General features: G+C 60.3%; 54 protein-coding genes, 1 tRNA gene and 1 pseudogene (2 of these 56 cut by a window edge). 28 read left to right on the top strand and 28 right to left on the bottom strand.

What is annotated here, in order from left to right:
• From CK228_RS16575 to CK228_RS16560, 4 genes are all read right to left on the bottom strand, one after another.
• Positions 1-305 carry the start of an ABC transporter permease subunit gene (locus CK228_RS16575; RefSeq protein ID WP_095788537.1) on the bottom strand. Its footprint begins 409 nt before the window's first position, so only the first 305 of its 714 coding nucleotides appear in the window; it begins with the start codon at positions 303-305; the stop codon falls past the left edge of the window.
• A 74-nt stretch (positions 306-379) separates the two neighbouring features.
• Complete coding sequence (locus CK228_RS16570) at positions 380-1,231, bottom strand: transporter substrate-binding domain-containing protein (protein WP_095788536.1); 852 nt, start codon at positions 1,229-1,231, stop codon at positions 380-382.
• Between the two features lie 89 nt (positions 1,232-1,320).
• Positions 1,321-1,962 (bottom strand): GntR family transcriptional regulator, encoded by a 642-nt coding sequence (locus CK228_RS16565; RefSeq protein ID WP_095773293.1) that lies wholly within the window; start codon positions 1,960-1,962, stop codon positions 1,321-1,323.
• A 264-nt stretch (positions 1,963-2,226) separates the two neighbouring features.
• On the bottom strand, positions 2,227-2,880 hold the full coding sequence (locus tag CK228_RS16560; protein WP_095788535.1) for a glutathione S-transferase family protein: 654 nt from the start codon (positions 2,878-2,880) through the stop codon (positions 2,227-2,229).
• Between the two features lie 176 nt (positions 2,881-3,056).
• Here CK228_RS16560 and CK228_RS16555 point away from each other — a divergent pair, with 176 nt between their 5' ends.
• The 10 genes from CK228_RS16555 (at position 3,057) to CK228_RS16500 (ending at position 12,205) form a co-directional block, all read left to right on the top strand.
• Positions 3,057-3,587: a dihydrofolate reductase family protein gene (locus tag CK228_RS16555; RefSeq protein WP_095788534.1), complete on the top strand. Its 531-nt coding sequence runs from the start codon at positions 3,057-3,059 to the stop codon at positions 3,585-3,587.
• A gap of 251 nt (positions 3,588-3,838) precedes the next feature.
• Positions 3,839-5,692: an ABC transporter ATP-binding protein gene (locus tag CK228_RS16550; protein WP_095788533.1), complete on the top strand. Its 1,854-nt coding sequence runs from the start codon at positions 3,839-3,841 to the stop codon at positions 5,690-5,692.
• A 113-nt stretch (positions 5,693-5,805) separates the two neighbouring features.
• Positions 5,806-6,363: an XRE family transcriptional regulator gene (locus tag CK228_RS16545; RefSeq protein ID WP_095788532.1), complete on the top strand. Its 558-nt coding sequence runs from the start codon at positions 5,806-5,808 to the stop codon at positions 6,361-6,363.
• Positions 6,364-6,376: 13 nt separating this feature from the next.
• A complete protein-coding gene (locus CK228_RS16540; protein ID WP_095788531.1) occupies positions 6,377-6,901 on the top strand; it encodes a GNAT family N-acetyltransferase in 525 nt (174 codons plus the stop codon).
• Between the two features lie 271 nt (positions 6,902-7,172).
• On the top strand, positions 7,173-7,859 hold the full coding sequence (locus CK228_RS16530; protein ID WP_095773287.1) for a response regulator transcription factor: 687 nt from the start codon (positions 7,173-7,175) through the stop codon (positions 7,857-7,859).
• 1 nt (position 7,860) lies between these two features.
• Complete coding sequence (locus tag CK228_RS16525) at positions 7,861-9,150, top strand: HAMP domain-containing sensor histidine kinase (RefSeq protein ID WP_095788529.1); 1,290 nt, start codon at positions 7,861-7,863, stop codon at positions 9,148-9,150.
• 103 nt (positions 9,151-9,253) lie between these two features.
• Entirely contained in the window at positions 9,254-9,883 is a 630-nt protein-coding gene (locus CK228_RS16520) for an isoprenylcysteine carboxylmethyltransferase family protein (protein WP_179295944.1), read from the top strand.
• Positions 9,884-10,099: 216 nt separating this feature from the next.
• Positions 10,100-10,945, top strand: a complete 846-nt coding sequence (locus CK228_RS16515) for a DUF3313 domain-containing protein (RefSeq protein ID WP_095788527.1) — start codon at positions 10,100-10,102, stop codon at positions 10,943-10,945.
• A 594-nt stretch (positions 10,946-11,539) separates the two neighbouring features.
• The gene (locus tag CK228_RS35785; protein ID WP_095788526.1) at positions 11,540-11,803 is read left to right on the top strand and encodes a hypothetical protein; all 264 of its coding nucleotides are present in this window, start codon (positions 11,540-11,542) and stop codon (positions 11,801-11,803) included.
• 111 nt (positions 11,804-11,914) lie between these two features.
• Positions 11,915-12,205, top strand: a complete 291-nt coding sequence (locus CK228_RS16500; protein ID WP_095773281.1) for a helix-turn-helix transcriptional regulator — start codon at positions 11,915-11,917, stop codon at positions 12,203-12,205.
• Between the two features lie 36 nt (positions 12,206-12,241).
• Here the strand turns inward: CK228_RS16500 and CK228_RS16495 are convergent, their stop codons facing one another.
• Entirely contained in the window at positions 12,242-13,438 is a 1,197-nt protein-coding gene (locus CK228_RS16495; protein ID WP_245438050.1) for an MFS transporter, read from the bottom strand.
• A 3-nt stretch (positions 13,439-13,441) separates the two neighbouring features.
• Positions 13,442-14,833, bottom strand: coding sequence for an FAD-binding oxidoreductase (locus tag CK228_RS16490; RefSeq protein WP_095788525.1), 1,392 nt, complete (start codon positions 14,831-14,833; stop codon positions 13,442-13,444).
• 112 nt (positions 14,834-14,945) lie between these two features.
• On the opposite strand from CK228_RS16490, the gene CK228_RS16485 reads away from it, so the two are divergent.
• On the top strand, positions 14,946-15,851 hold the full coding sequence (locus tag CK228_RS16485; RefSeq protein WP_095773279.1) for a LysR substrate-binding domain-containing protein: 906 nt from the start codon (positions 14,946-14,948) through the stop codon (positions 15,849-15,851).
• Positions 15,852-15,895: 44 nt separating this feature from the next.
• Here the strand turns inward: CK228_RS16485 and CK228_RS16480 are convergent, their stop codons facing one another.
• Positions 15,896-16,357 carry a cupin domain-containing protein gene (locus tag CK228_RS16480; RefSeq protein WP_095788677.1) on the bottom strand — a complete coding sequence of 154 codons (462 nt, stop codon included), beginning with the start codon at positions 16,355-16,357 and terminating at the stop codon, positions 15,896-15,898.
• 108 nt (positions 16,358-16,465) lie between these two features.
• Between CK228_RS16480 and CK228_RS16475 the strand changes: the two genes are divergently transcribed.
• Both CK228_RS16475 and CK228_RS16470 read left to right on the top strand, forming a co-directional pair.
• Entirely contained in the window at positions 16,466-18,013 is a 1,548-nt protein-coding gene (locus CK228_RS16475; RefSeq protein ID WP_095788524.1) for a winged helix-turn-helix domain-containing tetratricopeptide repeat protein, read from the top strand.
• 345 nt (positions 18,014-18,358) lie between these two features.
• Positions 18,359-19,777: an integrase arm-type DNA-binding domain-containing protein gene (locus tag CK228_RS16470; RefSeq protein WP_095788523.1), complete on the top strand. Its 1,419-nt coding sequence runs from the start codon at positions 18,359-18,361 to the stop codon at positions 19,775-19,777.
• Positions 19,778-20,470: 693 nt separating this feature from the next.
• Here CK228_RS16470 and CK228_RS16465 read toward each other — a convergent pair.
• Entirely contained in the window at positions 20,471-22,174 is a 1,704-nt protein-coding gene (locus CK228_RS16465; RefSeq protein ID WP_095788676.1) for an adenylate/guanylate cyclase domain-containing protein, read from the bottom strand.
• 316 nt (positions 22,175-22,490) lie between these two features.
• Positions 22,491-22,910, bottom strand: coding sequence for a MucR family transcriptional regulator (locus tag CK228_RS16460; RefSeq protein WP_245438049.1), 420 nt, complete (start codon positions 22,908-22,910; stop codon positions 22,491-22,493).
• A 304-nt stretch (positions 22,911-23,214) separates the two neighbouring features.
• Here CK228_RS16460 and CK228_RS35325 point away from each other — a divergent pair, with 304 nt between their 5' ends.
• Together CK228_RS35325 and CK228_RS34720 are read left to right on the top strand one after the other, a co-directional pair.
• A complete protein-coding gene (locus CK228_RS35325; RefSeq protein ID WP_179295943.1) occupies positions 23,215-29,349 on the top strand; it encodes an RHS repeat-associated core domain-containing protein in 6,135 nt (2,044 codons plus the stop codon).
• On the top strand, positions 29,346-30,056 hold the full coding sequence (locus CK228_RS34720) for an SMI1/KNR4 family protein (protein WP_143750597.1): 711 nt from the start codon (positions 29,346-29,348) through the stop codon (positions 30,054-30,056). Before CK228_RS35325 ends, CK228_RS34720 begins: the two co-directional genes overlap by 4 nt.
• 375 nt (positions 30,057-30,431) lie before the next feature.
• Here CK228_RS34720 and CK228_RS34715 read toward each other — a convergent pair whose 3' ends face one another.
• Together CK228_RS34715 and CK228_RS16435 are read right to left on the bottom strand one after the other, a co-directional pair.
• Positions 30,432-30,899, bottom strand: a complete 468-nt coding sequence (locus CK228_RS34715; protein WP_143750596.1) for a hypothetical protein — start codon at positions 30,897-30,899, stop codon at positions 30,432-30,434.
• 818 nt (positions 30,900-31,717) lie between these two features.
• Entirely contained in the window at positions 31,718-32,131 is a 414-nt protein-coding gene (locus CK228_RS16435; protein ID WP_245438048.1) for a site-specific integrase, read from the bottom strand.
• Between the two features lie 81 nt (positions 32,132-32,212).
• On the opposite strand from CK228_RS16435, the gene CK228_RS34705 reads away from it, so the two are divergent.
• Positions 32,213-32,401, top strand: a complete 189-nt coding sequence (locus CK228_RS34705; RefSeq protein ID WP_143750595.1) for an HK97 family phage prohead protease — start codon at positions 32,213-32,215, stop codon at positions 32,399-32,401.
• 9 nt (positions 32,402-32,410) lie between these two features.
• Here the strand turns inward: CK228_RS34705 and CK228_RS16430 are convergent, their stop codons facing one another.
• The 6 genes from CK228_RS16430 to CK228_RS16400 form a co-directional block, all read right to left on the bottom strand.
• Entirely contained in the window at positions 32,411-32,596 is a 186-nt protein-coding gene (locus CK228_RS16430) for a hypothetical protein (protein ID WP_095788520.1), read from the bottom strand.
• Between the two features lie 116 nt (positions 32,597-32,712).
• Complete coding sequence (locus CK228_RS16425; RefSeq protein ID WP_095788519.1) at positions 32,713-33,000, bottom strand: hypothetical protein; 288 nt, start codon at positions 32,998-33,000, stop codon at positions 32,713-32,715.
• Positions 33,001-33,253: 253 nt separating this feature from the next.
• Positions 33,254-34,594 carry a hypothetical protein gene (locus CK228_RS35780; protein WP_245438047.1) on the bottom strand — a complete coding sequence of 447 codons (1,341 nt, stop codon included), beginning with the start codon at positions 34,592-34,594 and terminating at the stop codon, positions 33,254-33,256.
• 176 nt (positions 34,595-34,770) lie between these two features.
• Positions 34,771-35,370, bottom strand: coding sequence for a hypothetical protein (locus CK228_RS16415; protein ID WP_143750594.1), 600 nt, complete (start codon positions 35,368-35,370; stop codon positions 34,771-34,773).
• Positions 35,367-35,783, bottom strand: coding sequence for a hypothetical protein (locus tag CK228_RS16410; RefSeq protein ID WP_095788517.1), 417 nt, complete (start codon positions 35,781-35,783; stop codon positions 35,367-35,369). Before CK228_RS16410 ends, CK228_RS16415 begins: the two co-directional genes overlap by 4 nt.
• A 285-nt stretch (positions 35,784-36,068) precedes the next feature.
• A complete protein-coding gene (locus CK228_RS16400; protein ID WP_245438046.1) occupies positions 36,069-36,230 on the bottom strand; it encodes a hypothetical protein in 162 nt (53 codons plus the stop codon).
• A gap of 148 nt (positions 36,231-36,378) precedes the next feature.
• On the opposite strand from CK228_RS16400, the gene CK228_RS16395 reads away from it, so the two are divergent.
• On the top strand, positions 36,379-37,242 hold the full coding sequence (locus CK228_RS16395; RefSeq protein WP_095788515.1) for an ATP-dependent DNA ligase: 864 nt from the start codon (positions 36,379-36,381) through the stop codon (positions 37,240-37,242).
• Positions 37,243-37,270: 28 nt separating this feature from the next.
• Here the strand turns inward: CK228_RS16395 and CK228_RS16390 are convergent, their stop codons facing one another.
• Positions 37,271-37,870, bottom strand: coding sequence for a hypothetical protein (locus CK228_RS16390; protein ID WP_143750593.1), 600 nt, complete (start codon positions 37,868-37,870; stop codon positions 37,271-37,273).
• Positions 37,871-38,400: 530 nt separating this feature from the next.
• On the opposite strand from CK228_RS16390, the gene CK228_RS16385 reads away from it, so the two are divergent.
• Positions 38,401-39,093, top strand: a complete 693-nt coding sequence (locus CK228_RS16385) for a hypothetical protein (protein ID WP_095788513.1) — start codon at positions 38,401-38,403, stop codon at positions 39,091-39,093.
• A 293-nt stretch (positions 39,094-39,386) separates the two neighbouring features.
• Here the strand turns inward: CK228_RS16385 and CK228_RS16380 are convergent.
• The 3 genes and pseudogenes from CK228_RS16380 to CK228_RS16370 form a co-directional block, all read right to left on the bottom strand.
• Positions 39,387-39,868 (bottom strand): annotated as a pseudogene (locus CK228_RS16380) (transposase); the annotation flags it as partial.
• Positions 39,869-40,469: 601 nt separating this feature from the next.
• Positions 40,470-40,718: a conjugal transfer protein TraD gene (locus CK228_RS16375; RefSeq protein ID WP_095788512.1), complete on the bottom strand. Its 249-nt coding sequence runs from the start codon at positions 40,716-40,718 to the stop codon at positions 40,470-40,472.
• A 1-nt stretch (position 40,719) separates the two neighbouring features.
• Entirely contained in the window at positions 40,720-41,058 is a 339-nt protein-coding gene (locus CK228_RS16370; RefSeq protein ID WP_095788511.1) for a conjugal transfer protein TraD, read from the bottom strand.
• A 159-nt stretch (positions 41,059-41,217) separates the two neighbouring features.
• Between CK228_RS16370 and traA the strand changes: the two genes are divergently transcribed.
• Positions 41,218-44,265, top strand: coding sequence for a Ti-type conjugative transfer relaxase TraA (gene traA / locus CK228_RS16365; protein ID WP_095788510.1), 3,048 nt, complete (start codon positions 41,218-41,220; stop codon positions 44,263-44,265).
• Between the two features lie 129 nt (positions 44,266-44,394).
• Positions 44,395-44,610 (top strand): AlpA family phage regulatory protein, encoded by a 216-nt coding sequence (locus tag CK228_RS16360; protein ID WP_095788509.1) that lies wholly within the window; start codon positions 44,395-44,397, stop codon positions 44,608-44,610.
• 337 nt (positions 44,611-44,947) lie between these two features.
• On the opposite strand, the gene CK228_RS16355 is transcribed toward CK228_RS16360, so the two are convergent.
• From CK228_RS16355 to CK228_RS16340, 4 genes are all read right to left on the bottom strand, one after another.
• On the bottom strand, positions 44,948-46,516 hold the full coding sequence (locus tag CK228_RS16355; protein ID WP_143750592.1) for a hypothetical protein: 1,569 nt from the start codon (positions 46,514-46,516) through the stop codon (positions 44,948-44,950).
• A complete protein-coding gene (locus CK228_RS34700) occupies positions 46,470-46,703 on the bottom strand; it encodes a hypothetical protein (RefSeq protein WP_143750591.1) in 234 nt (77 codons plus the stop codon). Before CK228_RS34700 ends, CK228_RS16355 begins: the two co-directional genes overlap by 47 nt.
• Complete coding sequence (locus tag CK228_RS16350; protein ID WP_280951024.1) at positions 46,700-47,764, bottom strand: dsDNA nuclease domain-containing protein; 1,065 nt, start codon at positions 47,762-47,764, stop codon at positions 46,700-46,702. Before CK228_RS16350 ends, CK228_RS34700 begins: the two co-directional genes overlap by 4 nt.
• A gap of 518 nt (positions 47,765-48,282) precedes the next feature.
• Entirely contained in the window at positions 48,283-48,480 is a 198-nt protein-coding gene (locus CK228_RS16340) for a helix-turn-helix transcriptional regulator (protein WP_095788505.1), read from the bottom strand.
• A gap of 326 nt (positions 48,481-48,806) precedes the next feature.
• On the opposite strand from CK228_RS16340, the gene CK228_RS16335 reads away from it, so the two are divergent.
• Positions 48,807-49,262, top strand: a complete 456-nt coding sequence (locus tag CK228_RS16335; RefSeq protein WP_245438045.1) for a hypothetical protein — start codon at positions 48,807-48,809, stop codon at positions 49,260-49,262.
• Between the two features lie 33 nt (positions 49,263-49,295).
• On the opposite strand, the gene CK228_RS16330 is transcribed toward CK228_RS16335, so the two are convergent.
• Together CK228_RS16330 and CK228_RS16325 are read right to left on the bottom strand one after the other, a co-directional pair.
• Positions 49,296-49,372: transfer RNA gene (locus CK228_RS16330), tRNA-Arg, on the bottom strand.
• A gap of 276 nt (positions 49,373-49,648) precedes the next feature.
• The gene (locus CK228_RS16325) at positions 49,649-51,136 is read right to left on the bottom strand and encodes a HAMP domain-containing sensor histidine kinase (protein ID WP_095773277.1); all 1,488 of its coding nucleotides are present in this window, start codon (positions 51,134-51,136) and stop codon (positions 49,649-49,651) included.
• A 280-nt stretch (positions 51,137-51,416) separates the two neighbouring features.
• Between CK228_RS16325 and rpmH the strand changes: the two genes are divergently transcribed.
• The 6 genes from rpmH to yihA all read left to right on the top strand — a co-directional run bounded on the left by rpmH (position 51,417) and on the right by yihA (position 56,166).
• Positions 51,417-51,551, top strand: a complete 135-nt coding sequence (gene rpmH, locus CK228_RS16320) for a 50S ribosomal protein L34 (protein ID WP_008833937.1) — start codon at positions 51,417-51,419, stop codon at positions 51,549-51,551.
• Positions 51,552-51,565: 14 nt separating this feature from the next.
• Positions 51,566-51,919, top strand: a complete 354-nt coding sequence (gene rnpA / locus CK228_RS16315) for a ribonuclease P protein component (protein WP_027040889.1) — start codon at positions 51,566-51,568, stop codon at positions 51,917-51,919.
• Positions 51,920-51,933: 14 nt separating this feature from the next.
• Positions 51,934-53,745: a membrane protein insertase YidC gene (gene yidC / locus CK228_RS16310; protein WP_095788504.1), complete on the top strand. Its 1,812-nt coding sequence runs from the start codon at positions 51,934-51,936 to the stop codon at positions 53,743-53,745.
• 166 nt (positions 53,746-53,911) lie between these two features.
• On the top strand, positions 53,912-54,472 hold the full coding sequence (locus tag CK228_RS16305) for a fasciclin domain-containing protein (protein WP_095788503.1): 561 nt from the start codon (positions 53,912-53,914) through the stop codon (positions 54,470-54,472).
• Between the two features lie 399 nt (positions 54,473-54,871).
• Positions 54,872-55,510, top strand: a complete 639-nt coding sequence (locus CK228_RS16300) for a CatB-related O-acetyltransferase (protein WP_095773274.1) — start codon at positions 54,872-54,874, stop codon at positions 55,508-55,510.
• Positions 55,507-56,166 carry a ribosome biogenesis GTP-binding protein YihA/YsxC gene (gene yihA / locus CK228_RS16295; protein ID WP_019862432.1) on the top strand — a complete coding sequence of 220 codons (660 nt, stop codon included), beginning with the start codon at positions 55,507-55,509 and terminating at the stop codon, positions 56,164-56,166. The genes CK228_RS16300 and yihA overlap by 4 nt, the downstream gene beginning before the upstream one ends.
• Before the next feature lie 97 nt (positions 56,167-56,263).
• Here yihA and CK228_RS16290 read toward each other — a convergent pair whose 3' ends face one another.
• Positions 56,264-56,998 carry a TetR/AcrR family transcriptional regulator gene (locus CK228_RS16290; protein ID WP_095773273.1) on the bottom strand — a complete coding sequence of 245 codons (735 nt, stop codon included), beginning with the start codon at positions 56,996-56,998 and terminating at the stop codon, positions 56,264-56,266.
• 128 nt (positions 56,999-57,126) lie between these two features.
• On the opposite strand from CK228_RS16290, the gene CK228_RS16285 reads away from it, so the two are divergent.
• Positions 57,127-57,671 carry the 5' portion of an HlyD family secretion protein gene (locus CK228_RS16285; RefSeq protein WP_095773272.1) on the top strand. The gene runs 643 nt beyond the window's last position, so only the first 545 of its 1,188 coding nucleotides appear in the window; it begins with the start codon at positions 57,127-57,129; its stop codon lies off the right edge, out of view.

Genomic DNA, 57,671 nt, shown 5'->3' with positions numbered 1-57,671 from the left:
GGCAGCCCGACGAAGCCTGCGCTGCCGAAGAATTTACCGATCTCAGTCAATGCTATGCTGCCGCCATAGTAAAGCAGGTAGATCGTCAACAGATCGGGCACACCCCTGAACACCGTGCCATAGCCCTTGGCGACCCATGACGGTAAAGCTCTCGTGGAGAGCCGGCCTGCTGCTGCAACCGCGCCGAAGAGAGCGCCGAGCAGGAAGCCGAGGACTGACAGCGCAAATGTCACGCCAGCTGCCAGCAGCAGGGCTCCGCCCCAGCCGCCCTTACCCACGGAAAGGATATGGAGTGCGTCCGTCATGTGAAACCTGATCGTTCAGGGCGGCACCCGGCCGATCGGTTGATACCAATCGGCCGGACAGAATACACACGTGGCTACTTGACCGGCGTCACGTCCGTTTTCACCCATTTTTCCGAGATACGTTTAATGGTCCCGTCGGCAATGGCGGCGCTGATCGCGTCGTTCAGCATTTCCTTGAGCTTGGCGTCTTCCTTCCTGAGTCCCGCACCCGTTCCGGCGCCGAACAAGCCGCCGACAAAGCCCGGACCTGCAATCGTGAAGCCCGAGAATTCGGGTTTTGCGAGCGTCGCGGCGAGCGCTGTCTTCTGAGCGAATATTGCATCGATGCGGCCCGCGGCCAGATCGAGATCGTGCTGCTCGGTCGTCTTGTATTCGCGAATCTCCACCGTGTCGCCGAAGTATTTCTTGAGGAATTCGAGCATGGCCGTGGCCGCCTGGACACCGACCACCTTGCCCTTCAGCAGGGGCTTCAACTTGTCGACCGCGGCCTTAGAAGCAGCCTCATCGTCTAGTTTGAATTTCTCGGTCGAAGCGCCGAGCTTCCCCAGATCGCTATCCTTGGCGGCTGCGAACCCGCCCGGGTCGATCGCATAAGGCTGGGTGAAGTCAATGGTCTCGAGGCGTTTCGGCGTGATGAACATGCTGGCCATGATCACATCGAACTTGCCGACCTTCAGCGAAGGAATAAGTCCGTCCCAGTCCTGAGCGATGATGGTGCATTTGACCTTCATCCGCTCGCAAAGATTGTTGGCGAGTTCGATCTCCAGTCCGTCGAGCTTGCCCTCTGCGTTGGTGAAGTTCCACGGTGCGTAGGCGCCCTCCGTGGCGATGGTTATGGCCTTGGGCGCATCCTCGGCCAATGCGGTGTGCATGAAGCCGAGCATGCTGAGTGCTGCGGCAACTGCGGCCAAACGACAAACTTTCATGTGGTTCCCCTTTTTTGATAGGTGATCGATCTGTTCCTACGTCCGGCCGCATTGCCGGTTCGAGGCCATTCTTGTCCGGCCGGCGTTCGTCACCGGCTCGGACTCACGAACTCGGCCAGCATCGGTGCTGTGCTGAGAATATGATCCTGCATCACCTTTTCCGCGTGAAGTTCGTCGCCTGAACGCAAGGCCGCGATCACGGCGGCATGCTCCTCGCGCGCAGAATGCGGCTTGTCACAGTCGTCGAACCAGATGCGCATGTAGGGCTCTATCACCACATGCAGCGCCGATATCTGATGGATAAGCTTGGGCCTCCGGCTTAGCGCACAGATACGGCCATGGAATTCCTGGTGGCGGACCACCCAGTCGCTGCTGCCGCTCTGGCCCGCGCGTTCCATGCGCTCGAGCAGGCGATCGAGTTCCTCGAACTCCTCCTCATCGATCCGGGGCATCGCCAGCCTTACGGCCAGTCCCTCCAGAACCGAGCGAATTTCGAAAATCTCGTAAAGCTCATCGACCGTCAGGCCTGCGACCACGCATCCACGATTGGGCCTCAGAACCACCAGCCCGTCGGAGGCCAGGCGCCGAAAGGCTTCCCGCACCGGCATGCGACTCATGCCGATCTCGGCGGCAATCTCCTCCGGAATAAGCCTGTCGCCCGGTTTGTAGCGGCCGAGGCGAAGGGCTCTCTGAACGTGCCTGTACGCCTCTTCCTCCGCAGTGGAGGACATCTGTGGTTCTGCCGGAAAGGCTGCTGGCACGGCGCACCTAAAAAATATTTTTGTATCCACGTATTATCAAATCCAAATTTTATTTCATCGTCAATACCCCCGGTGACGACGTTCAGAAACCGATACCGGTGCAGTGCACCACCGGCACGATCTATTTCCGGCCGGGCGAGTCTTTGGGATGGTGCCGCCCTGGGCGTGGCAAATCAGACCGGCTACGACTCCAAATGGGACGACAACAGGCTAAAGCGCGAGGCATGAATCCGTTCAGGCGCGGCACGCTTTGGCGGACGCCTCGACCCACGCCCGCGTGGCCTGACAGCTTTCCATCGCCCGCCCGAAGGCATCGCGTTCGCTGAGCCGGGCCATATAGGTTAGCTCGGCGGCACCGAGGGCGACTCCGCCAAATCCGCGGGCCAGCTGTAATGCGTAGTAAGCCGAGATGTCGGCGGCGGTGAACCTGTCGCCGGCCAGATATGGCGAAAGCGCCAGCTGCCGGCTCACCAGTCCCAGCCGGGTCTGGAACACGCGGAGAGCCTGGCGGGCGCTCCAGTTCCTTCGCTCCACCTCGGGTGCAAAATTGCGGGCGCCGCCGACGAAATAAATGGGGGCCGCGAGGCCGGCTTCGCCGAGGTGGAGGAACTGCTGGTACGCGGGGAATACAGGATCTTGCGCGCCTGGCGCCAGCGGCGTCGGCCCATAACGCGCCATCAAGTATTCCATGATCGCAATCGACTCGACCATGACGACGTCGCCGTCCCGAATAGCCGGGATGAACCCGCCAGGGTTGATGGCCATGAACTCCGTGTCGTCCTGGACGCCGGCCGCCAGGTCCACGGGCCGCAACCGGTAAGCGAGCCCCATCTCCTCCAGCAGCCAGACAACCCGAAAGCCTCTGCCTTCCCCGAACACCGTGATCATGAGTACGTCTTCAACTGATTGCAAATGGCAAGCGGTCTTTTATCAGCGAACTGATCCTGTTTTGCAAGCGGGGACCCCAAAAACCAATTGCGATCCAAAATCGGTCGATCTAGCCTACAACCGATTGCATAATACAATCGGAACCGAACGGACGTGCCGGTGAGAAAGGATGGGGTATGGCCAAGCTCGTGTTCGGAATGAACCAGTCCCTGGACGGCTATGTCGACCATATGGCATTTGCGCCAGGCCCCACGCTCTTCCGCCACTTCATCGAGGAAGCTCAGGCGCAGGCGGGCAGTGTCTATGGCCGCCAGATGTATGAAATCATGCGCTACTGGGACGACGATCATCCTGAATGGAATGCGGACGAACGCGCCTTCGCGGCGGCCTGGCGGAGACAGCCGAAATGGGTCGTCTCGCGCTCGTTGAAGTCGGTTGGCCCCAACGCCAGGCTTGTCGGGGATGATCTGGAGGGCGCGATCCGGGAGTTGAAGGGGGAGCGCGACGGGGAGATTGAAGTTGCCGGCCCGAACCTGGCGCAAAGCCTCACCGAACTTGGCCTGATCGATGAGTATCGGATCTACCTGCACCCCGTCGTGCTGGGGCACGGCAAGCCCTATTTCGCCGGACCCCGGCCACCACTGCGCCTCATGACCCATGATCGGATCGGCGAGGATGTGATCAGGTTGACCTACGTTCCCGCATAATCTCGCGCCGCTGAAGTCCAGTCTTGTGTTGGGCCAAGGCGACGGGGGACGGGTTCGCTTTGGCGGCGAGCCCGGACGACATCGCGCATGGCGGCGCGGCGCTGCCGCAAGCCGGACCGCTCGCTGTTGGAAAGCAGCTACCCCTTCATGACATTTGCCGGAGATGTTCTAATTGTGGTTGCGGCCGGCAGGTGATCCTATTGCGGCAGTTGAGTCCTCGCCCTCGGTTCCATCCAGAGCTCAAGCGCACCATGTCGATTTCCGATACGATCTACCGCCCGTTCGAAAACTTGATCCAGCCGCTGGATATTCCCTACCGGCCGCTGCCCGCCAAGGGGCCTGTGGCCGTCCTCCTGCACTTCATTTCGATGTTTCGCGGCGTGCTGATTGCCCTGGCGCTTTCCTCCATGGCGATGGAAGCCATCAATCTGACGATCGTCTGGGGGCTTTCGGTCATCGTCGATGGCGTCACGCAACAGGGCGCTTCAGCCTTCCTGCATAGCGAATGGCCGCTTCTGACGTTCCTCGGCCTGCTGATCTTTCCGGCCATGCCGGTGGTCTCTTTCCTGCTCAACACGCTGACTTCGCACACGCTCGGCGTCGGCATGCCGGCCGCCATCCAGTGGCAGGGTCACAAGGCGGTGGAACGGCAGGATCTCGCCTTCTTCCATGACCTTTATGCCGGTCAGGTCGCCTCGCGCCTGCAGCAGGTGGCATCTGCCGTCCAGCAGCAGATCATTGCCGCGTTCCAGTCCATTCCACGCTTCCTGCTGCAGTTGGTTGGTTCGGTGGTCCTGCTCAGCGCGCTGTCCTGGCAGCTTGCCTTGCCGGTGGTCGTCTGGATCGCGCTGAACGTGGCATTCACCGTCAGGGTCGTTCCCACCTTTGCCGAGCGCTCGCGCCGCACCGCCAGGCAGCGCAGCATGGTGGCGGGCGCCATCACCGATCTCTACACCAACATGCAGATGATCAAGCAGTTCGCCGCCGAGGACAGCGAGGCGGGCGCTATCCGTCGCATCATCCAGCAGGCCGTGCACACCCAACACAGCGAACAACGCATCTACCGTACCTCGGAACTGACTGTCGTCGTCCTCAACATGACGCTGTGGCTGACCACGCTTTCGATCGGATTTTCCGGTCTCGTCAATGGGTTTCTCTCCATCGGCCAGTTTGTCGGCGCCGTCTACATCCTCCAGCGCCTGTCGACACAGATCTTCACATTCCTGCAGATGGGCCAGCAGATCTTCCAGGCGATCGGCACGATCAAGGACGCCATGCCGGTCATGACGACCCCGCCCACCATCACCGACTGGCCGGATGCGGCCCATCTCAAGGTCGAGACCGGCGAGATCCGTTTCGAAAACGTGCGCTTCGCCTACAAGGCCGGAAAGCCGGTCATCGAGGATCTGTCGCTGAGGATCCGCCCGGGCGAGAAGGTCGGCCTCGTCGGCCTCTCGGGCGCTGGCAAGACCACGCTCGCGAACCTGCTGATGCGCTTCTACGATGTCAGGGAGGGCGCAATCCTGATCGATGGACAGGATATCCGCGCCGTCAGCCAGGCAAGCCTTCGGCGCGCCATCGGTGTTATCGCGCAGGATGTCGCGCTGCTGCATCGTTCTGTCGGCGACAATATCCGCTATGGCCGGCCGGAGGCGAGCGAACAGGAGATCCAAGAGGTGGCCAAGATGGCCGCCGCCGATGCCTTCATCGCCGATCTTTCGGACGCCGAAGGCCGCAAGGGCTATGAAGCCTTCGTCGGCGACCGCGGCATCAAGCTGTCAGGCGGCCAGCGCCAGCGGGTCGCCATCGCCCGCGTGTTGTTGAAGAACGCGCCGATCCTGGTGCTCGACGAGGCAACCTCCGCCCTCGACAGCGAGTCCGAGGCTGCCATCCAGGAGAGGCTTAACCTCGTGATGGAGGGAAAGACGGTGATCGCAATCGCACATCGCCTCTCGACGATTGCCATGATGGACCGGATAGTCGTGCTCGAGCAGGGCCGGATCGTCGAAGAAGGAAAGCCGGACGAACTGGTCAAGCAGGACGGCCTGTTTGCACGGCTGTGGAAGCGCCAGACAGGTGGCTTTCTCCCTGAAGAGATCGCCTAGCCTGGAAACGCTCCCGTTTTTCCGCGTGGGTGTCCATCAGATGAAGAGGATGACTTGGCCAAGCTGACAGGCTCGCGCTTGCAATTTCCCTTATTTGGGATATTTTCCCACATATGGACACAGCCTCACCCCACTTCAAAGCCTTGGCCGACCATCTTCGCCTGCTTCGAGCAGATCGTGGACTTACCCTTCAGGAGCTCGCGGCAAACAGCGGGGTCAGTCGGGCGACGCTGTCCCGGATCGAGAATGGCGAAGTCAGCCCAACAGCGGAAACGCTTGGTCGTCTGGCATCGGCTTTCGCGTTGCCGCTTTCCCAGCTTCTGGCGCCGCTCGAGCCGGACTTTCCCCCGCTTGTCCGCCGCGCTGACCAAAGCATATGGTCGGACCAGGAGAAGGGCTTCACCCGCCGTGCTCTTTCGCCGCCCAGCGGGCGACTGAAGCTGGAAATGATCGAGTGCGAGATCGCGCCCAACCAGCGCATCGTCTACGAGCGGCCCGCTCTTCCGGGGCACGAACACCACTTGGTGCTTTTGGCGGGTGCGCTTGTTTTGATCGCCGATGGCGTTCGGCACGACCTGCGTCCCGGTGACTGCCTGCGCTATCGGCTGCGCGGCGCCTCTTCCTTTGAGACCGGCGAACAATCGGCCCGCTACATTATCGCCATGGCTTAAGGAACCGCCATACATGGAAACGCAGATCATTGAACTCGACGGTCTCGCCATCGAGAAAAGGCTGGGGGAGCTTTCCAGGGTTCTCGCAGACAGCGTAGCCGATGGCGCTGCGATCAGCTTCATGGCGCCCATGCCCTACGAGGACGCGGCCCGGTTCTGGTCGGGCGATGTTCAGCGTGAGGTCGCCGCGGGACGCAGAGTGCTTTTCGGCGCGGAGCGGGGCGACGAGATCGTCGGAACCGTCCAGCTTCTCACCGCCATGCCGCCCAACCAGCCGCATCGCTGCGAGATCGCAAAGATGATCGTCCATCCGCAAGCACGCAGGCTCGGCATCGGGCGAGCCCTGATGAATGAAGCGCTGAATCGCGCGCGTGAACTGGGCAAAACCCTCGTAACTCTCGACACGCGAACCGGGGACGCCGCGGAGCCGCTATACGCTTCCGTTGGCTTCGAGGTGGCTGGTGTGATCCCTGACTTCGCCTGGGACCCGGACGGCAAGGCGCTGCACGCGACGACCTACATGTTCAGGCGGATATAGTAGGTGCCAGCGGGTCTGAGTTTCGCCGGCATGAGCCGGTAATCGGCGATGCGCGCCGATCTCATCGCCGCTATGAAAGCGAGGCGGACCGGCGAAGCCAAATTGAAAGCCGACGGATCTCGGCGGTAGTCGGACGCGCCCGGTGTCGCCGGTCCATGCGTGGCCGGGTGAACCTTGAGCGCGGTCAAGTTGTGTTAAGCTGGGTAAAATCCCGCCGCCCGCGCGCGTTTGTGCCTTATGGGTGACCGGCGTGAATGACGGACGGAGTGCAATGAACAAGGTCCTCCTCATCGACGACGATGTCGAGTTGACGACGCTGCTGCAGGAATACCTGGTCGAAGAAGGGTATGACGTCGCGACAGGCACGGACGGCGGCACGGCGATTGCCGCCGCCGCGCGCAACGCGGCGGACCTGATCGTGCTCGATATCATGATGCCCCGAATGAACGGGATCGAGGTCCTGCAAAGGATCAGGAAGCTGAGCCAGGTTCCCGTGCTGATGCTGACGGCGAGAGGCGATGACATCGACCGGATATCCGGCCTGAACCTCGGTGCCGACGATTATGTGACGAAACCCTGTTCGCCTGGAGAACTCGCGGCCAGGGTGCGCGCCATCCTTCGTCGTGCGAACCAGCCTGCCGCCGGCGCGGCCGCCGAAACGCTGAGGGCCGGACAACTGGTGGTTCATCCAGGCAACAGAACCGCCGAATGGAACGGACGGCCGCTGGAGCTTACCGGCACGGAGTTCAGCCTGCTCGAAGTTCTCGCCCGCAATGCCGGCCAGTTGATATCGAAGCAAGACATCTCGAAACGGGCTTTTGGAAAGCCGCTGACCCCGTTCGATCGCCGCATCGACGTCCATATCAGCAGCGTGCGTCAGAAGCTCGGCCTCGGGGAAGATGGACAGTCGCGGATAAAGTCTGTCCGCGGCCAAGGCTATCAACTTCTTTTGGACTGACATGCCCCGACTGTTCAAGAAGTTCTTCGTGATAACCTGGCTGACGCTTGCCGGGTCCGTCGCGATCATAATCGCGACGCTCAACTTCTTCGAGACGCTTCCTTCCGCTTCGAAACTGGAACGCCAGAAGCGCGAAGTCGTCCTCGACCTGACCGAGAACCTGCTCGTCAAGGACGGTGAAGAAGCCGCCCGGCGCCTTGCCCATGCGAGCGAGGACACGGTACCGGTCGGCCTCACGATCTCGCGGATCGCGGAGACCGGCGCATGTGCCGACAGGAGCACGGCGGAGACAAGAACCGTCCTGAAGGACGGGAGTTGCTACCGGATCTCCGTGCCTCGGCAAGGCAATGCCATTCTCGACAAGCTTGGTCCGTTCGTACCGGGGTTCGGTATTCTGATTTCGAGCGCGATATCGGCGGCCGCGCTCGCCCGATATCTCATTCGTCCTGTCGTCCACCTTCGCGACGGCCTGAGCGCGCTTGCCCATGGCCGTTTCGACGTCCGCATCGGGCACAAGATGGCAGGTCGCAAGGATGAGGTCTCCGCACTCGCGCATGACTTCGATTCCAGCGCCGCGCGGCTGCAGGAGCTGCAGGATGCACAGCAGAGACTTTTCCACGACGTATCCCACGAACTGCGCTCCCCGCTGTCACGTTTGCAGGCCGTTGGGGGTGTCCTTCGGCAGAGTCCGGGCAAACTCGATGCCATGCTGGACCGCATGGACCGGGAGGTCGAACGGCTCGATGCGCTGGTTGGCGAAGTGCTCACTCTCGCCAGGCTGACAGCCGGTTCCCGGCTCCCGCTGAAGACACAGACGCTGGACGTGATCGATCTCCTGAACGAAATCCTGGGCGACGCAGCGTTCGAAGCCCAGGCACGCGAGGTTTCGATCACCGCCAATGTTGACGACAGCTTCCTTGCCGAGGTCGAAGGCGAGCTGATCTACCGGGCGCTGGAAAACGTCATTCGCAACGCCGTCAAATACACCGCCGAACATTCGCAAGTCACCGTGCAATGCCAGACGACAGGCGACCTCCTCAAGGTGCGCGTCGCGGATCAGGGGCTGGGCGTCGGGCGAGGCGAACTCGAACGGATCTTCCAGCCATTCTCCCGCGGGAACGACGCGGCACCGGGAGGCGGCTACGGGCTTGGCCTTGCGATCGCCAGGCAGGCGATCGAGTGCCATGGCGGGCGGGTATACGCGTCGCTACCGGATGTCGGCGGCCTGGCCATCATGCTGGAGATTCCCCGGCGGCCGGCGATGAGCAGTCCGGCGAACGATCGAGGCTGATCGCAAGTTTTACCCAACTTTACACTGCCTTTACGGCCATTAACGCCGGCATCGCTAAAGCTGGACCGTGATCCCGGTTCTTCAAATGCGAGAGAATGGACTGATGTCGGCGACCGATGCGGTGTTCCAGCAGGGCAAGAGGATGCGGTTCCTCTGGCTGGCCGTCCCCTTGCTTTTGATGCCAATCCTGTTGTCGCAGAGCGCTTGGCCGCCGGAGACTCTTCCCCGCCAAGGCATGGAATTCATGGGTTGCGCCTTTATCCTCCTATGTATCGCCGGCCGGTGCTGGGCATCGCTGTATATAGGCGGACACAAGAATCGAGACCTCATTACGAACGGCCCTTATCGATACACCCGCAACCCGCTGTACTTCTTTTCTTCCCTGGGGCTTGCCGGCATCGGCCTGACTTTTGGGTCGATCGCTATTGCGGCCTTCTATTTTTTGTTCGGGTATCTGGTCTTCGCTTATGTCTGCGCCCGCGAATCGATCGCCCTGGACGGGCTTTTCGGCGATGCTTACCGGGAATATTGCCGCGAGGTTCCCGCCTTCTTCCCCCGCCTCGGACGAAGCGCCGGCGGCGCCGCAGATCAGTTGTCCATGACGTTCAACCCAGCTGCGCTGAAGCGTACTGCAATCGACAGTTCTTGCTTTCTCCTGGCAATCCCCGCGTCCGAACTCATCGAGACGTTGCGATTTGCAGGGCTCCTCAAGCCTATGTTGCCCCTTTTTTGATAGCTGCTGCCAGCCCGTTGAGACGGTTTCGAGCGTGCGTGCGGTTGCAGGGCCGCGCGATCACGCTGGCGCTTGCCGGGCAGCCGGCGACGTATGCGCCGGCTAAAGATCGAGGCTGATGGCAAGTTTTACCGAACTTTACACTGCCTTTACCGCCATTAACGCTGGGGCCGGTAAAGCCTGAACCCATGATCCCCGGTTCAGGCGATTTTGACAATGATCGTTAAGCTTCGGCGACTTGAAATGCGGCCGCGGGCAGCGCTCAGCGTGGCCCTGTTCTCATGGTTGTCCGCCTGCACAAATGTGCCCTTGCCGGAGGGCACGTCCCTCGATTCCTCCGCCGGAATGCGCCCATCGGGCGGCACCCTCACGCATGCAAAATTGCGCGTGGATTCGGCACCGTTGCTCGCGGCGCAGACTGTGCGCATTGTACCGACCTCTACGCAGGTCGGCAGCCGTGGCTTTGATACCAACGACCTGGCGCTGGTGACCAACGCGATCGACCGGGCACTCTGCACCGACCTTGCCGACCGCTTCAGGGTCGTGGCCGCGAGCCAGCCGGCGGACCTCACCGTCCAAGCGACGGTCACCAACATCGTTGCGACGAACCGTACGGCAGCGGCGGGTTCCGTCGTTGCGTCGCTCGGCGGCGCGGCGGCGGGGCTCGGGGTTCCAATCCCGCGCCTTCCGATCGGCCTCGGCGGCCTGGCGATCGAGGCCGAGGCGATCGACAAGGAAGGCTCGCAAAGGGCAGCCATGCTCTGGTCGCGCGGTGCCAACATGATCACGACAAAGCCTCGGGTGTCCGCTGTCGGGGATGCGTACGCCCTCTCTTCGGCCTTCGCCGCGGACTTCGCCCGCATGGTGGTCACGGGCAAGGACCCATTCAAGGGAATGCCGGCGATACCATCCATGCAAAGACTGCGCGCTTCGCTGGGCGGCAATCCGAAATACGACGCCTGCAAGGCGTTCGGGAAGGCTCCCGGCATTTCGGGGCTCGTCGCCGCCCGATTTGGCTTGCCGCCCACCTGGACCGACAAGGGCGCTGTAGTCTCCCACTAGCGACGGAGAGCGCATGTCGCGAGAATCGGCCATTACGGGTCTCGACCGTAGCCGCGCAGACACCGTGCCGCGCGACAGAATCTGCTCACCACCCGGTTGCGGCCTCGTCCTCAGCGGTTATTGAGGGGCCGTAATCAGACGTCGGTTTAGGCTCGATTGGCTAAGATATTCCAAAAGGACTTCGCTTCAGGACTGTCGCGGAGGCCATGGTCAATCAATGGTCACTGGCAGGTCTATGGGTCCCAAGAGGCCGCTCTGAACCGTCTCAGTTCGTCACAATCTTTGCTGCGAACGCGACCGCGAGCCGCCCAAATCGTCAGCCAAATTTCCGGCATCGCGATGGTGGGCAAGGCCCTTATGCTGGTCGCCGAGCAGTTGTTTGGCCGATTGGAGCCAGAACGCTGAGTTTCCCCGCGGCACTGACCTCCGGTCCTGCGTAGGTGGCGAAAGCGCCGGCCTCGTACGGTCGCTCACCTTCATCGGGCCCGACACGTCCAAGCCGATTGGGCACTCCTGCCGGAACTGTCAGCCGTCACGATCGTTTCATTCATTTGCGGGGCCAGGCTTGGAAAGCTAAAGAGAGGAGGACGAAAATTGACTGTCATCCTCATCGGTGCGTTACTCATCATCGTTGGCATTGTCTACATGGCAGGCGCGGCACTCTCATACGGTCGGCTCAGCAATTTGGCACCGCACGGCACTCCAGCCGACCGGTCGGCCTCAAGGCTGGCAACGCCTGGCCCAACTCTTGAGCCGCGCCGGCGTGGGCTCGGGTTTCTCGGCTTCTCGCGCAACTGGCCAGGGCTGCTAATGATAGCGGTCGGCATCGTTCTAATGTTGTCCGGCGCAGTGCCTTAGGCGCGGGAGCTAGGCGGCCTTTCGTGTACGGTTAGGACCAGCTATGACGCGACCTTGCGGTTCACGCGCTGCGGAAGCGCATTCCAAGCGCTCTGGTCCCTCAAACAGTGAATGGTCCGGCCTGCGATCCCCGCCGCGATCGTGTTCGTGGCCGATCCGGACAGCGCGCCGCAGACCGCGCAGGACCAGTTGAGCAATCTCTGTCGGCTGACCGCGGCCGCAGCCGCCGCGGCCATGGTGATCGCACGCGGCGAAGGGCTTCAGGTGGTCGCGGATGAGCTTGAAATCAGCCCGGGCACGGCCCGCACCCAGCTGCAGCACCTATCCGAAAAGACGGAGACGCGGCGACAGGCGGAGTTGGTGCGCCTTATCGCGGCCTGTGGACTTTACGACCGACAATAGCCGGAGCGCAGACCTTGCGTGACCTCCGCCTCGCGCTCAAGTCGGTGAAGCGGCCGGCCGATACCGGCCGGCAACGATACGACGAAAGAGCCACAGGATGACCGGGCAAACCAGGAGCGCGACGGCGCCGAAGTCGAGCGCGGCGCTCGTGGAGCCGACCGATGTGGAGAGCTTTCCTCCGATCGCCGGTCCGGCCAGCATGCCGGCGTAGTAGACCGTGTAGAATAATCCCATTCCGATCGGCCGCGTTTTCTGCTCGAGCACGCGCGCGGGCAGGCTCATGATCGCACCAGCCGGCAAGCCGCAGAAGATTCCAAGAGCGACGACGATGGGAAGCACGGCGCCGCTTCGCGACAGGAGAAGTGTCAGTAGCGCGAAGGCAATGCAGCCTGTGACGACGATGGTCTCTCCGCGTTTGGTCCGATCGGCGAGGAAGCCGCCGAACGGAACCGAAAGCACGGCGAGCCAGAGCACGATACTGATGGTTGGTCCGGCGGCCGCACTGGACCAGCCTCGCTCGACAAGCATCGACGGCCCGAAACTGAAGATCATCGCAAAGCCGATATTGTAGAGGCACCAGATCAAGCCGGCGGCAATCACCGCGCAGACCGTGCCGGCGGTCAGGTTGCCGCGCTCTGCTTTGACCGCGACGGGCGCATCTGGCGCGCGATAGACCAAAGTCACGAGGCAGAGACCGATCAGGATCAACCCCGCGACGGCAAGGTTGACGGCATGGAGCCCGAATGTCGCTCCGATTGCTGGCAACAGCATCAGCGAGATTGCGATGCCAGCCGGCCACGAGTTGATGAAAACGGCCATCGCGGTGGCGATTTCCCGACCGGCAAACCAGTCTGCGACCATCTTGGTCATCAGAACATTCAGGAGAACACCGCCGATGCCCGCTGTCAGTCGGCCCGCTATCTGCGCGCTCCATGACGGTGACGCGGTCATCAGCAGTTCGCCGGCCAGCATCATCACCAGTCCGGCGAGGACCGTCACCTTGTCGCCATAGCGGCGGCCGATCGCGCCGCCAGGCAAGGCCAGCATGGCGCCCGGCGCAAAATAGAGTCCGATCAGAACACCGATATCGGCCAGGCTCGCGCCGAGAGCCTTGCTGAGCTGTGGCGCGACGGCCGCGACGCTCTGAAACTGAAAAGCGATGGCGGCACGAGCGACGAACAGGACGGCAAGAATCGTCCAGCGGCTTCGCACCTGGATTTCGCCCAATGCCATAGACTATGCCGTCGGCTTGATATTCTGGTTGAGACGGAAGAAATTGGTCGGATCGTATTTGTCCTTGAGCGCGACAAGGCGTGCGTAATTTTCACCATAGGCGTCACGCACCCGGTCCTCGCCCTCGTCACCGAGATTGTTGGCATAGACACCGCCGGTCGAATAGGGCCTGAGGGCGCTCCACAGCTCGCGCGCCCAACCCATGTTCGCGTCGTCATCGGCCGGATCGTTCCAGATCGCGATCGGAAAGCAGTCGAAGGCCGCATCGCGATTGGCGTAGGGTGAACTCGCTATCGGAACCCGTGCGATTGCCCCGCCGACGTGCTGGAAAACCAGCAAAGACGAGGTGTTGGGAGCTCGCGCATAGGCGTCGAGCAGCGCATCAATCGCGCCTATGCTGATCTGGCGCAGGAATTGCGCCTTCCAATAGTAGCGGCGGCCGCGCGGAAACAGGGCATCGCCGCCCGACTGAATCTCGAGATAAGGGACAGTTGCCAGGCGTGTCTCGACGGGCGAGCCGAACTTGACGATCGGTGAAAGGGCAAGCTCGCCGTCATGTTGCGAACCGACATAGCTGCCGGCGATGCTGAAGAACCGGTCGCCCGACGGCAGCGTTACGAGAGCCGCATCGACGTTTACCTCATCGGCAGCGTTTCGGGCGAATTCATCATAGAACTGCATGGCGCCACGCGCCTGATCGTAAGGATGAAGCGCCGACGCGACAAGCAGTGAAGTGCCGATCGCATGCAACTGGTATTCAAACGCCGTCACGATGCCAAAATTGCCGCCGCCGCCCCTCAAGCCCCAAAACAGGTCCGGGTGTTCGGTCGCGCTGGCCCTCAGGATCTGTCCCTCGGCGGTCACCACTTCGGCGGCAATCAGATTGTCGCAGGTCAGCCCGTATTTTCGCCCGAGCTTGCCGAAGCCGCCGCCAAGCGTGAGCCCGGCGATACCGGTATCGCTGTTGACGCCCATGGTGGTCGCCAGGCCGTGCGCCTGCGTGGCACGATCGAATTCGCCCAGATCGAGGCCGGCCTCCGCGCGCGCGGTTCGACGGACCGGATCGACATCGATGCGTTTCATCCGCGACAGGTCGATGACCATGCCGCCGTCACAGACCGAGAGGCCAGCGACATTGTGGCCTCCGCTGCGGACGGCTACCGGGAATGCGCTGGATCTCGCGAACGTCACAGCCTCAACCACATCCTGGGCATCCGCGCAGTAGGCAATCATGGCCGGCTTTTTATCGATGGCGCCATTCCAGACCTTACGCGCCTCGTCGTAACCGGCGTTCCCCTCGAGGATCACATTGCCCTTGAGCCGTGGCCGTGGGGTGGGCCGAGATTCGGGGCGCGATTTGCCTATCAGGCCGTCATATGGCTGTCGCTGCTCCATCCGATCTGCTCCTCGCCGCAAATGCCCATGCCATCATCTCATGGAGTGCCAAACCATTTCAAAATCGAAGAATTCAGGTGCTGGATGAGAAAATCTCATCTACGCTGATGGAATGAGGAAGCTTCCACCGCTTCGCGCGCTCCATGCCTTCGAGGCCGCAGCCCGGCATCACAGCTTCGGGACCGCCGCGAAGGAGCTCGGCGTGACGCCGACGGCAATCAGCCACCAGATCCGACAGTTGGAAGAGGCCTGCGGTGTCAAGCTGTTCCAACGCCGCCCGCGGCCGTTGCTCCTGACGAGCGCGGGCGCTCGTCTCTATCCGGCCTTGCGCAATGGCTTCGACGCGTTGGCCTCGGCGGTGGCGCTATTGATCGAAGAGGATGTACAAGCGCCGTTGCGCGTGACGAGCCCGAACGCGTTCGCCAGCAAATGGCTGGTTCCGCAACTGCCGAAATGGCGTGAAGCAAACCCCGCCGTCCCTTTGGAGATCATCGGCACGGACACCGTCCTCGATCTGAGGGCGGGCGCCGCGGACGTCGCAATCCGCTATGCGCGAAAGCCGCCGCTCGATTTTGTGGCACACGAGGTGTTTCGGGACGTATACATTCCCGTTTGCAGCCCACACCTGCTGGAGCGCCATGGCCCGATCACGCGGGCTGCGGATCTCCTGCGTCTTCCTTTGATCCACTATGACTGGATGAACCGCGATCCGGAAGCGCCGACCTGGCGGCAATGGCTGGCGGTTGCACGGTCGATCGATCCCGATTTCACCCCCCTCGAAAAGGTCTGGGACCTGAGTTTCCGCGAGGAGCTCCATGCGATCGATGCCGTTGTCGGCGGACAGGGAGTTGCGATCTGCAGTGACGTGGTCGTGAGCAATGAATTGAGAAACGGACTGCTGGTGAAGGCGCATCCGCTCTCCCTGCCCGGCTACGGATTTTATCTCGTCTCCATGGCCCACAGTCCGCGGATGCCGGCCATCGCGGCCTTCTCGATGTGGCTGAGGGCGCTCAGTTGAAGACGGAAAACCGGCGACTGGCGACGTTGCGGCCCTGATCGATCTCACGGTCTTGTCGTCAAAGTCGAGAGCTGATCCGTGTCATAGCGGTTTCGCAGATCGGCGAGCGCCTTTGGGTCCGGCGCACCCTGCGCAGCGAGTTTCGCGAGTTCTTCGAAATAGTGCTCATGCCCGGGCGGAGAGACTGTCATCAGCACGCGGGCCGGTTTCTCGCTGACATTCGTGATGTTGTGTGGCACGCATGGCGGGATGAACAGGTAGGTTCCGGGCGTTGCGCGGATCGTTTTGTCGCCGACATGCCACTCACACTCGCCCTCAAGCAGGTAGAAGGTCTCCTCCTGCACCCGGTGAACATGCCGCCCGGTGGCGAACCCCGCCGGGATCGTCCAGTCGAACATGCTCGTGTGCTTGGTATGTTCGCCGGTGACGAGGAAGACCATAGGATGACCACGCAGCATGACTCCGTTCTTCTCATCGGGCATGCGAATGACGGCATCGGCGCTCATGTGATCCTCCATCGACCATGTGCTGACTTCTGCAGGCACGTGCGTAAGATCGGTGCTCCGTGCCGGGAAGTCGTGAATCCGTTCCTAAAAATCTGCTAAAAGCGTTGAATGACAATCGGAGGCGACATCTACCGGTTCGGCCCGTTCCGCCTCGACCCGACGGCGGGCATTCTCTACCGAGGGACCGAGCCGACCATGCTTGGGCGGCGCGCCGTCGCGCTGCTGCGCCAACTGCTCGAAAACGCGGGCGTACCGGTGTCAAAGGACGCGCTGGTCGAGGCCGGCTGGGGCGGATTGGCGGTTGCCGACAACAATCTGACGGTTCAGATCGCAGCCTTGCGCCGGGTGCTGGCGCAGGCGGCGGATGCGGAGAGCTGGATCGAAACGTTGCCGCGGCGCGGCTATCGCTATGTCGGACCGGCCGTTGCGGCCAATGATCCTGCCCCTGCCGGGTCGGCACTGACATTGCCCGACAAGCCATCCGTCGCGGTTCTGCCGTTCTCGAACCTGAGCGGCGATCCAGAGCAGAACTACTTCGCCGAAGGGATGGTCGACGACATCATCACGGGCCTCGCACGCATTAAGTGGCTGTTCGTCATCGCGCGAAACTCAACCTTCGCCTACAAGGGTCGTGCCGTGGACGTGAAGCAGGTCGGTCGCGAACTTGGCGTGCGCTACGTGCTCGAAGGCAGCGTGCGAAAGGCGGGCTGCAACGTGCGTGTGACCGGCCAGATGATCGATGCATCGACCGGCGCTCATGTGTGGGCCGAACGCTACGACCGCAGCTCCGACGATATCTTCGCGCTTCAGGATGAGATCGCGCTGTCGGCCGTTGGCGCAATTGCACCAAGCATACGGCGTGCCGAAATCGACAGGGTGAAGCGCAAGCGTCCCGACAGTCTCGATGCCTACGATCTCGTGCTCCGGGCCCAGCTCGATGTCGATTCCGGCATGCCTGAGCAGATCACGCGAGCGCTTGTGTTGCTCGAACGTGCGATCGAACTCGATCCCGCCTACGCGTTGGCGCACGGCAGCGCGGCGATGTGCCACCATTGCCTCTTCCTCCGCGCCGGCTTGCAGGAAGCCAACCGTGTCGCTTCGATCCGCCACGCCCGTTCCGCGATTCTCCACGGACAGGACGATGCGTCGGCGCTGACGCTGGCGGGGTTTTCCATTGGCATGGATGGGCACGACCGCGGCGCTGCTTTCACCGCGCTGGAAGCCGCACTCGCCATCAGTCCATCGTCGGCACTGACCTACATCCTTGGCAGCGTCATTCTCGGGTGGGCCGGCGACGCCGAACGGGCCATCGAATGGAGCGAGCGCGGCATGCGGCTCAGCCCGTTCGATCCATGGGCCTTCGCCGCGTTCGACGCGCAGGCGATGAGCCATCTGCTGCGCGGCCGCTATGAGGAATCCTGCCGTGCGGCCTACAAGTCAGTTCAGGCCAATCCCGCGCACAGCATCACTTATGTGCAATTGGCCGCGGCACTCGTGAAACTCGGACGGCTGGAAGAAGCAAAGGCAGCCGCCGCGAGGGTGCTCGAACTGCATCCAGCATTCCGCTATGGCCGCCAGTTCGCCGGGGTGAATTGTGCCCCGGCGCTTGCGGCAACTCTTGGCGATGCGCTGCGGACCGCCGGGCTCCCGGAGTAGCGTGCTGCTGCGCTTTTCGCCTTCCGCCATTTCCCGATCTCGGCTCGGGCGTGGTTCCGGCGCCTATCGGCGGGAAATTGTGGCGTCGCGCGGTGGCAGTGGATGAAATGGCGCGCCCGAAGAGATTCGAACTCCTGACCCCCAGATTCGTAGTTTACTTTTGTTGCCCGCCGAACATATCCAATTATCCCCCACAGTTATAGATGTATCTTTGATTTCAGTTATTTGCGTATAACTGCGAATTTTGGCGTGGACACGGCGCATCACCCCATGCGAGTCTAAAACCGGCTGAAAAACCGGCTGAATTTTCAGGTCGGTATCCACTAGATTTGCAGGAACCGCGCTATGGCCGACATCCGTATCCTCATCAACGACAGGGCGGTCAGCGACCTTAAGGCGCCTAGTTCCGGACAGTATCGCGCCCGCGACACCCAGCTTAAAGGGTTCCACGTCATCGTCGGCAGGCGAAGCAAGACATTCGCCGTTCAAGGAGACCTGCGGAAGGATGGCAAGCGCGTTGCATCGATCTCCGTTCGGATCGGCGACGCGGAGACGATGTCAACACGCGAGGCTCGCGCAACAGCAAAGACATACCTCGCGCAGATCTCCAAGGGGGAACACCCGGATCCGAAGCCTGACTTGCCGACCGAGCAACTAGGCGGTGCGAGTGTGTCTCGGGACAATCCGACGGTACAGTTGGATCAACAGGCGGATGCAGCACCCAAAGGGGTCACCTTGAGCCGAGCATGGGAGCGTTATCGCGATGCACACCTGATCCGGAAGGGCCGAAGCGACGGTACGATCGAGGGCTACCGCGACCATATTGAGCGACTCTTCAAGGATTGGCGAGATACGCCCTTGCAGGATCTCGCCGAGGACCCGGCCAAAGTCATCACCAGGCATGACGAGATCACCAAAGAGCACGGCCCCTACATCGCTAACGGCAGCATGCGGACCTTGCGCGCAGTCTACAATCATGCGCGCAGGGCCCATCGCTATCTCCCCGCCGATAACCCGGCAAGCATCGTGGATTGGAATTCGGAGAAACGGCGTAACACAGCAATGGGGCTCGACGATCTGTCCCATTGGTTCCATCAAGTCGCCGCGCTGCAGAATCCTATCAGGCGAGAATTCCACCTGTTCTCTCTGCTTTCCGGGTGCCGTCCAACGGCGCTGATGGAGGCACAGCCGCAGCATCTGGATCTGCGCCGCCGCACACTGCACATCCCGCGGCCCAAGGGGGGCGCGGACCGTGCCTTCGACATTCCCTTGTCGCGCCAGATGATCCTCTGCGTTGTGCGCGCGATCCGCTTTGCCCACCATTTCTATCCCTCTGAAGCCAAGAGCTGGCTCTTCACGGCGGACAGTGATAGCGGCCATCTGGCCGAACAGAAGGAAGATCGGGACGTTCTTGCTAAGTGGGGCAATGACTTGCGCCAGACGTTTAGAACGCTTGCGACGCCGGCGGGCGTCTCCGAGTTCGACGCACGTCTGCTGATGAACCACGCCATCCCCGGCGTGAATGCCGGGTATATTTCGCGGCATAAGCTCCTTGAAGACCACCTCCGTACACAACAACAAGCCATAAGCAACACGATGTTCAGCGCCTTGGGCAATATGATCACTAAAAGTGCAACAATTCGCTCATGGCTTGGTCCATATGCAACGCGTCAAGCAATCGACGCAGCCAAGCGGGAGGAGAGCAGCGCTCTGCGCGATGCTGCCTTGGAAAGAGGGAGTCTGCCTCAAAGGCGAGCGGCCTAGACGGCGACGTTCAGCCTGAACTATTGAGCGCGCGTTGGAGAGCCACGGGATCTCGGCAATTCATCGTTTAAAGGATCCATCTAGGGATCGGTTGGTCGTCTATCAGTGGGTTCGAGTCAGGAGACCGCTACATCGCAAGACTCACTATTGAGGGGGCGCTCTTTTGCTATCGTCGGCAAGCGGCATGACGGCAAGTAGGAGCCGTTGTCCGTGGCAATGATGGATGGGGCAGATACATAAATAAAATCAGCTAGTTACGGGATGTCGTGTGCAAAAATCGCACACGAAAGTTCTGCTTCTCTTCTTTTTTCGTTCCCACGACGGAGCCGCCGACAGCCCTTTTCGGACGCTCTTCTGCCGACGATATTTACCGTGCCATTGCGGATGTTCGCCGGGATATCCGTGAACCTCATTGTCTGCCGCGGCGTCCAGTTTGCCTAAGGGACTTGGATGCGGAAATCTCAAGCGAACTAGAATAGCGCGACGTGGACACGCTTGCAGTCGGACCTTCGATCCAGAAGAGTTGGCGCTGGCGAAGCCGCATCCGACGCACCCTTTGGCGCGAAGGGCACTATCCGCCTGATGAATCCCACGACAACGAACTCTAGCAGATGACGCTCGACCCGGTTCGCGCCGACTGACCTCCGGCATCGTAGGGAGTGTGCGAGGCGGGCATTTCGAGCCCGCCTTATCTCATTTTGCCGGCAAGGCGATCGGCACCGCCGCGCCGCGCGGTACGACGAGCACGCCGAGCGGGCGCGCGCGGCCGCGGATGTCGATCTCGCGCGCCTCCGCGCCGGGCAGGTCCATGCCCGAAAGCCGCACCGCCGCTTCGGAGACGACGATCTCCGCCTCGAATTCCTTCGCCGCGGCCTCCAGCCGGCTGCCGACGTTGATAGTGTCGCCGATCGCGGTCACGTTCATGACCGCGCCGTAGCCCATCGAGCCGACGATCGCCTGGCCGACATGGATGCCGATCGCGACCTTGATGGTGGCGCGCAGTTCCTCGGCAAGGTCGTCGCTGAGGGCGCGAACCCCTTCGACGATGGCGCTGGCGGCAGAAAGTGCGTTGCGGCATGCCTCGCCGGGCGTCGTCTCCAGCCCGAACAGCGCCATGGCGCCATCGCCGACGAACTTGTCGACCCGGCCGCCTGAGCTTTCGACGGCTCGGCCGATCACGCCGAAATAGCGGTTGAGCAGGAAGACCACGTCGAACGGCAGGCGCTGGTCGGCCATCGCCGTGAAGCCGCGCATGTCGCAGAACATCACGGCCACGACCTTCTCGTGGCCTGGATCGCCGGCGGTTGCGGCGAGCGGGCTCTCCGCCGTGACCGGTGGCGACAGCAGCGGCGCGACGCGAAGATCGCGGCGCGGCCTGAGTTGGCAGGCGAGCCGCACATCGCCGTCCGCCGCGATGCGGCGCAGGGTCGCCGCTTCGATCGGACCGGGCGCCGGCTGCTCGGCCAGGCCGTCGAGCACGCGGATGCGGCAGGTCGAGCAGCGTCCGCGCCCGCCGCACACGGCATAATGCGCGATGCCGCCCAGCCGGCTGGCGTCGAGCACGCTGTAGCCGCGCGGAATGCGCACCTTGCGCCCGCCGGCATAGCGCACCTCGATCAGGTTGCGCCGCTCGATGCGGTCGCGAACGATGCGCGCCGCCAGCACCAGGACGATCAGTCCCGCAAAGCTGGCATAGATGCTGCTGTCCATGCGCTCCTTGGTCGCCATCGCCCGGTCGAAAAGGGCTGGCTCGATGGGCTGCGACTCAGGCGGTCCCATCGCCGAGACCTCCTTTCCCGCGCTAGCGAAACCGAGCAGCGCCAGCACCGGAACCAGCACCGCCAGGACCAGCAGGGCCGAGGCGGTGCGCGGATACCACCGCCGATAGCGCAGCCAGAAGTAGAGGCCGAGGCAGCCATGTGCCCAGATGACGACCACCGCGATCGCCTGCCGCACCCCGACCTGCGGTGTCAGGATCCATAGCGAGCGCACCACAAACTCGTAATTGTCGTTGGCCTCATAGAGGGCGTGCATGGCACGCGTGCCGACCACGTGCTCGGCAATCAGAAGCGGGATGGCGAGGCCGAGCAGTATCTGTGCCCACTCCCGCACCGGCATGACCAGCGTGCGGCGTTCGTAGAGCGCAAGTAGCGACAGAACGAGATGCGTGGCGACCGCGCCGTAGAGGAGCAGCGTCCCGGCGGGGTTGCGCCAGATCAGCAGGAACACCGCGCGCCCCTTGTCCGCTGCGTCAAGCGAGATCAGGAGCAACGCATGGTTCAGGAAATGCAGCGTCACGAACGCCATCAGCACAAGGCCCGACACCAGCCGTGCGTTGCGCAGCCACGCGTCCGGCAGCCATCCGGGCGGCGCTGCTGGGATCTGCGATTGGCTCATTTCCAGTGCCTCGAACGATTCGCTGACCAAGACACGCCGGCAATAGCGCCTCCCGGTCAAGATTTGCCGGCGGCGACAATCAGTCAATCAAGCCTTGCCGCCTGCCATTTTACGACGTGATGGCAGTTCGATACGGCCAAATCGCTTGGGGTTTCTGGAAGCTTTTCGAACTTTCTGCCTTACTCCTCCAGCCGAATTACGCGTACTGATGAAGGAGATTGGTACCTCCAGTTACGCCGTGGGACAGACTTGATCATGGAGGCGTCCGCTCACGATCGGGGGTTCGAGTCGGAAGACCGCTACATCGTGAAACCCACTATCGACGCAGTACTCTTCTGCTATTGGCGACGCTCAGTCGAGGGCTTAGCCCCGGTCTCGATTGGCTACTGCGCTTGATCACGGGCCCTAGGCTGATGCCCGGACAGCCATTCTTCAGCAAGCACCTAGGCTTGCGTTTGGCAGGCACCTTTTGAGCCGGGGCAGGCTGCGTTTTACGTCCGAGCCCTGCTGCCTTCGCGAGCGAAGATCTTTGGACGGCGTAGTTCGGCGCAACCATCAGGTAATCTGGAATCAATCCCTGCTTGTCGCGGTATTCGTTTGGAAAGAGCCGGTGGTGTACCGCGAGATGACACTTTAGCGATTTGAACTTCTCCCCGTCTTCCAGGCAGATGATGTAATCCGACGTTGCAGAGTTTTTCGGATTGATGGCGGGTTCCTGTGTGGGCGGCTCGCCCACATCGGCTGACCAAGGCCTGCCAGCGACGAATGGATCGATGCGATGAGGTCTGGCAACCTAGAGACGGGCAGGGAATTATGGGCTGACATCGGCAGGGACAATGTCTGCCGTCTTTAAAAAAATGTCTGTGGATATTCAGTTTATGACTGGGTGGTGTCGTATCCCGAAATTGAAAGGCGAGTACCGATAAGCAACTTGGCTTGGGGGACTCATGAAACGGTTGCTTGTTGGCGCGGCAGTGCTTGCTGCGAGTGTCGTCGGCGCGGATATTTCTGCCTTCTCTTATATTAGCCGAAGTGCAGGAATGGCAGCACTCGCGCAGGAGAGCAAAAGCTCTTCCGCGACTGCAGGGAACTCTGCCGCCGGTTACGGCAATGGCGGGGCGGCGCTGGGAGCCGGCGGACAGGCCGCGGGCGGTCCGTCGAGTTCATCGTCGGCGCAGTCTACCGGAGATGGTTCATCAGGAACCGGCAGCAGTCCCGATGCGGCGGCCAAGGTCGGCGCCAAGCCGGCCGACGCCAAGGCAGCCGGCGAGGGCACCAACACTACGGATGGCACCAAGGCCGCCGATACAAAGACGACTGCGACGAAGCCAACCGGCAAGGCGGCCAAGACCACAGACACTGAGGCCGCACCCAAGCAGCCGGCGGCGCAGGCAATGGCTGCCGCGACAACGACCACGACCAGCGGCGATCCCGAAGCGGTCGGCACGCCGAAGGTCGATTTGCCCAAGGCTTCCGGCAACGGCAATCTCGGCTATGCCGTCGGCATCGACGTTCCCGACTTCCACGGCATCGAGCCGCAGATCGCGCTCAACTACAATTCCTCGCGCAAGACCAAGCTCGGCGGCCTCTATCAGGGCTGGCTGGGCTATGCCTGGGGTCTCGATGGCTTCGATGTCATCGAGCGGGCAACACCCGGCTTTGGCATGCCGGCCTATGATGCCAACGACATCTATCTGCTCGACGGCCAGGCCATGGTGGCCTGCGTCGCCGGCATGGTCTCGCCCTCCTGCGCGACCGGCGGCACGCATGCGATCGAGAATGAGAGCTATCGCCGCATTGCGCTCAACAGCGCCACCAATGAGTGGAAGGTGACGGATCGCGACGGCACCGTGTCGACCTTCCGCTCGGTGGCGGCGGTCGCCAATTTGACACCAACTGCCGGCACGCCGGCCTATGACCTGGCCATGAGCTATCGCTGGCTGCTGACTTCGGTCACCGACACCAATGGCAACACGGTCACCTACAACTATAGCTGTCCGGCCAGCCCGGTCTGCTATCCCGACAGCGTCGTCTACAACGGCAATGTCATGAAATTCTACTACGAGGCCCGTCCAGACATGATCCTGATGGGCAATGGCCGCGACATCTCCGAGACCAGCCAGCGCATCAAGACGATCGGCGTGCTCGTCAACGGTGCCGTGCGCGGCGCCTACAAGCTGACCTACGACCAGGCGCCGTTCTCCAACACCTCCCGGCTGACCCAGGTCACCCGCTACGGCACCGACGCCACCGGCACCGCTGATGGCACCATCACCGGCGGCACGTCAAAGATCATTGCCCAGATGACCTATCAGAATACCGATGGGGTATACGCGAGCACGGCCGTTTCGTTCGGAAACCAGCGAGCGCCGAATCAGGTTGGCGATCTGGATCTCGACGGCCGGGACGAGATCTTCGGCGACAAGATCACACAGGTGGATACATGTACACCTAGTCAAGGTCCTTGCCCCGCCATGCAGCGTACCAAATACATTTACAAGTTCAACTCGAGCGGTGCGTTAAGTGCAACCATCTCATTGCTGCTCGACACAACTAACTATGTGGGTCCTGATAATCCCACCTTCTTCTCTCAGCCCGGCCGGTTCATAGCAACCAAGAACACCTTGGATTTCGCTGATACGCTAGTAACTGCCTATACAGACGGACACACCGGTCGCACAACCTACACGCCACACAATTCCATCGTTGAAACAAACACTTCGTTGGGGCTGACTAAAGTTTCCTGTAGGCCTGCACCCGTCGGTTACGAAGCGGTATGTGGGGGATTCTCAACCAACCCACCATCACCCGACCCTATTATCGCCGACACTAATGGTGACGGTGTTGATACCCTGAACGCCTACAGTTCCAATTATCGTGTCTACGGCGTCGGCGATTTTCTCGGCAACGGCAAACAACAGCCGCTCATCTGGAATCCCGGCGGAACGTCAACGAAGGGCGTGCTTTCTAACGGCACCTGGCAACCAGGCGCAACCTCGTTTCCTATTTCCTGCTCCAGTGGGTCAGGAACACCGGGGAGTTGCGTCTTGGCTGACGTCAATGGCGACGGCGCGACGGACGTTGTTCAGTACAACGGCACCAACGGCAGCACCACTGTTTGGCTATCGACCGGGACGGGATTCAAGAGCTACAGCGTTGGATCTCTCCCAGGCCCGACCGCGGTGCTTCGCGATTTCGACAACAGCGGCAGGGCGTCCGTCATCACCATCGGCGGGACCATCACGACCCAGCCTTACAGAACCGGCCCTGTGCGGGTTTTCTCGCTGCGTCCGTCGTCGACGGCGCTGACGCCGGTTGAGTTCACGCTGCCGGTCGCGCTGAGCGCCGGCACGGTCGTCGGCGACTTCAACGGCGACGGCCTGCCGGACTTCACCGATTACAACAATATGTTCATCTCGAACGCCGGGACAGGCAACCCGAACCTGCTGAAGCAGATCACCACGGAGCTCGGCGGCACGGTCGCGGCCGAGTACACGCCGTCCTCGACCTGGACGAACAACTACCTGCCGCAGGTGGTGCATGCGGTGACGAAGCTCTCCGTCAGCGACGGACGTGGTCAGACGGCGGTGAGCACCTATCAATATGCCGGCGGCAAGTATGACCCGGCGGCGCGCAAGTTTTTGGGCTTCGCCTCGATCGTCGAGACCAGGCCGCTGGCCAATGGCGAGACGGCGCCCTCGACGGTGACGACCACCTATCGCCAGGATCTGGCGAGCTACGGCCTGCCGTCGCTGACGGTGTGGAAGGATGGCGCGGGCACGGTGCACAAACAGGTGGCCGAGACCTATGCGGTCAACACGGCGGCAAAACCTTACACCGTGCAGAACACGGCGACCGACACGACGTTCATCGAGAATGTTTCGCGCACGCTCCGGGTCGAGCGCGGCTTTGACGCCTATAACAATGTCGTCAGCCTCAAGGACTATGGCCGCACGGACGCCAGCGGCGACGAGACCTGGACCGAGCGCTTCTTCTCGCCCAACACATCGGCCTACATCGTCTCCGCCCTGATTGCCGAGCGGACGCATGCCGGCCTGACCAGCACCGATCCCTATGTCGGCTACAAGCACAATTACTATGACGGGAATACCGACGTCTGGGCGGTGCCGACCAAGGGCAATCTGACCTGGGTGCTGACCTTCGGCGATCCGGCTTTGACCAAGACAGTGAACCAGTACTTTGCCTATGATGCCTATGGCAACAAGATCTCGGCCACCAACGGCCTCGGCCACAAGACCGAATGGGACTATGACGCCACCTATCACCTCTACCCGGTAACCGAGCGGGCGCCGCGTTACTTCGCGACGGGCGGGCAGACCGCCGATACGCGCTTTGTCTCGACCGCCACCTACAATTCTGTCTGCGGCCTGCCTGCGACCAGGACCGACTTCAACGGCCTGGTGAAAACCTTCACCTACGATCCGTTCTGCCGTCCGTACCAGATCTCGCAGAGCGTCACTGGCGCCTATGTCAGGAACCAGTTTGTCAGCGAGGGCAATCCCGGGGCGCAGGCGCTGATCAAATACACGCCGCTCCCCAATGGAGCGGGGGAGGATTTTACCATCTCCTGGTACGATGGGCTTGGCCGGGTCTACCACGTGGAAATGCCCGGAGAGACGGCTGCTGGGCCAAGGCGCATTGCCGATACCGGCTACGATCCACGCGGCAATGTCTTGCGCACGGATTTCACCCGCTTCGTCGGCGAGACGGCGCAGTGGACCACCAACAGCTACGACTGGGCCGACCGGCTGACGAAGACCGTCAATCCGGATGGCAGCCAGCGCAGCTATCTCAACGACCTGACCACCGCGCCCACCACCACCCCGCGACTGCATGGCACGACAATGACCGACGAGCTCGGCCACCAGACCCGGACGGTATGGTCGACGCGCGGCGATGTCGCGGGCGTGGTTCGTGACTTCGCCGGTCTTCAGCTGGCGCAAACCCGCACCTTCGACGTGCTTGGCCGGTTGATCGGCCTTACCGATCCCGGCGGCTCGACCTGGACCTACACCTACGACATGCTCGGCAACCGGCTGTCGGCGTCGGATCCCGATCTTGGCACCTGGACCTACACCTACGATGCCGCCAACCGGCTGATCAAACAAACCGATGCCAGGGGCACGGTCACCAATCTCAGCTACGACCAGATGGACCGGCTGACGCTGAAGACGGCAACGGCACCCGGCGGCAGCCCGGTTGTGCTGACCCAGAACACCTATGACCAGGCGGCTCCAAGCTATTGGTACAATATCGGCCAGCTCACCACCTCGACCAATGCGGCGGCGACGCACAGCTACAATTATGACGGGCTTGGCAAGCTCGGCCGGCATGACACGACCATTGCCGGCCTGACGCACACCACGGTCGATATCCACGACAGGTCCGGCCAGACCATCCTGAAGAATTACCAGCCGGGCGATCTGTGGTTCGGCACCTGGACCAACCCCTTGCAATACACCGCCGGCAACAAGCTCTACTCGGCACCCGGCTACATCACCTCGACCGTCTACGAAGCCGATGGCCAGACCAAGGAGATCACCTACGCCAATGGCGTGAAGACAAGCTTCACTTACTCACCGACACGGCGCTGGGTGACGCGCATCACTACCTCGAAGGGCGCGACCGTTCTCCTCGATGAGCAATATGCGCGTGACAATCTTGGCCGCATCACCGGCACCACGGGGCTCACTGCCTCCGGCAGCTGGACCTATGGCTATGACAACGCCGACCGGTTGACCTCAAGCACCAATCTGGGCAACACCAGCTTGAGCGAGACCTTCGTCTATGCCGCCAACGACAACATGCTCTCACGCACGCGTGTGGCCGGCAGCTATGTCTACCCCTCGGCGAGCGCAGCTCGTCCGCACGCACCTGTCAGCGTCGGCGCCAATGCGATGGCCTATGATGCCAATGGCAACCTCACCTCAGACGGCAGCCGCACGCTCGCCTCGGACGAGGCCAACCGGCTGAAGACGGTCAGCCTTGCTTCCAACACCGTCAACCTTGCCTATGGTCCTGACGGAGCGCGGGCGACGAAAACATCGAGCTTCGCCACGACGCTCTATCCCGACGCCGATGTCGAGATCAATCCGGCGACACCGGGCGGGGAGATCTACACGCGCTATCCGCATCCCGACATCAAGGTTGTCGGCACGACGAAATACTTCCTGCACCGCGAGCATCTGGCCTCGGTGCGCATGGTCACCGACATGTCGGGCGCCATTTACGAGCAGACCAGCTACGCCACCTACGGCGAACAGCTCAACACCGGCTTCCAGACGCAAAAGGGCTATATCGGCGAGCGCTTCGATGCCGAGACCGGACTGCTCTATCTTAACGCGCGGTACATGGATCCAGTGCTGGGCAGGTTTATCTCGCCCGATGATTGGGACCCGACCAAGGACGGCGTTGGCACCAACCGGTACGCCTATGCCCTGAATGATCCGGTCAATAAGAGCGATCCAAATGGGCATCAGGCTGCGCCCGCCGTTGAAGCGGAACCTTCCGAGACGCGGGGTACTGAGACCGAAGCTGAGGCCCGCGCAGCCGAAGAAACCAAGGCAGTAAACGACGAGGCGATTGGCGTCGAATCCGAGATTCACACAAGATACAACCGCGACTACAAGACGCCGCAATCCCTTACAAACCCGAACTCGCCGGCCGCAGCTGGGGCCCGTCTATCGGCGGCAAGAGACACGCTCAATGCATACGAAAGTGGCGAGCTTCAGCCTGCAAATGCTTGTACGCCTCAATCAATGCGCACCGTGCAATCGCCGCGCGCTACCAATACATATAACATCTCAACTGATGGAATGACCAAGGAAGAGCGTGATGCGGTAGTTGAATATGCTCAGCGTACGAATGGCTGGTTAAACGCAAACGGGCCAACGACGGTAAGATCTACAGCCGGCTTGCTCCGGAGCCAATCCAGTGCCCTGGCAAGAGCGGAACGGCTAAACGCGGCCCGAGCCGGATCCCCCTACCAAGGACAAGTTGGTCACGTTCCAGATTCAGCTCTAACGGGCACTGCTCAGCCACCTGGGGGATGGCAAGACATGCCTGGACGGTCTAACAGTGTGATCGGCGGCGGCCTTTCGTCTCGAATAGGACAAAACGTAGACTCTGTCACAGTGGATGGAAAGATTCCATGATCAACAACGTCCTGGCGAATCTTGTCAGCTTAGCTAACGTGAAATTTCATCCTGCTTGCGATGCCGGACTTATAAGTTCTTTTTTTCATAGAGATGGTATTTTATTGCCAGGCCAACATCATGAATTGCTGAAATTCAGCAACGGTGTCGAAACATATGACGGATACTTTAGATTATTTGGGATAGATTGCGGAAACAACAATGGGTTGCGTGCCTGGAACTCAGAAGAGAACTGGAAATTCGCATGGGCAGGGAGATGTTCGGATTTCTGGTGCTTTGGAGAGAGCGCGTGGGGAGACCAGTATGCATACCGCACGTCTTCTCTAACAAATCGAGAGCGATCCCCTATTTATTTCTTAGATTGCCTTTCGATGACCGCTCAAGTAATTGCGGATTCGTTTCAAGAATTCCTGGAAATAGAGTTTCTTGCTTCATCCAAAAATCCCTACGATGAAATGACAATCTTGGCGCATAAAAAATTGGGCGCCATAGAAAAGGACACGCACCTAATTTACAAGCACTCGATCTTGTTAGGTGGCGAAGAAACAATCGACAATGTTGAGAAAATTGGCGCTCGAACAGCAATGATTTGCAACGGTGATATCGCAACCCAGCTTGATGCTGGACCTCCAAACGGCGCTGTGAGGGCAATAGAACCTTATGAGGACGACGCGGGAAGGATGCGCCTTCGGCTCTTGTGGTCTTAGATACGCACCACCTAGTGGATTGATCGGGACAGACGAGTCCGATGGGGATTCCCGATGTTGCGTGCTGTGCGACGATGCGTGATGCGCACCGGTATCAGCATCGTCGTCACAGCATATGGTCGCTTTCGGGCGGCGGGCTGGCCGATCTTAATGAACGCAATGAGATCGGCTGGAGAACGGCAGCTTGCCGCAGATGCCGGCCGAAACCTGACAGTTCGGATACGGCCCCAAAGCTGCCCGTCAGGAAAGCGCCTATATCCACTATCTGGCAGCGCTCTCGTCATTCCGAAAGCAGACCTTCCCTGGTGCACAATTCAAGATATCTGCATACGGCTTGACCTCGGCTGTACCGATCGCACGTTGGGTAGGATCGGGTTACTCGCGGTCGTCGGTGTCCGCTCGGGCACGTTGAAGGTCGGCTAGGGAAATCCCAAGACGGTCCAATACCATTGCCGCGAGCTCCGGCTTCTCGTGGTCGCGGGCGAGAGCGCCGAATGCCGCGGTGACGCCCTGCAGGGTCTTTGCAGCTTGTTGTGCTTTGGTCTCTGGTTCTATCTGTCGGTTCGTAAACCTTGTCATGTGATCCAGCATTCGCTTCAAGGTTCCAGTCGAACCTTTTTTCATCAATAGTCGTAATAGATGTCGTGACCACGAGTAAAATGCGGCCAAAATGAAGGAAATGGATAAAAAGAACGATGGAAAGGTCACGGCATCAAAATAATCATCGGTAGAGCGCGGGCCAATACTATATAGTCTAAAAAGTTCTGCCGATAACGCGAATGCGGCGAATCCGCAATTAAACTTAATCAGTGTTAATATGGGAATCTTTATGACCTTTGACACCAAAATAGGAAGTTTTCCGCATCCAAACAAGCCGCTAATAAAAAAACTCAACAATTGCGGAACAACAGCTAGGCCGGATCCGAGGCAACGAGCATTATTTCTCCCCAGATATCGGTAGAGATTTCAAAGTACCACCTTAAAAAACGTGCTAGGATAGACTCTTTATTTGATTGTGATATTTCTGGGATGTTTTCAAAAACATTCCATGTTAGAATATTTTGGGCATTAAAGAGATAATACATGCCAAACGTTATGTAAAATAAAAAGAAAAACATAAACAGAAGCAAATATACCTCATTAGGGTTGCGTTCGCGAATGACATTATTGCAATTGTGATCGTCAATATTGGGATTGAAAGCGTAATTGCTGGACTATCTAGCGCGGATGCAGCCAGGGCAATGTTAAGTGCTAAAACGAGCACTAACATAGGCAGAGACAATGTCTGCCGTCAGCCCGACGAGATCGGCCGTCGCGGCTTCGTTCTGAACGCTCAAGTATTCGCTCCTGGTAGGTGGTCAAAGTCACTTCGCCCATTTGTCGTATATCGCAATTTTGGGCGATCGCGAGACAAATAGCATCGCGAAAGCTGTGAGATTGAGCTCTGGCGAGTAGCCGACCCTAGCGGGGCATCTAATTCGCCTGGGGAACCTGGATTCGAACCAGGACTAACGGAGTCAGAGTCTTTTTAAAGCCATTGTAATAACACGCTATTTTGCCAACATGTTGCTCTGATGTTGCTATCGTAATCAATCGAAGCGCATGGCAACGGTTGTTAATTCAGAAGAGTCGCAGCCGCGTTATCCATGGCACCTGCATCGTCACCCCGATGGGAAAAGGTGACTGTATGTGTCCAACGTGACTTGAATCGAGCTATGGCCCATCCGCTCCTGCACCAACTTTGCGGGCAGCCCAAGTCCGCCATCTTCCGGACGGTTAATTAGCCACGACGCGTAGTAGTGCCTCAATGAATGAAGGCCGGAATATTTCGGCTTGAGTACCGGATTGCCTTTGGCGTCCTTTTTGCCTGTGTCGATCGTGACCCCGGCATCGAGCTGGGCAGGGTAAAACCAGCGTTTTGTGATGTTCGCATAGAACTCGACCTTGCCCGTGCCTGACGGAAACACAAGCCCGAGATCGCCGGTCGGGCAGTCCTTTTGTTCAGCACTTTCACAAACTCGGCGGGAGGGGTATTGTGCGGCGTCCCTTCTTCGATTTCGGGGATCCGATTTCATGGTAGGCGTCAGCGCGCTGGCGGATCGTGACCGTCGCTTTGTCGAGATCAATGTCAGACCAGCGCAACCCTCGAAGTTCGCTTGCGCGCACAATTGCCGCTGCGCACCATAGAGGACATTGATTGTTGGGAAATCACGTTGACAGCATTCCCAGCTTACGAGACGACGTCTGCCAGCCTGCGCTCCGATAACGCCGCAAACGCTGCAAGACGTCTCGCCAATGCCCGGAGGGAGGCCGAGACCAAAATGCGGTTCCGGGGCATCCATTAAGAAACGTCGCTAGTTTTCCGCGTGACTAAACACGACGGCGCCGTTGTCCTTGCGAACTTCAACGCATACGACGCCATCGTCACCCCTTCGGGTCTGGAACATGGCAATTGCATGATCTTTGGCCACCTTTTCGGTGTCAAAAGTCTCCTGGTCGATGATGCCCTGTCTTCCATACCAAATAACGGTGAACGCCATTGCCGGCCTCCATTCGAGGCACCATAGGCGCTCTTACCGGTACCTTCAAACGGCTCGATAAGGACACGCGTCTGTGGCCAGAAAGGCGGCGTTTTCGCGCCGCCTTTCACGCAGTTTCAGCCACCCATCTTCTTGGCCATCGCGCAGAAATCTGCATGCGATTTGTTGATCGTGGTATCGCCGCAGTCTTTCAACACCGCCTTCTGTTCGTCTGGCTTCATGGACATCCATGCGGTCTTGAAATCCGCTTCCGACCTCAATGTTTTCATGCCGGCATCGGTGAAGAACGGCGACATCTTTGCCGGATCGTCGAGCGCGGATGTTCCTCCGCTTGAAGCCGCCAGCGCAGTTCCAGTTATCATGGTGAGCGCTATCGCGCCCATAGCGAGAATTTTGAAGTTCATATTCTTATCTCCTCACGCTACGTCGATCGTATGCAACAATCATCCCTTCCGAACGTCATCGTGGAGGAAAGGTTGCCAACCTGCGCCGAAAAGGCGGAATATTATTCCATTCAGTGGGGCGCACGCGGCATCCGCTAGTGGATAGGTTGCGTAGCATCGCGTAAACCTTGGCCCTCGGATAAGGCGGACGGCATAGGGCGGCTTCGGTCCTAATATCCGCAAAATTAGGAATTTGGGCATGGCGCCTATAGAGCTATTTTCTGTCTTCATGTAAGACTGCGAGCGCCCATTCTACGTAAGCCCGAAATTCTGGAGAGTGATTGACGAACGCGAGAATTGTTGATGCGTTCCTTAAAAGGATAGGCAACGCTACCCGGGCAAACTCCGCGTTGCTAACGCCACCGACTATAGCACCTAACGTCATTACTTTGCCGGCCGCATCCAGCGCCGAAGTTGGTTTCCCAATTAAGGCTCGAAGAATGGCAAGAATGCCGTTTTTGACAATAATGTGTGCGGCATAACCCGTGCGAGTCCCCGTCCACCCAAATTCGTGAACATAATCTGCGATCGGCTTGGTAACGGCACGAGTCCGAGCTTCAACGAGGTCTGCGTTCTCCGAGAATATTGCTATAAGCTTGTCGCCGGGTTCACGGAGACTGTTAACAAGCTCCTCCTCGTGCATAAAAGCATCAGATCTGCTAACGAGGTCACGACCCTCCTCAAAGCCCATTATAAATGCGCCGTGCAACCTCGCAATATTGTGAAGAGCGGATTCTATCTGTGGCTCAATCGGCTCGGAAAGAGTCCTTATTACATTCTGACTCCGATACGCACTTTCGAAGCCGTACAGCGCACCACCGACCGACCAAAGATTAACAACGTCGAGTTGCTCAGTTTCGCAATCTACTATCTGCTCATAAGCCTCTACCGTTCGCGACAATTCCGGAAATCGATTTTTGATGCTTGGTATAAGAGCAACGGCGTCGCGAACTGCGGCTTTAAGGTTGGAGTGTAATTTTCGCTGCATTTCAATTTCGGCATCACCCGGAGGTGACAGGGAACTCGCTAGTTTTCCTCCGCGTATTTGATAGTGAGGACCTGCTGTCGTGGTAGGCTCTGGCGGCTTAGACGAACTAGGCGAACTAGGCGAACTAGGCTTGCTGGGCACGTAATCCGGAGAAATGCCACCAATCTCTAAGACGGTCTCAGCTACCTGCTGGTCTAGTTCAGGCGGAGGTTTATTCCTTGGTTTAGACCGCGCAGGCCGTTGCCACGCCGGCTCCGTCTTCATAGGCATGCGCGCGTGGCTTGGATGGTACTTGTTTCGATCAATTGACGAAAAGATGAGTTCCAGCTCAGCAAGAGGGTCAGCTTCCAGCACACTTTTGGTATACTCGCGCTCGACGCTCGCAATGGCGTCCTCCAGAGAGCGTTTATGCCCCGCTATGGCTTCGGCGGCCAGCGGCGGCGAATATTCGGCCAGCTTCTTGGCCAGCATCGAACCAACGCTGTCATAGATGCGCGTACGCTTTTCGGGCGTCTCGTCACCGTGCTTGTCGAGCGCCTTTTTCAGAATAGCAACAAAATCTGCCATTTGCCCTCCGTCAGCTCGAATAGCATTTCGGCTCTCATCTGAATAGCAAAGGTGCCCGATCGCACAGCCGTGTGCTTAAGAAGGCTGCTCAAGGAAAACATCCGAATGACCACTACCAACCTGCCGCCGCGGGATCGCAACCGAAGCGCACTTCACCCGCGACGCTCTGAGGTCGGTCAATGCGCGGTGGTCTGGCCGTTCAACGTGCCTCGCTCGGCGATTAGCTCGCGCTCACGTTTTGTGAGGAGAGACGGTTCCACATTTTCCAAGATCGTTAGAGTGATCCCACGACCTTCGCGATGCGCAGCGACTAACTCGCGATGTATCCGTCGGAAGCTATCAGGCTTCTGAGGCCGATAGGGCCAGCCATTCAGAATCTTGAGCACGTTGTTCGAGTATTCGACTTTAGGGCGCCTGATTGACGTATACTTGCCAATGTAGGTGCCCACACCATCGATGCGCCACTCATAGATGCCCGGCAGTGCCTCATCGACGGTTTCGGCCACAATGTAATTGTACCAACCTGGCTTAAGGATCGCAGTAGGCACAGCCTTGGGACCGGTTGACGGTGCCACGATCTTCGGGCCTCTATTGGCCAGCAACGCGGCCAGCACGCTTTGCATCGCAACGTGCTCCGCACTGTCGATGTCCACCGTCCAAGCGGAGTATCGGCTATGCCACTCGAAGTGCTGTGCGCGAAGCGCTCGTCGGAACACCTTCGGATTGATGCCCACTGAATGGGCCATTTCCTCAGCATTCGTCAATTTTGCTTTCATCGCCTTGCCTTGCGCCAGCCAGCCGCGCGCGCTTCGGCCTCGCTGCAGAACCAGCGTTCGCCATACTCAGGGCTGATCTTCGTTTCCCAATAATGCTCCTGGCCGGGGACGTGATAAATGTGCTCGCCGGTGTTGATCGAGATATTGCCCTTGATGTTGCAGCCAATGCCCTTGGAAAAGAGACCGACGCTTGGAGTTGCTGCTTCCTCCGCGCCGTCAGGGAGCTGCATGAGGCTGGGAGCGGCGCCGATGAGGCCAGGGTTCTGAGATAGGATAACGGCAAGTGGCACCAGGAGCAGCGCGAACAGATATTCGAGCCGCCAAAATCCGCGTCTCCGCCGCTTCCCGGCGTTCTTGTGCCACCGGTTAGCCTGGTCGGCGCCAATATTGTTCTGTTGCTGGACTTTGCCCACAGTCCCACTCTCCCCGCCGGCAGAATGCTTCCCTTGGTAAAAAGAGTCCAGAGAGATTTAGTTAGAGCTAATGTGAAGTTAACCTGCGATGGCTATCCCGACGCCTATCCCAAGGCCGATAGCGAGGCCCAAGGAACAGCTAACAGCTTGCCGGCAAAGATCGAGAGCGAAGGCGCGCATCTGGGCCAAGCGCTTGCCTGTGGCTCTCTGAGCGCTGCTGCGATGTCGTCGAAGATCGCGTCCATTCCGAGAATCTAGCGGGCAAATCTGAATCCCCTGTTTGGACTATGCTTTGATGTTTGGTGCCGGCGGTTTCATCGTCACGCGCAACTTCACCTTGTCGATAGTAGCGACGATTGCGACGGCAATGGCTTCCGCTTCATCAAGCAAGGTAGGCCCATAGAGGCCGTTCACCGCTTCCTCGCTCGGCAGCACGCCAGCGGACAATGCTCCTCTATCGTCGCTCGTATCAACCGCAACGCCTCGCGGGCTTCGGGATCGTTCTTCATGGTCGAGCGAACACGCTGGTGCGTTGAAAGTTCCGGAACTATTTTAGTTAAAGCTAATTGAATTGCGTGTTTTGCGAGTCCTGCGTATGCGTTTGAAGTTCATCGAGCCGCTGATGCCGACCTTGGTGGAGAAGCCTCCTGAGGGCGACGACTGGATTCACGAGGTCAAGTTCGATGGCTACCGGTCACAGATTGTCAGGGGCGGGAGCGGCGTGCGCATCTTCACCCGGCGTGGTCTGGACTGGACGGCGAAATATCGCGATCTCGCCAAGGCAGCTGCCGCCCTCGATGTCGAAAGCGCCATCATCGACGGCGAGATCATCGTGCTGAACGCCACCGGCCTGTCGGACTTCGCAGCGCTGCGCAAGGCGATCACGCGCCGCCAGCACGACCTCTATTTTGTCGCTTTCGATCTTCTGCACCTCAATGGCCACGATCTGCGCGACATGCCACTGGAAGACCGCCGCGATGTCCTTCGGGCGATGATCCCGGCCGGTGGCAGAATCCAGTTCAGCGAGGCGCTGCCGGGCACAGGAGCGGCTGTCTTTCACCTGATCGACCAAGCCGGGCTCGAGGGCATGGTTTCGAAGCGCAAGGATAGCGTCTATCGGAGTGGCAATTCGACGGCATGGCTGAAGATCAAGTCTTACGCGATCGACGAATACGATCTGCTTGGCGTCGAGCGGGAACCCGGCAAGCGGGCATTCGCCCTCATGGCTGAGCGCGGGACTGGCCGCTATGTCGGATCAGCATTCATCAGCTTGAACCGGGAGATGCGCGAACGCCTCTGGCAGCGCGTGCAAGAGCACACAGGGCCGGCACCGAAAGGCATCAGGCGGCCGGCGACACAATGGGTTAAGCCGGGACTGATCGGTCGCGTGAAGCACCTGCGCGGCGAGGAGGATCTGCGGCACGCATCGTTACAGGATTTCAGGGACGAACAACCTTAGATGCTCGAGCATGAAGTGGGAGATCCGCTTACCAACTACACGGAGGGAATTGCGGGTGCCCGGTAATTTCCACTTGCATGTCCCCACTAAATAGCGACCGCTTTAGAATAACTTCTTGCGCGATCAGATGCGGCTTAGCGGGAATAAACATTTGCAAATAATTCTCTTCAGGCGCGGCGAGCGACGGCCATTTTTGTTCGTTTGCGAGTTTCGCCTGAAAGGTGGCGGACCCTTTGGGTCCAACTGTGAGATTCTTGCCCAAGAAGTTCATTATACCGGTCTCAAGCCGCTTCTTTGTTCCAGCTGCGCCTGGACTGCACACGAACAATTCGGTCGAATTGGTTATTGTGAATGTAGCATTCGTGCTGTTTGTGACGTTGACTGCAAATTCGCCGATCTTGTCTGGGAAGAGCCAATGCCAGAGATCGCTTCGATGCGACCAACCCTCAGGAAGCACCCAATAAACGCAGACTGCTAGGATTGGAACCATCGCTTTGCGCCAGTTCTTTAAAAGCCATTCTACGTTACGAATGATATCGGGCTTTCCAGCATCACTGTCGGACTTAGCCTTGGTTTCTTCAGGTGAGGGCGAACTCGACTGTTTGCCTGTCGACTTTTTGACGGTCACGGAAGGATTTCCACCACGTATGATATTCGCATCCTCTAAAACATGAACCTCCACTTCTCCTATGTCGAGCGCAAAGAATATCTCTCAGAAGGCGCGGCAATCGGGCAGGCTCATATCGCCGGAACTGTGTTCCTCAAAGGAATTGCTCCCCTTCGCTTCGGTGCTCGTAGTAGAACCAGTGCGACGGCTGCTTCGGCCTGGCAAAACCCCCCGCCTGCATCCTTGCCGCAGCCTGCGTGCTCGCAAACATGGCTAAGCGGGCCGCGCTCACGTGCCAGGACAGCCTCGCCGGGGCGTAGCGGTTCGTCGCTCATAGCGGATTGATCGGACCCGACCAGGGCAGGGTGGTCGTTCGGCTGCTTGTTTATGACCGTCGATGTCGTGGCGCAAGATGTCCTTCAAATCAACGACAGTTGATTCGGGGATGAACGGCTGCAGAGGCTGAGATTGCCGATGTTCGCGAACGCGCTGCCGAGCTAGGGGAAACGGTTGAGGCGCTTGAAGCGGAAAGGGGAGCGCGGACGGCCCGCATGCGCGAGCTGCTGCCGCTGATGAATAGCCTTCAGGAGGACATTCTTCGCGAAGTGCCTGCGGTTCAAACGATTCGCTCGCGCGCCAGTGCCGTCATCGCGCGCAAGCTAAACTTGCAGAAGAGCCTCGAGCTCGTGCGCCGGCGCGATGCGCTTTTCGCACAGCGCACCGAACTCGGTGTCAGTCCAGGTTATGACAGCAGCACCATCGTCGCACAGCAGCAGCTCGATGGAGCAACGCTCGACCAGTTCAGTCAGGTGGTCGAGGCCGAGCTCCAGTCCTGGCAATTCCCGGACGCCCAGCGCGTATTCTTCGAACTGCCCAAAATGGACATCTCGGTCAGCGGAAAGGCGAGGGCGGCGAACGGCAAGGGTGTCAGGGCCTTACTCCACGGCGCGTTCAGTATCTCGCTGATGAAGTTTTGCAGGGATCGCGCTCGAGCTCATCCGGGCTTCCTGATCTTGGACTCGCTGTTCATCACCTATCGCGACCCCTCGGATGCGGGCGATAGTGCGATCGCAAGCACTCCCTTGAAGGATCGCGCATTTAAGGCGTTTTCGGCAATGCCGCCCAACCTTCAGTTGATCATTCTGGAAAATGTCGATGTTCCAGCGTGGTTGGACGGGCAACCCCATGTCACGCATTTCACCGGCAACGCGGCCGCAGGGCGCGCGGGCCTGTTTCCGAAATAGGAGCTCGCTCGGTCGCGGCAAAGACGAAAGATTTCTACAACCGCGATCGGATGACGCGCTCTGACGTTGCCCCCAGTTTCTATCCAGTTTTGAGTTCGTTTCGGGCGTTGGGTTTGCCCTGATGGGCGGCGGAAGCGACGGACGCTTGCGCGGCCTTTGGCACAGCTCAGCGCGAGCGACCGTCGCGGATTGAAGGTGCTGGCGAACTCGGCCGGTGTCTGCCAGGCGATTTGGGAGTGCGGCCGCGCGGGTGTTGTAGTCGGCGCGCCACAGGGCGATGGCTACGCGTGCCTGAGCCAGTGAAGACGCCGGTAGCTGAACCGGCGACGCTCCTGCGCGATCGCCTTCATCCGCTCGCGAACCTCGCGGTCGTCCTGCCTGCTGGTCTCGTAGCGAACCATCATGCGGCAACAGCCGGATGGCTTTACACGCCCGCCGTTCGCTCATCCCGAAGCCTTCCTTCAGGCGAGTGACAGCTTTCCGCTTGGCCGCGGGCGTCACCATTTCTTCCCACAAAATCCTTCAACGCGGCATTGTCGAGCATGGCGTCGGCCAGAAGCCGCTTCAGTCGTGTGTTCTCCTCCTCCAGCGCCTTCAGTCGCCACTCGTCGGAGACATCCATTCCGCCGAAGCGGGCCTTCCCGTTGTAGATCGAAGCATCGCTGACGCCGTGCTTCCAACACAGATCGGCAACCGATACCCCGGCCTCGTGTTCCTTCAAAATTCCGATGATCTGCTCTTCAGAGAAGCGGCTACGTTTCCTGGTCCTCTCGATGGGCCAGAACGAACTTCAAACCGGATTAGATCAGAGGGGCAAGGTCAGATGCCATTCAATTCAAGAGTAGCATCTTCCTCTCTCATCTCCGCCTGGCCATACCCGAAGTCGACGGGGAATGGGGCACCGACTACAGAGTTGCCATGCTTTCGCCAGCCGGAGAGGCCGTGCAAGAATACCAATCAGACACGCTGCCGCACGCCATCATCGGCGCCGTCCTCGTGGCGGTGTCGGACGGATGGACGTACCCGTTGGCTTTATACAAGCTTGTTGATTGAAGGGAGCCAGTGTTCCCGCCTTGGATCCGAGAGGCCTACGAAAGTGGGATCTGCCGGAAGAGGGTCCTCGAAAATCCACAATGTCGGAAAGCCTGTCCCCGCTTTAGTTTGCGGCAAAGCCCCGCTTCGCGACAAGTTTATGTTGGCGGTTATGTTGAAAACAAAAGACGCCATTTTATGCAATGGCTGACGGCGGTGAGGGCGGGGCTGTGAACCCAGACGGTCGGTTCCTCCGTGTGAAATACCCGTTTCACACTGAAGCAGTTGCTGGCCGGTTGTCACCAACTGGACGGCTTTGCATCGCCGCCGCTCGCCGAGCATCGCTATGTTCGCCGGCGATTTTCGTCTTCATGCCGTTCCGCATCGAACGCCAGCTTTCCCTTCGCCTCCCAAAGGTCTCGTGCATGCTCGCCTTCATCGCTTTGCAGCTTGGCAGCGATCCAGAGCAGCGCGCCGTAGATAGTGGCGCGATCATCGGCCGTGAGCTCGACGATGCCTGCCTTGATGATGAGCCCGCCCAGTTCAATCAAATGTCGGGTGCGCTTGCGGCGCTCGACCTGCCAGGTGCGCATGTCATTGCGAGCCAGCGCCGCTTGCCGGCGATTGTGGGCTGCCCGGCTGCGCTTGAGCGCTGCGCAGGTTTCGCTCAGTTGTCGGAGCAGTTCTCCTGGACCTGCTCTCGAAAAACATCACCCCACGCTTGGCCCATGCCTCGCGCTTTGCGGTGTCTTTCGTCTCAGTGATTGCGACCAACGCTCCCGCCAGTTCGTCGGTGCTGAGTTGATCGGCGCCGGTGGCGATCACCAGCTCGCCAAGCTGCTGCACCTTCCGCGTTTTGAGCTCCCGCGCCTTGTCTTCCAATGCCTTCAGTTCCGCGTCGAAATCGCGTGGTTTACGCACGGCTGTCTCCATCTGACGTCAATGCGGTGATGATAAGGGAGCGTCCGCCGAAAGGCTTCAGGGTTGCCGAGACAGCCCGGGACGGGCTGGTCCATCCCGAGAATTTTTCGAGGGAGGGCGCGCTTATACGTCGTGCCGACGTAGGCTTTGACGTGCAAATGATCTGGTCGCATGGCGATCTATCATCTTCACGTCAAGGTCATTGGCCGCAAGGCAGGGAGCAGTGCTGTGGCGTCCGCCGCCTACCGCTCGGCGTCGCGGTTGCGTGACGAGCGCATCGAACGCACGCACGACTTCTCCGCCAAGCGCGGTGTCGTTCATTCCGAGGTGATGCTGCCGGAGGATGCACCCGAAGCCTGGAGCGACCGCGAACGGCTGTGGAACGATGTCGAGGCGTTCGAGGTGCGCAAGGACGCGCAGCTTGCCCGCGAGGTCGAGTTTGCGCTCCCGCGCGAACTCAGCCAAGCGCAAGGCATCGAGTTGGCGCGGGACTTCGTTCAGGTCGAGTTTGTCAGCCGCGGCATGGTCGCCGATCTCAATGTGCACTGGGATAGGGCGGAGGATGGTAGCCCCAAGCCGCATGCTCATGTCATGCTGACCATGCGGTCCGTGGACGAGAATGGTTTTGGCGCCAAGGTTCGAGACTGGAATGCTACCCAGCTGGTCGAGCGCTGGCGCGAGCGATGGGCGGAGCTGGCCAATGAGCGTCTGGCCGAACTCGACATAGACGCCCGCATCGATCATCGCAGCCTGGAGGCGCAGGGCATTGCCCTGGAGCCGCAAACCCAGATTGGCGCGTCCGCTCAACGCATTGAGGACAGCGGCCTTGCTGCTGGCGATAGTGAAGCAGATCGCGCCGAACTGCACCGCGAGATCGCGCGCAACAATGGCGCGCGCATCATTGCCGATCCATCCGTGGCGCTTGATGCCATCACCCATCAGCAATCGACCTTCACCCGAAAGGACATCGCGAAGTTCTCGCACCGACACAGCGACGGCATGGATCAGTTCAACGCGGTCATGGGCGCCATCAGCAGCGCTCCCGATCTGATCGAACTCGGCAAGGACGGACGCGGCGAAGATCGCTTCACCACCCGGCAGATGATCGACACCGAACAGCGCCTGCATCGCGCTGCGCAACGCATGGTCGGGGAGGAGCACCACGCAGTGAGTGACGCACACCGCGACGCCGCTTTGGCGCGGGCAGCGCAACGCGGGCTTGTCCTGTCAGGCGAGCAGGCCGATGCACTGGATCACATCACCGACGGTCGCGATCTCGGTGTCGTCGTTGGTTTTGCCGGAACCGGCAAGAGCGCCATGCTGGGCGTTGCGCGCCAGGCATGGGCAGCAGCAGGTTATGAGGTCCGAGGCGCGGCACTCTCCGGCATTGCCGCCGAGAATCTGGAAGGCGGATCGGGCATCCCGTCTCGCACCATCGCCAGCATGGAACACAGTTGGGGACAGGGCCGTGATCTGCTCACCGCGCGCGATGTCCTGGTGATCGATGAGGCCGGCATGATCGGCACGCGCCAGTTGGAGCGCGTGCTCTCCCATGCGGCGGACGTTGGCGCAAAAGTCGTCCTCGTCGGCGATCCCCAACAGCTGCAGGCAATCGAGGCCGGCGCCGCTTTCCGTTCGATCCATGAGCGCAACGGCGGCGTCGAGATCGGCCAGGTGCGTCGACAACGCGAGGACTGGCAGCGCGACGCCACGCGCGATCTGGCAACCGGCAGGATCGGCGCCGCGATCAGCGCCTATGACGCGCAAGGCCTGGTGCATCAGGCCGCAACGCGCGACGACGCGCGAGCTCAACTCGTCGAGCGGTGGGATCGCGACAGGCAGGTGCAACCAGAGGCAAACCGGATCATCCTCACCCACACAAACGACGAGGTGCGCGCGCTGAACCAGGCAGCGCGCGAGTGCATGCGCGCTGCCGGAGATCTCGGCGACGAAGTGCAGGTGACTGTGGAACGAGGTGCAAGGGCCTTCGCCAGCGGCGACCGGGTCATGTTCCTGCGCAACGAGCGCGGGCTCGGCGTCAAAAACGGCACGCTCGGCATTGTGGCGGAAGTCAGCAAACAAGGCATGACCGTGCGCACCGATGACGACAGATCGGTGCGCTTCGACCTGAAAGACTATGCCCACATCGACCATGGCTATGCCGCGACCATTCACAAGGCGCAGGGCATGACCGTCGACCGGACCCATGTGCTCGCCACGCCGGGCATGGATGCGCATGGCAGCTACGTTGCCCTGTCGCGACATCGAAAAGGGATGGACCTGCATTATGGCGGCGACGACTTCGCAACCCGCGAACGGCTCGTCCGGACGCTGTCACGCGACCGTGCCAAGGACATGGCCTCGGACTACGACCGGACCGACCCGGCGCAGAGCTATGCCGAGCGGCGCGGCATTACGTTCCGACAGCGCGTCGTCGAGATCGTGCGCCGGATCGTTCCGGAGAAGCTGCGCGACAGGATCGGCGGGCTGCTGGACGGCTTGCGCTCGCCTGGAGACGGCGAACCCATGCAGGAACGTGGACTTGGGCCGGGAAGGGAGAGTGTTGGGGGGCAGAGCGGAGATGACGGCCCGACGCCCGGCAGAGGAAATCTCGCCACCGGGGTGCCACGCGACACGAATGTACCGGTGGACACGGAAGCGGCGTTGCGCCGAGCCCGCACCCAGGCGCTTGTCCGTCACGCGCACGCGATCGACGCGATCATCAGCACTGGAAATGCCGACGGGCAAGGTAGTTCCGAGCAGATGCGCGAATTGAAAGAAGCGCGCAGCGCTTTCGAAAAGGTTCGGCCGCATGGCTGGCGCGATGCTGAAGCGGCTTATGTGAAAAATCCCGAGCTGGTTCGTGAAGCGGGCGCCGGCCGCGTCAGCCGCATCGTGGTTGCTCTCCAGCTTGAAACGGAAATTCGCACCGGGATGGACATCGATCCCGGCCGCCGCGCCGACCGTTTCGTGGAGCGCTGGCAGAAGCTCGACCGGACAAGCCAGCGCCAATACCAGGCCGGCGACATGTCCGGTTACAAATCAACGCGCTCGACGATGTCCGATATGGCCAAGAGCGTCGAACGCGATCCGCAGCTTGAATCCCTGCTGGCAAACCGCAAACGCGAGCTTGGCGTCAACATCGATTCAGGTCGCCGCCTCGGCGCAGAACTCGCATTCAGCCATGGCATCGGCAGAGGGCGGGGTCTTGGGCTCTGACACCCCTCCGATTTGCCGCCGTTTCCACGCCACAGGCGGATGAGGCGACAAATCGGATTGCATCAGCGTTCGGTCAGTCCTGTCTGTCCCAGCAGATACCAGCAACAACCACCGTGAAGCAGGCGAGCTATGCCCGAGCCGGATCGCATCATACGCCTCAGAACCGTCCTTGGCCGGACCGGCCTGTCCCGCTCAACCCTCTATCGCAAGATTGCCGAAGGCACATTCCCGGCTCAGATCAAGATCAGCATAAACGGGGCGGGCTGGCGGGAATCCGATGTCAATCGATGGATCGCCGATCCTGTTGCATGGCGCGCCAGGGCGGGACGGAACAATAGCGACTAGGGGCAATCGATCGGCAGGCACATCGCTGCCATCGGGATAGGTTCACCTTTGTCAAATGCAATGACCGTAGTGGGGCCGACTGCTGACGGTCAGCTCTTGGCGAGATTGAGCGATAAGCCGCCGCGCTCCTGCCGACCCCACACCGGACGTTCGATCGCCGTCGACGCGGCACTTCTAGCCGACATCTCTTCTGGATCGACTGTCAATTTGCCCTATCAACAGATGACAAAATGGTCGCTGCCTGCCAACGGTGGCGTATGAGAACCTTTCGAAAGCTGCTGCGAGATAGGGTGCCCCTGATCTATTTCCGGTCGTGCGCAATTGGAACGCAATCGCGTTACTCCATCGCCAGTATCTTTTGAAAGAATGGGTCGAAGATGGTCTTAACACGATCGAATTCTTTTTCACGAAGGATTTGGCGCTTGGCTTCGCCATAGGTGGCGATGGCGACCCCTTCGAATTCAAGCCCTGAAGCGTCCTCGGTCGCAACGATGGTCTGCGCGTCGTCTGGAACGTGATCGAAAATGAACTTCACCATCTGGGGAAGATGAATCTTGTCCTGCCCCTGCTGGTTCGGGGAGTCGATCACGAGAGGGAATCTGACGCTCGTCGTGAATTCGATCTTCGTGTGAAGGAACGCGTAGTAGTAAGCCAGCAAGGCCCGCGGCCCCTCGCTTCCTCGCGCAACGTTAATGGAAACGATCGACTGCTTTTCTGGCTCGTCTAGATGGACGTCCAGTTCCTGCGAATACATCGACAGTCGGGTGCGATAAAATTTCCTGATCTCCGAAGTGCGCGTTCTGTCGGTGAACTCGTTCATCGAAGCGCGCAGAGACTCGGTTCTGTTTCTGGAGCCGTCCGCCGCCACGATCTTCTCGTTCAGCGACACCCGAAGGAGCTTGGCGGCCTCGGTCTTGCCGGCCGCGACGAGCACATCGTTGAGGGACAGCGACTGTTTTTGCGTTTCGAGAATCTTCTGGACACGCGCCAGGCTTGCACCGATCGTCTCTAGGTTGCCGCGCTCGGCCCGTTCCTTTTCGACCAGCCTTTCCAGCTTAGACTGCACCTCGGTCAGCGCCTTCGATAGGACGCCCTCGTCCTCGATCAAGGCGAATCTTTCGGCAAGGGAGTTCTGGTACTCGTGCCCGCAGGTGGGGCACTCGACCTGATGTGGCAATGAGGACGCAAGCTCAAACTCGCCCCGCATTTCATTGAGAGCGTTCTGGAGAAGGACCGCTTCAGCCCTGACGAGATGGGTTTCCTCGTGGAGGTCGGACACCGTCCGGCGATGTTCCGCCTGCAGCACAAGAAGCCGCTCGCTTTCCGCGACGAGGTCGTCGCACTCGCTGGCGAATTCCTGCAAGTCGTAGGTCGGGGTCGTGCCTTCGATCTCTTCGATCTGGGTCATCGCCTGGCGGAGCGTCTCGACGGCGGTCTCTAAGCTGGAAAGGACGATCTTCTCCTTCGTCAACTCTGCCTTGGCGGCATAGTAGCCATCCGGCCGTATGCCTGAATGATAATCCGCAAGCGTGGCCGCGCTTTCCGGCAGGTAGAAGTCCTTGCGGAAGGAGACCCAGGTATTGTCCCAGCTTCCGTCCTGGTCAATGTAGAACGGTGCGAACAGATACGCGGGTGGCGGCGTTAACGTTTCCCCGTCCTTGTCCACCATCTCCAGCTTAAAGCCGAAGAACTCAGCAAGCTTCGGTCCCCAGTCCTTGACCAGCCGCTGGCCCCAGAACCGTCTGTTGCCCTTGTCGTCGAAGAGCGAAAGCACGCCGTGGGCTTTTACCGAAAACCAGGTCGCGCCCGCGAACTCGAATTCGAGGCAGCTCGACACGTTGGCATTCTTCCAGCGGTCGTCAATCTTGTTTGGCGTTGCTCCCAGAGCCTCGTATAGGCTCTTCATTATGACCGACTTTCCAAAGCCGTTTGCGCCTTGAATCAACAGCTTTGCCGAATGCAATGGTACGTGCAACGCTCTCTTTTCGACCTGCGACAACAGGAAGAGATTTTTGAATCTTACCGTTGGCATTGCTGCTCTCACTCAGTTTTCGAAGGACGCGCCGCAGTCTCGTTGTGTCGTCGTCCGTCATGTCATGGTTTCCATCAGTTCGACGATCATCGCGGACTGGAGATCGTAAAGCTCCGACGCGGGTTCAGAGAGACCGTGGGCCTTCAAGGCTACGGCTGCCTCAAGCACACTGTCCATACCGCTCACCGCGGTTTTGCCGATGGCGTCGCGGATCGCTGCGCTCAGCTTGGCGGCCGTCCTGCCCCCCGCGCGACGGTCGTTAACGTACGCCATGCACATATTTTTGATTCGCTGGATCTGCAGCGCCCCTATGCCGTCGGCAGCGAGTTCGTCGTTCACGCTCGGCCACCACTCGACAAGGTTCTTCGACCTACTCTGAACCCGGACGATCAGACGGCTGATCGCGTCGCGGTCCAGGGCGACACGCTGGCGCAATTCTTCGACCGTTGCCGACTTGGTCTTATTGCCGGTGCACTCACCCGCGGCGGCGAGAAGGGCCGTGTAGAAGGGGCTGGAGACCGCTACGAAATCCGGATGGAGTTCTTCCAGCATCGTTACGATCCTGCCAAGCACCGTGGCGCGATAACTTTCAAGATCGAACGGAACGCGCTCGAACGTCAGAAGCGTCGCGTGAGTCTTGTTGAAGCCGGCAGGGAAGTCCGCCTCCAGCGACTTCATCAGCGCTTCCTGATCGGCCGAGCAGAGATCGGCGACCGAAAGCTCGCCGTCGTGGAGGTCGGATTTGGTGGCCGTCGCCAAGGTGGCGCTAAGCGGCCGGTTGGATAATATCGACGCCCGGCGAATGTCCGGCCCGAACTGCGCCACATTGTAGTAGGCCTTGCCGACGATGGATTTCGGCAGCTCGCCTTTTGGGCTTCGCCTCGCGAGCCTCTTTGCTGTCCACGTGAGTTCGCTGCTCGATTTCACCTGATAGAACGAGAGTTCTGAGTTCTCCCCTTCCCCAACGAAGACGACGAGGTCGTCGTGATGATCGAACAGGGCGACGAATTCCTTGCCCTGTCTGAAGAGGTCGAGAACCAGCGCCATTGAGACGTTCACCTGGTAGTCGAAGGCCATGAACGCTGAGGAGCCCGCGGTTTCGCGAGGCTGTTTCGACGCCACCGTCTTTAGTGTGGGCTTTGGCAATGAGACTCGTTCCGGAAGGGTTTGGATCTTTTACAATCTAATGCAGAAAATGGAAGTGGGGCTACGATCAGAGGCGTTGTTGCAACTCGGTCAGTCCAACGGGACCGTTCCCGACCTCGAAGTCCTCGCTCGCGATGGTTGATCTCGCGTCTCAAGAACAATTGCTTTCGTACAACATGCCTTCAAGACCAGCTGTAACGCACCATGCGATCTGTCTGGCATCTTGTGTCCAAGCGTAACGATAGTGCGACGACGACGGTTTCTCTGCGCCCGCAAGCTTTTGGAGCTAGACACACGGCCACGGCCACCGCCAATCAGAGGCGTCGGATTCCCGATGGTGCCAGCTGTACGGCAAACAAGGTCTCAGCGAAATGTCCGCTTCCGGGTCGATGGCAAGTGCCCAGTCATGACCGAAATGAGGCGCGAAGCAGCCGCTCGCTACAGCGCTGTTGAATGGCGTGCTCGCGAGCAGTTCGGAAGGTCCGAGCTACGATTCAGTTTGGTTCTGCTGCCAAGCGCTTGATGGCTGCAGAAGGATCGAACCCCAGGATTTTCGCCAGATCGATGAATTCGACCACGTCGACGCGGCGTTGGCCGCTTTCGAGCCGTGCTACAAATGACTGATATTCGCCGAGCCTCGCGGCAAGCTCGGTCTGTGTAAATCCACTAGCCTCACGCTTTTCAATCAGCATAGCGATCAAGGACTGGTGGCGGTGCGTCCCGAGCGTTTTTACCAAAGATTTGCCTCATCCGGTTCCAGATGAGGGCTTCAATTATATCTGATTTCCAGTTATCTTAAATTCAGATACGACATCGCCGTGCCGAATTGGAGGAATTCAAGATGGCGTCATTAACAGCGACAAAACATGACCCTGCTCTCACCCTGTGGGCCGCATGGCATCGGGCTCAACATACGTCTCTGGTACTTTGCAGGGTGCAGCAGCGGTTGGAGACGAGAACTATCAGCAATACCGGAATTCAGGTATTGACCACGGGGGAACAGACAGAGCCCGTTCGGGTGACCGAACTGGACGGCCTCCGTCAATATGCTGTCGCTCAGGAGGCCGAAGTCTTAGCTGTGACCGAGGCGCTCAAACTTCAGGATGCGCTTCCAGATGTGGCAGCTTTGTCCCTGGCTGGGATCTTGGCCAAGTTGGAAGTGATAGTCGGAGCGGACCGGGATATTGGCGACCCGACCGATTTCCCTTGGCCACACATCGCTTCAGTAGTGCGCGACTTAAAAGCTATCACGGGCGATTTGCCGCTCTACCAGTCGGACCGCTCCACCACCCGCGCTGATGTAGCGAGGCATCTGAAACAGGCAACCCAGCTTGTAGAGCCGCTAGAGGTGGAAAAGGCCACGACTCATGTACGCCAAGCTGCGACACAGTTTGCGGAAGCATCCATTTTTCCAAAACCGGCTGAAAAACCGGCTGAATTTTCAAAATCAAGCCGGCGCCGACGCGCCCGATAGGTCAAAAAACTGAGAGAAATCAATTGGATGAAATGGCGCGCCCGAAGAGATTCGAACTCCTGACCCCCAGATTCGTAGTCTGGTGCTCTATCCAGCTGAGCTACGGGCGCGCATCAGGCCATGTTTTCAACGGCCCCACGATCCGATCCCAAGGACCGGCCGCGAATGTGTGCAGTTCCCTAACGACTGAATTTGGGAAAAGCAAGCCGATCCGGCAAAAGTTTTGTCGTGGGCGTGTCATCCGGTGACGACGGCCCCGATCCCAGGGCTTTGAAGCTGCCGCGAAGCCGGTCTCGCTCAGGCAGAGAGGGGAAAAGTCTCGGGCGAAGCTCATCGAAAGCGTAGGCTTGAAGAGCAGAAGCCTCGGGAAAACAGCGCCGAGGCCGTCACGCCGGGCGGCGCAGGCTGCCGCGGGCCTGATCGAGCCGCACCGGCTGGTCGGGAATGGTGACGGCGAAAGTGGTGCGCCCGCCGATCGATTCGACCAGTTCCACCGTGCCGCCATGCGCCCGGATCAGTTCGTGAGCGATCGCCAGGCCAAGGCCGGTGCCGCCGCTGCGCGCCGAGCCGCGGAACGCCGCGAACAGGTTTTCGCGCGCCTTCGGCGGCAGGCCGGGGCCGGTATCGGTGACGGCGATGCGGCTGACGCTGCCCATGCGCTCGGCCGATACGGCGAGCCGCCGCACCACGGCGCTCTCCGTGTCGGCCGCCATCGCCTGCACCGAGTTGCGGCACAGATTGGTGAGCACCCTGAACAGCTGGTCGGAATCGGCGTCCACCTCGAAAGCCGCCTCGACGGCGTTGATGAACTCGATGCCTTCCTCGATGTCGAGCAGGCCGTGCACGTCCTCGACCAGCTGGCGCAGCCGCACCCGGCGGCGCGAAGGCGGCGGCTCCTGCGTGCGGCCATAGTGCAGCACGCCTTCCGAATAGGAGACGGCCCGGTCCAGCGCGCGCAAGAGCTTCGGCGCGAAGGCCTGCACGGTTGGGTCCCTGACCTGGCGCAGGCGGTCCGATATCAGCTGCGCCGAGGCCAGGATGTTGCGCATGTCGTGGTTGATCTTCGACACCGCCAGGCCGAGATCGGCAAGGTGTTTCTGCTCCGAAAGCATCTTCTGCAGCCGCTCCTGCATCTGCGACAGCTCGCGTTCGGCGACGCCGATCTCATCGGAGCGGGCGGCGGGACGGATGATGCGGCCGGGATCGTCGGGCGCTTCGGAGAAGGACAGCATCGAGCGCGTCATGGTGCGGATCGGCCCGATCATGATCAGGTCGATCGCGGCATAGACCAGCATGGCGGTGAACAGCGAGATCAGCAGCGAGACGAAGGCGACGTTGCGCGAATAGATGAGCATGGCCTTGCGCAGCGAGTAGTCCGGCATGATCAGCTCGAATTCCTTGTCGCTGTCGCCGACCGGACCGAAGACGCGCAGCATCCGGTCGCCGCCGAAGAACAGCGTATCGAGCGCGCCGGTCATGCCCTTGATCATGCCGACGCTGGCGAGGTCGATATGCTCGTCGACCTGAGGCGGCATGTCCGCCACCACCAGAAGCCGCGAGACGCCGCCGTCGCGCACCGCGATCGCCTTGGCGCCGATCGCCATCAGCACGTCATTCTGCGCCGTGCGCGACAGCGAAGTCGACTCGCCCTGCACCAGCACGATCGACACGGCCGCCGCCGTGCTCAGCCGTTCCTTGAGCCAGCTCAGCCGGTAGCTGGCGATCCAGGGCAGGAAGATGAGCACTTCGGCCAGAAGCACGAAAACGATCGTCAGCAGCAGCAGTTTCGTCGACAGGCCGCGCGACAGGGGTACCGTGCGGACGGCGGCGGGCGCCGTTCCGTTCACTTCCCCCGCCTGGCTGGTTTCGCTCATGCGATCCTGTCTTCACAATCACTTGATCGGCCAAGATTAGGCGATTACGGCATTTTTGCCAATTTCATCCTTTGGCCGGAACATTAAATTACCGTCATGAAGCCTGCGTCCACGCCGCGCCGACGCCGGATTGACTTCCAAAACCCTTCTTTCTATAAGCCCGCTCACGCTCGGGCCATTCGTCCCGGCGCGGTTTCGATCGCGCCAAAGCCGGCCCGGCAAAGCTCCTGTTACAGAGTGACAGAATCAAGAAGGGCCGCACCCCGCGGTATTAAAACAAATGAAGCGTACCTACCAACCGTCCAAACTCGTCCGCAAACGCCGGCACGGTTTCCGTGCCCGCATGGCCACCAAGGGTGGTCGTGGCGTCGTCGCAGCTCGCCGCAACCGCGGCCGCAAGCGGCTCAGCGCCTAAGCGAGACGATATCGTTGCCCGCAACCGGCAAGCCAGTGGGGCAAAATCCCAAGCGGCTTCTGAAACGCGCGGAATTCCTGGCCGTCCGTCGTGGTGAAAAGCGACGCGGACGGTTTTTCCTCGTCGAGGTCCTCGACCGCGGCGATGGCGGGGTGCCGCGCGTCGGCTACACCGTCACCAAGAAGGTCGGCAACGCTGTTGTGCGCAACCGCGTCAGGCGGCGGCTTAAAGAGGCCGTCCGCGTCCATGCCGCAGATGACATGGTGCCCGGCAATGATTATGTCATCGTCGGGCGCGATGATGCGCTGCGCGCCCCCTTCGGCCAGTTGAAGGCCGAACTCTCCCGCCGACTTCGCGGAACACGATAGGCCAAGGGCTCTCGATGGAAAACAACCGGAACTTCTTCATCACCATCGCGCTGTCGGTGCTGATCCTGACTTTGTGGCAGGTGTTCTACATGAACCCGCGCGTCGAGCAGCAGCGCGAGGCCGCCAAGATCGAGCAGCAGCGGGTGGAAGAGCAGAAGAAGGCGGCCGAGGCCGCCAATCCGGGTGCTGGAACACCGGCTCCGGCGCCGGGCACCATTCCCAACGCGCCCGGCGGTGACACCGTCACCGCGGCCGGCCGCGATCAGGCGCTGGCCGCTTCCAAGCGCGTCAAGATCGACACGCCGAGCCTCGAGGGCTCGATCAACCTGACCGGCGCCCGCCTCGACGACCTCAAGCTCAAGCACTACACCGAGACCGTCGACAAGAATTCGCCCGAGATCGAACTGCTCAACCCGCAGGCGCTGCCTACCGGCTATTTCGCCGAGATCGGCTTCGTCGGCAACGACAAGACCGGCATGGTGCCGGGTGCCGAAACGGTGTGGAATGTCGACGGCAATCCGACGCTGAGCCCGTCGACGCCGGTGACGCTCACCTACACCAATGACAAGGGCCTGACCTTCAAGCGCACCTTCTCCGTCGACGCCAACTACATGTTCACGGTCACCGACACGGTGCAGAATTCCGGCACCAGCGCGGTTTCGCTGTTCAACTACGGCCGCGTCACCCGCTACGACAAGCCTGCCGTCGCCAGCACCTATGTGCTGCATGAAGGCCTGATCGGCTTCACCGGCACCGAAGGCCTGCAGGAACACAAATACGCGTCCATCGAGAAGGACAAGCAATACCAGCCGGGCAAGTCGAGCGACGGCTGGCTCGGCATCACCGACAAATATTGGGCCGTCACGCTTGTGCCGACAGAGAAGCAGCCGTTCCAGCCGCGCTATGCCTATTTCGAGGATGGCCGCCACCGCTATCAGTCCGACTTCCTGACCGACGCGATCAATGTCGAGGCCGGCCAGTCGGCGACCGTCGAGACCGAGGTCTTCGCCGGCGCCAAGGAAGTCGCCAAGATCAACGCCTATGCCGAAGAGCGCCACATCAAGCGGTTCGACCTTCTGATCGACTGGGGTTGGTTCCACTTCATCACCAAGCCGATGTTCTGGCTGATCGACACGCTCTACAAATTCCTCGGCAATTTCGGCCTGGCGATCCTCGCCACCACCGTCATCGTCAAGGCCATCTTCTTTCCGCTCGCCAACAAGTCCTACGCGTCGATGGCGAACATGAAGAAGGTGCAGCCCAAGATGCTGGAGATCCGCGAGAAATACGCGGACGACAAGATGAAGCAGCAGCAGGCGATGATGGAGCTGTACAAGACCGAGAAGATCAATCCGCTTGCCGGTTGCTGGCCGGTGGCGCTGCAGATCCCGGTCTTCTTCTCGCTCTACAAGGTGCTCTACATCACCATCGAGATGCGCCATGCGCCGTTCTTCGGCTGGATCCAGGATCTGGCGGCGCCCGACCCGACCTCGATCTTCAACCTGTTCGGCCTGGTCCCGGTCACGCTGCCGCACATGCTGATGATCGGTGTTTGGCCGCTGATCATGGGCGTCACCATGTTCCTGCAGATGCGCATGAACCCGACGCCGCCGGATCCGACGCAGGCCGCGATCTTCACCTGGATGCCTGTTATCTTCACCTTCATGATGGCGGGCTTCCCGGCCGGCCTCGTCATCTACTGGGCCTGGAACAACACGCTGTCGATCCTCCAGCAGGGTGTGATCATGAAGCGCCAGGGCGCCAAGATCGAGCTATGGGACAATCTGATGGCACTGTTCAAAAAGAAACCGTCGCCGGCGGAATAAAAGCTCCCCTCTCTCTAAAAGCCCGGTTCGTCCGGGCTTTTTCTTTGGGCGGACATTCGTTCACGTTCCCGTGATCGGCGAAACTGCAAGCGGTCGCGGAGCGTGACTGCGTGTGCATTTCCAAAGGCTATCAATTCCGATCAGCCCTCACCCGGAGGAAGACGACATGCGCTTGCCGTCGTTCAGGATCATCGCCGTTTCCGCTCTCGTCGCCGGCGTGGCGATTGCCGCCCCCGCCTACGCCAAGAACCCTGTTGTCGGCGGGGCGCCGATGTACACCACCAAGAACATCGTCGAGAACGCCGTCAATTCGAAGGACCACACCACGCTCGTCGCCGCCGTCAAGGCCGCCGGCCTGGTCGACACGCTGCAGGGCGCCGGCCCGTTCACCGTCTTCGCGCCGACCAATGAGGCCTTCGCGGCACTTCCGGCCGGCACGGTCGATACGCTGCTCAAGCCCGAGAGCAAGGACAAGCTCACCAAGGTGCTGACCGCGCATGTCGTGGCCGGCAAGATTTCAGGCGCCGAGATGATGAAGCAAGCCAAGGCGATGGGCGGCAAATACGAGATGAAGACCGTCTCCGGCGACACGCTGACCGCCGAGGTCAAGAAGGGCAAGCTCTTCATCATGGACGAGTCCGGCGGCGAGGCGAAGGTGACCATCGCCGACGTCAACCAGTCGAACGGCGTCATCCATGTCGTCAACAAGGTGCTGTTGCCGAAGTAGCGGCTTCCGGCGAAAGGGGGCAGTGGCAGGTCGTTGGGGCTTTCTTGGCCTGCCATCCCCGCCTCATGACGAGGTGCCAAGTTTCTTGGGGAAGTCGTAATCGGCGAGGCCGGGGTCCTGTAGTCACTCACAGGGCCCCGGTTTCTTTTTGCGTACCTTGAAGACGCTGGTCTTCAGCGATCGAACATCAACCGTTTCCGGCGCATCATTCCGTCACGGCACGATGGTCGAGCTTGGCCGGCGTGCCTGGCTTGCGCAGCAAGAGCGGCAACACATGAGCCTGGCACGCACGGAAGACTCGCTCCCCGGCCGATTGGTGCTATAGGGCGGATCACGTTATTTTGACCAGGCGCCTCCGGCAGCGGACGCGCCTGTCTGCCAATTCCCGGACGAACCGACATGGACGGACCCAACCCCAACATCAAGCACCCGATCCCGATGCACACCCGCGTCGGCTTCCTGAAGCCGCTGGTGACGGAGCCGAACATCGAGATCGGCGACTTCACCTATTATGACGACCCGGACGGACCGGACAAATTCGCGCAGAAATGCGTGCTGCACCACTATCCCTTCATCGGCGACAAGCTCATCATCGGCAAGTTCTGCGCCATCGCCGAAGGCGCGCGCTTCATCATGAACGGCGCCAACCACGCAATGTCCGGCTTTTCCACCTATCCGTTCAACATTTTCGGCCATGGCTGGGAACAGGGTTTTGACCCGGCGACATGGTCGAAGGAGGTGCGCGGCGACACGGTGGTCGGCAGCGATGTCTGGATCGGCATGGAGGCGGTGATCCTGCCCGGCGTGGAAATCGGCCATGGCGCCATCATCGCCGCCAAATCGGTTGTGACGCACGATGTGCCGCCCTATGCCATTGTCGCCGGCAATGCCGCCAAGGTGGTGAAGATGCGTTTCGACGACAGGACGATCAGGCGTTTGCTGGCACTGGCATGGTGGCATTGGCCGGTGGACAAGATCGGCCGCAACCTTGATGCCATCAGGGGCGCCAACATCTCTCTTCTGGAGGCAGCAGCTTGAACGCTCTGAACAGCACTGTGATCACCACCGACCTGTTCACGCGCGGGTGGATCTTCATCCGCGGCGTGCCGGCCATGAAGTTCCTGCCGCCGGAAGGGCCGCCGGAAATCGCCTTTGCCGGCCGCTCCAATGTCGGCAAATCGTCGCTGATCAACGCGCTGGTCAACCAGAAAGGGCTGGCGCGCACCTCCAACACGCCGGGGCGCACGCAGGAATTGAATTATTTCGTGCCGGACGGATTTTCGGGCGAGGGCGCCGACCTGCCGCCGATGGCACTGGTCGACATGCCGGGCTACGGCTACGCCACCGCGCCCAAGGAGAAGGTCGACGAGTGGACCAAGTTGGTCTTCGACTATCTCAAGGGCCGGGTGACGCTGAAGCGGGTCTATGTGCTGATCGATGCCCGCCACGGCATCAAGGCCAAGGACGACGAGGTGCTGTCGCTGCTCGACAAGGCGGCGGTGTCCTACCAGATCGTGCTGACCAAGACCGACAAGATCAAGGTCGCCGGCGTACCGCGGCTGATCGAGGAGACGCTGCAAAAGATCAAGAAACGGCCGGCGGCGTTTCCGTTCGTCCTGGCGACGTCATCGGAAAAGGGCGAGGGGCTGGAGGAATTGCAGGCCGCGATCGTGCTTGCCGCCAATGGCGGCTAGGGCAATTCCAGGAAAAGTGCGAGCGGTTTTCCCTTGGGAATTGCGTCAAAACAGTGAGTTAGAGCGGTTCGCCGTTTCCATGAAACGGTGAAACGCTCTAGGCCTTTGCCTCCAGCGCTATCATCTGGTGGCTTTCTTCCTCGGCGAGCCGTTCGGTGCCGTAGTTCTTCAGGAACATGCCGACGCCCGACCTGACGATGTGGTCGATCTCTTCGTCGCTCGGAGCCTTGGTGCGGTAGGCGAAGATGCACTGCCGGAAGAGGCCGGCCAGGCACAGTTCGGTGAACTGGTAGGCGGCAAGATCGACATCGTCGATCTTGAGCAGGCCGCGTTCGATGGCGGCATTGAGAAACGCCACCACCTTGTCATGGCCGCGTTTGGGGCCGCGTTCGTAGAACCGCGCGCCCATGTCGGGTATCCTGTCGGAGGCGCCGATCACCGTGCGCTGCGCCTGGATGACCTTGGCCGAGGTGATCTTCATCGACAGCACCGTGCCGAACTTCACCAGCGTCTGGCGCAGATCGTCGGCGCGGTCGAGCATGTCGTACATGTTCTTGAAGATGGTGCCGCGCTCTTCTTCGATCAGCGCCTCGAACAGCTCTTCCTTGTTGGCGAAGTAGACATAGATGGTGCCCTTCGACACGCCCGCTTCGCGCGTGATGTCGTTCATCGAGGCGGCCTCGAAGCCCTTGTCTATGAAGACACGGCGGGCGCCATCGATGATCTGGCTGCGCTTGACCGGGTCCTGTCCGGCCGCCGGCCTGCCACGGCGCAGGCTCTCCAGCAGATCGCCGCATTTGTCGTTTTCGACGTCGGGCGTTGTCTCGGCCATAAAAGTCACACCTCGAAAATAATTCGAACCAACCGGTTCGATTGCCTCTTGATATGGTCCTCTTTTCACGCTATGTCAACGGCCGGATCGAACCGAACGGTTCAGTATTATTACTTTAGAGAGATGTCATGTCCTCGAACGCGCCCAGCACTGCCGAAGTCCGCCCTTTCCCCAACGCCAAGGTCGCTCCGGCGACGGAAGCACCGGAAATTCCCGTCCTGCCGGTGGCACCGCCGCCGGCGGCTGAAGCTCCGGCCAAGAAGAAGCGCTCGGTGCGCTCCTTCCTGCTGCCGATCATCGGCCTTGCCCTCCTGAGCGGCGGCGCATGGTACGGCTATGACTACTGGACCACGGGCCGTTTCATGATCTCGACCGACGATGCCTATGTCCAGGCCGACATGGCGTTCGTTTCGCCCAAGATCTCCGGCTATGTCGACCAGGTCAAGGTCAGCGAGAACCAGCTGGTCAAGGCCGGCGACCCGCTGCTGACGATCGACGATGGCGACTACAAGATCGCCGTCGCCCAGACCGAGGCGCAGATCGCCACGCTGGCCAAGACGCTCGACCGCATCGACGCGCAGACCAAGGCAGCACAGGCGTCCCTGCAACAGGCCCAGGCGCAGAAGGTCGCCGACCGGGCCGCTGCCGACAACGCCGCCCGTGCCCAGCAGCG

Origin of the sequence: Mesorhizobium sp. WSM4312 (genome assembly GCF_002294875.1) — a bacterium.
Lineage (GTDB): Bacteria > Pseudomonadota > Alphaproteobacteria > Rhizobiales > Rhizobiaceae > Mesorhizobium.
The sequence above is the reverse complement of the archived record's forward strand: the minus strand, read 5'-3'. Positions and strand labels throughout refer to the sequence as shown.

Excerpts from the sequence above, each read along its gene's own strand:
- CK228_RS16570 (WP_095788536.1), bottom strand. The coding sequence starts at position 1,231 with ATGAAAGTTTGTCGTTTGGCCGCAGTTGCCGCAGCACTCAGCATGCTC.
- CK228_RS16565 (WP_095773293.1), bottom strand. The coding sequence starts at position 1,962 with ATGTCCTCCACTGCGGAGGAAGAGGCGTACAGGCACGTTCAGAGAGCC.
- CK228_RS16560 (WP_095788535.1), bottom strand. The coding sequence starts at position 2,880 with ATGATCACGGTGTTCGGGGAAGGCAGAGGCTTTCGGGTTGTCTGGCTG.
- CK228_RS16555 (WP_095788534.1), top strand. The coding sequence starts at position 3,057 with ATGGCCAAGCTCGTGTTCGGAATGAACCAGTCCCTGGACGGCTATGTC.
- CK228_RS16550 (WP_095788533.1), top strand. The coding sequence starts at position 3,839 with ATGTCGATTTCCGATACGATCTACCGCCCGTTCGAAAACTTGATCCAG.
- CK228_RS16545 (WP_095788532.1), top strand. The coding sequence starts at position 5,806 with ATGGACACAGCCTCACCCCACTTCAAAGCCTTGGCCGACCATCTTCGC.
- CK228_RS16540 (WP_095788531.1), top strand. The coding sequence starts at position 6,377 with ATGGAAACGCAGATCATTGAACTCGACGGTCTCGCCATCGAGAAAAGG.
- CK228_RS16530 (WP_095773287.1), top strand. The coding sequence starts at position 7,173 with ATGAACAAGGTCCTCCTCATCGACGACGATGTCGAGTTGACGACGCTG.
- CK228_RS16525 (WP_095788529.1), top strand. The coding sequence starts at position 7,861 with ATGCCCCGACTGTTCAAGAAGTTCTTCGTGATAACCTGGCTGACGCTT.
- CK228_RS16520 (WP_179295944.1), top strand. The coding sequence starts at position 9,254 with ATGTCGGCGACCGATGCGGTGTTCCAGCAGGGCAAGAGGATGCGGTTC.
- CK228_RS16515 (WP_095788527.1), top strand. The coding sequence starts at position 10,100 with ATGATCGTTAAGCTTCGGCGACTTGAAATGCGGCCGCGGGCAGCGCTC.
- CK228_RS16500 (WP_095773281.1), top strand. The coding sequence starts at position 11,915 with ATGGTCCGGCCTGCGATCCCCGCCGCGATCGTGTTCGTGGCCGATCCG.
- CK228_RS16495 (WP_245438050.1), bottom strand. The coding sequence starts at position 13,438 with ATGGCATTGGGCGAAATCCAGGTGCGAAGCCGCTGGACGATTCTTGCC.
- CK228_RS16490 (WP_095788525.1), bottom strand. The coding sequence starts at position 14,833 with ATGGAGCAGCGACAGCCATATGACGGCCTGATAGGCAAATCGCGCCCC.
- CK228_RS16485 (WP_095773279.1), top strand. The coding sequence starts at position 14,946 with ATGAGGAAGCTTCCACCGCTTCGCGCGCTCCATGCCTTCGAGGCCGCA.
- CK228_RS16480 (WP_095788677.1), bottom strand. The coding sequence starts at position 16,357 with ATGAGCGCCGATGCCGTCATTCGCATGCCCGATGAGAAGAACGGAGTC.
- CK228_RS16475 (WP_095788524.1), top strand. The coding sequence starts at position 16,466 with ATGACAATCGGAGGCGACATCTACCGGTTCGGCCCGTTCCGCCTCGAC.
- CK228_RS16470 (WP_095788523.1), top strand. The coding sequence starts at position 18,359 with ATGGCCGACATCCGTATCCTCATCAACGACAGGGCGGTCAGCGACCTT.
- CK228_RS16465 (WP_095788676.1), bottom strand. The coding sequence starts at position 22,174 with ATGAGCCAATCGCAGATCCCAGCAGCGCCGCCCGGATGGCTGCCGGAC.
- CK228_RS35325 (WP_179295943.1), top strand. The coding sequence starts at position 23,215 with ATGGCAGCACTCGCGCAGGAGAGCAAAAGCTCTTCCGCGACTGCAGGG.
- CK228_RS34720 (WP_143750597.1), top strand. The coding sequence starts at position 29,346 with ATGATCAACAACGTCCTGGCGAATCTTGTCAGCTTAGCTAACGTGAAA.
- CK228_RS16435 (WP_245438048.1), bottom strand. The coding sequence starts at position 32,131 with ATGAAATCGGATCCCCGAAATCGAAGAAGGGACGCCGCACAATACCCC.
- CK228_RS16430 (WP_095788520.1), bottom strand. The coding sequence starts at position 32,596 with ATGGCGTTCACCGTTATTTGGTATGGAAGACAGGGCATCATCGACCAG.
- CK228_RS16425 (WP_095788519.1), bottom strand. The coding sequence starts at position 33,000 with ATGAACTTCAAAATTCTCGCTATGGGCGCGATAGCGCTCACCATGATA.
- CK228_RS35780 (WP_245438047.1), bottom strand. The coding sequence starts at position 34,594 with ATGGCAGATTTTGTTGCTATTCTGAAAAAGGCGCTCGACAAGCACGGT.
- CK228_RS16415 (WP_143750594.1), bottom strand. The coding sequence starts at position 35,370 with ATGAAAGCAAAATTGACGAATGCTGAGGAAATGGCCCATTCAGTGGGC.
- CK228_RS16395 (WP_095788515.1), top strand. The coding sequence starts at position 36,379 with ATGCGTTTGAAGTTCATCGAGCCGCTGATGCCGACCTTGGTGGAGAAG.
- CK228_RS16385 (WP_095788513.1), top strand. The coding sequence starts at position 38,401 with ATGCGCGAGCTGCTGCCGCTGATGAATAGCCTTCAGGAGGACATTCTT.
- CK228_RS16375 (WP_095788512.1), bottom strand. The coding sequence starts at position 40,718 with ATGCGCACCTGGCAGGTCGAGCGCCGCAAGCGCACCCGACATTTGATT.
- CK228_RS16370 (WP_095788511.1), bottom strand. The coding sequence starts at position 41,058 with ATGGAGACAGCCGTGCGTAAACCACGCGATTTCGACGCGGAACTGAAG.
- traA (WP_095788510.1), top strand. The coding sequence starts at position 41,218 with ATGGCGATCTATCATCTTCACGTCAAGGTCATTGGCCGCAAGGCAGGG.
- CK228_RS16360 (WP_095788509.1), top strand. The coding sequence starts at position 44,395 with ATGCCCGAGCCGGATCGCATCATACGCCTCAGAACCGTCCTTGGCCGG.
- CK228_RS16355 (WP_143750592.1), bottom strand. The coding sequence starts at position 46,516 with ATGAAGAGCCTATACGAGGCTCTGGGAGCAACGCCAAACAAGATTGAC.
- CK228_RS34700 (WP_143750591.1), bottom strand. The coding sequence starts at position 46,703 with ATGACGGACGACGACACAACGAGACTGCGGCGCGTCCTTCGAAAACTG.
- CK228_RS16340 (WP_095788505.1), bottom strand. The coding sequence starts at position 48,480 with ATGCTGATTGAAAAGCGTGAGGCTAGTGGATTTACACAGACCGAGCTT.
- CK228_RS16325 (WP_095773277.1), bottom strand. The coding sequence starts at position 51,136 with ATGAGCGAAACCAGCCAGGCGGGGGAAGTGAACGGAACGGCGCCCGCC.
- rpmH (WP_008833937.1), top strand. The coding sequence starts at position 51,417 with ATGAAGCGTACCTACCAACCGTCCAAACTCGTCCGCAAACGCCGGCAC.
- yidC (WP_095788504.1), top strand. The coding sequence starts at position 51,934 with ATGGAAAACAACCGGAACTTCTTCATCACCATCGCGCTGTCGGTGCTG.
- CK228_RS16305 (WP_095788503.1), top strand. The coding sequence starts at position 53,912 with ATGCGCTTGCCGTCGTTCAGGATCATCGCCGTTTCCGCTCTCGTCGCC.
- CK228_RS16300 (WP_095773274.1), top strand. The coding sequence starts at position 54,872 with ATGGACGGACCCAACCCCAACATCAAGCACCCGATCCCGATGCACACC.
- CK228_RS16290 (WP_095773273.1), bottom strand. The coding sequence starts at position 56,998 with ATGGCCGAGACAACGCCCGACGTCGAAAACGACAAATGCGGCGATCTG.